Source organism: Rhizobium sp. Leaf341, from assembly GCF_001424325.1.
In the GTDB taxonomy this organism is placed as follows: Bacteria; Pseudomonadota; Alphaproteobacteria; order Rhizobiales; family Rhizobiaceae; genus Ferranicluibacter.
The window spans coordinates 1,015,504-1,073,174 of sequence record NZ_LMPE01000003.1 but is presented as its reverse complement, the minus strand read 5'-3'; the positions used below and the strand labels follow the sequence as shown (position 1 = coordinate 1,073,174).

The following is a 57,671-nucleotide window of genomic DNA, read 5'->3' as shown; positions in this document are numbered from 1 at the left end:
CTGCCGCCGACGTGCAGCCTTCGACGCTCGTCCGCTTTGCCCAGCATTTCGGCTTTGAAGGGTTTTCGAGCCTGCAGCAGATCTTTCGCGCCCGCCTGCGGGAGCGCAATCCGGGCTACGAGGAGCGCTTGCGGGCGCTTGGCGACAACGGCCACAGCCGGGGCGAAAGCGGCGCGATCTTCAACGGCTTCGTGGCCGCGGCCCACCGGTCGCTCGACAACATCGCCGGCTCCGTCGATCCCGCCGCCTTCGAGCAGGCGGTCGATCTCCTGGCGAAGGCCGACACCATCTTCCTCATCGCCAAGCGGCGGTCCTATCCGATCTCCGGCTATATGGCCTATGCCTTTGGCAAGCTGAAGATCCGCTACCAGATGGTGGGCACGGCCGCCGGTGTCGATGACGACATCCTCGCCTTGGCCGGACGCCGCGACGCCGCCTTCGCGGTCAGTTTTTCGCCCTATACGTCCGAAAGCATTCACCAGGCCCGGCTTTTGGCAGGCCGCAAGGTTCCGGTCGTCTCTCTCACCGACAGCGCCTTTTCGCCCCTCGTCGAATCCTCGAAGATCTGGTTCGAGATCGTGGAGGCCGACCACGCCGGATTTCGGTCGCTCTCGGCCAGTATGGCTTTCGCCATGGCGCTGACCGTTGCGGTGGCGGAGAAGCGCCAGCGCGGATGGCCTGTTCCAGATATGGAATGAAAATTCCATATTGACGGATAGACGGAACCTATGTTTCATGTGCGGCTATTCGGACAGGAAGAGACGACAAGCCGCACGTCGGGAGGACAGCAACGTTGACCGGGATCAGCCAGAGGGATGCGGCGCGGCCGCTCGATATCATCACCATTGGTCGCGCCTCGGTCGATCTTTACGGTCAGCAGATCGGAACGCGGCTGGAAGACGTCGCAAGCTTCGCCAAGTCGGTCGGTGGTTGCCCGACCAACATTGCGGTCGGCACTGCGCGACTCGGCCTGAAATCGGCGCTTCTGACCCGCGTCGGTCGCGAGCAGATGGGCCGCTTCATCGTGGAGCAACTGACCCGCGAGGGTGTGGAAACCAAGGGTATCGTCACCGACCCCGAGCGTCTGACCGCGCTCGCCATTCTCGCCGTCGAGAACGACCACTCCTTTCCGCTGCTCTTTTATCGCGACAACTGCGCCGACAACGCGCTCTGCGAGGACGATGTCGACGAGGCTTTCATCCGCTCGTCCCGCGCAATCCTCGTGTCCGGCACGCATTTCTCGCGTGAAAACACCGATGCCGCGCAACGCAAGGCGATCCGCATCGCCAAGGCGAACGGCGTCAAGATCGCTTTCGACATCGACTACCGTCCGAACCTCTGGGGCTTGGCCGGGCACGACGCGGGCGACAACCGCTATATCGCGTCCGCCCATGTTTCCGCGCATCTGAAGACGGTTCTGGCCGATTGCGACCTGATTGTCGGCACGGAGGAAGAGGTGCTGATCGCCTCCGGCGAAAGCGACCTTCTCGCTGCCCTGAAGACCATTCGCGCGCAGTCCGCAGCGACCATCGTCCTCAAGCGCGGCCCCATGGGCTGCATCGTCTATGACGGCGCGATTTCGGACGATCTGGAAGACGGCATCATCGGCCGGGGTTTTCCGATCGAGGTCTACAATGTGCTCGGCGCAGGCGATGCCTTCATGTCCGGCTTCCTGCGTGGCTGGCTTGCCGGAGAACCCCACGCGACATCGGCCACCTGGGCCAATGCCTGCGGCGCCTTTGCCGTCTCGCGCCTCCTTTGTGCGCCCGAAATTCCCACCTGGACCGAACTGCAGTTCTTCCTCGAGAACGGAAGCCCGGAGCGTGCGCTGCGCAAGGATGCGGCGATCAACCACGTGCACTGGGCAACCACCCGCCGCCGGGAGATCCCGAGCCTCATGGCGCTGGCCATCGATCACCGCAGCCAGCTCGAAGACATGGCCGCCGGCGACGCCGCCAAGCTCGCCCGTATTCCCGCCTTCAAGGTTCTCGCGGTCAAGGCAGCGGCGAAAATCGCCGACGGGCGGCCGGGTTTCGGCATGCTGATCGACGACAAATACGGCCGGGATGCGCTCTATGCCGCCGGTGCATTGAAAGATTTCTGGGTGGCAAAGCCGATCGAGCTGCCGGGCTCGCGTCCGCTGCAGTTCGAGTTCAGCCAGGATCTCGGCAGCCGCCTCATCGACTGGCCGGTCGATCACTGCATCAAGGTTCTGAGCTTCTACCATCCGGACGACCCGGCCGATCTCAAGGCGACGCAGATCGCCAAGCTGCGCAGCGCCTTCGAAGCAGCGCGCAAGGTCGGCCGCGACATCCTGATCGAGATCATCGCCGGCAAGCACGGTCCGCTGGATGACACGACCATCCCGCGGGCGCTCAATGAGCTCTACGATGCCGGACTGAAACCCGACTGGTGGAAGCTGGAGCCGCAGGCAAGCCGCAGCGCCTGGAGCGCCATCGACGATGTCATCGAGACGCGCGATCCGCTCTGCCGTGGCGTGGTTCTGCTCGGTCTCGAAGCGTCTTACGATGCACTGAAAGAGGGCTTTGCCGCCGCCCGCACCGCGCGGCAGGTTCGCGGCTTTGCCGTAGGGCGGACGATCTTCGTGGAGGCGGCGCGCCGGTGGCTCGCCGGCGAGATCGACGATGCCGCGGCGATCGACGACATGGCGCACCGGTTCCGCCAGCTGGTCGACCTGTGGGTCGGCCTCGCCGACGAGAAAGCGGCCTGAACAGGCCACGATGCTGACGACAACGACCGCCGGAACGGGCGGCAGGGACAGGCGGGCAGACAGCCTGCGGCGTGAGGAGACCTTGAGATCATGAACCAGCAAGCCCCCATCGCATCGGACGACGGCGCTCACAAGGCGACGAGATCGCCGGGCACCGTGCGGCTGACCATGGCGCAGGCGCTCGCGCGCTTCCTGACGCGGCAGATGACGGTGATCGACGGCGAGACCGTGCCGATTTTCGGCGGCGTCTTCGCGATCTTCGGTCATGGCAACGTGGCCGGCATGGGCGAAGCGCTGCACGGCATCAAGGACGTGCTGCCGACCTACCGCGCGCAGAACGAGCAGGGCATGGCCAATGCCGCCGTTGCCTTTGCCAAGGCGAGCTTCCGCCGCCGCTTCATGGCTTGCACCACCTCGATCGGCCCTGGCGCGCTCAACATGGTGACGTCGGCAGCCCTTGCCCATGTCAACCGGTTGCCCGTTTTGCTTCTGCCCGGCGACGTTTTTGCCAATCGCCGGCCCGACCCGGTGCTCCAGCAGATCGAGGATTTCGGCGACGGCAGCATGACCGTCAATGACTGTTTCCGCCCGGTCTCGCGCTATTTCGACCGTATCACCCGTCCCGAACAGATCATTCCGGCGCTGCGCCGCGCCATGCAGGTGCTGACCGACCCCTCCGAGTGCGGCCCGGTAACGCTGGCGCTCTGCCAGGACGTTCAGGCCGAGGCCTATGATTATCCCGAGAGCTTCTTTGCCGAGAAGGTCTGGCTGCCGCGCCGGCTCCGGCCCGACACGCAGGAACGCCTGGCCGCCTCCACGGCGATCGCGGCGGCGAAGAAGCCGATCATCATTGCCGGTGGTGGCGTGCTCTACAGCGAGGCGAGCGCGGCGCTCGCGACCTTTGCCGAAAAGCACGGTATTCCGGTGATGGAGACACAGGCCGGCAAGTCGTCGCTGCCGGACAGCCATCCGATGAACATGGGTTCCGTCGGCGTGACCGGCACCTCGGCGGCCAATGTGCTGGCCGAAGAAGCCGACCTCGTGCTGGCGGTCGGCACCCGCCTGCAGGATTTCACCACCGGCTCCTGGGCGCTGTTCAAAAATGACGGGCTGAGGATCGTCGGTCTCAACGTGCAGTCCTTCGATGCTGCCAAGCATGAATCCCTGCCGCTCGTCTGCGACGCTGCGATCGGCCTTTCCGAACTGTCGGCAGAGCTGGGGGCCTACCATGCCGGCAGCGGCTGGGGAGACAAGGCCGGCAGCCTGAAGACCGAATGGCAGGCAGCGGCCGACACGTCGCTCGCCGCCACCAATGCGACGCTTCCATCCGACGCCCAGGTGATCGGCGCAGTGATGCGGGCCCGAAAGGGCGACACGACGCTGGTCTGCGCCGCGGGTGGCCTTCCGGGCGAACTGCACAAGCTGTGGCGCGCCGAAAAGCCCGGCAGCTATCACATGGAATACGGCTTCTCGACCATGGGCTATGAGATAGCGGGCGGTCTGGGCGTCAAGCTTGCCAAGCCCGAAAGCGACGTCATCGTGATGGTCGGCGACGGCAGCTACATGATGCTGAATGCCGAGATCGCCTCGTCCATCATGCTCGGCGCGAAGCTCACGGTCGTGCTTCTCGACAATGCCGGCTATGGCTGCATCAACCGGCTGCAGATGGCGACCGGCGGTGCGAACTTCAACAATCTCCTGCAGGACACGCATCATGTCGCGCTGCCGGCGATCGATTTCGCCGGCCATGCCGCCGCCATGGGGGCGGTGACGCGCAAGGCCGCCTCGCTCGCCGAACTGGAAGCAGCGCTGGCCGAAACCGCGGGCGAAACCCGGACAACCGTCATCGTCATCGACACAGACCCGCTGATCACCACCGACGCCGGTGGCCACTGGTGGGATGTGGCCGTGCCCGAGGTTTCGGAGCGCGATGCCGTCGGGCAGGCACGCCGGGCCTATGAGCGGGCACTCGCCGCCCAGCGCGTCGGCTGATCTCCTTAACTCCCGTCATCACGAAGAAGCACCACAGAGACACATCATGATCCGCTACGGAACCAACCCGATCGCCTGGAGCAACGACGACGATCAGACGATCGGCGCCCATCTCTCGCTCGAAGACTGCCTGTCCGATTGCCAGAAGATCGGCTTCGACGGTATCGAGAAGGGTCACAAGATGCCGACCGAGCCGCAGGCGCTGAAGGCGAAACTGGCCGAATACGGCCTCGTCTTCGTTTCCGGCTGGCACTCGACCAACCTTCTGACCCATGATGTGGAGGCCGAGAAGCGGGCGATCCAGCCGCATCTTGATCTTCTCAAGGCAAATGGCTGCAAGGTCTGCATCGTCTGCGAGACGTCCAATGCCATTCACGGCGATGACGCGACCTCGCTTGTGGCCGACAAGCCGGTGCTGCCCGACGACCAGTGGAAAACCTTCGGCGCCGATCTCGAGGCGATTGCCCAGTATTGCGCCGATCAGGGCATCGATCTGGTTTATCACCATCACATGGGCACGATCGTCCAGACCGGGCCCGAGATCGACCGGCTGATGGAGACGACCGGACCGGCAACCAAGCTGCTGCTCGACACCGGCCATGCCTGGTTCGGCGGCTCGGACCCAGCCGAGCTTGCCCGGAAATACATGCACCGCGTCCGCCACATCCACGCGAAGAACGTGCGTCGTGCGGTGCGCAAGGAGGTCGAGGACAACGGGCTCTCCTTCCTCGAAGGCGTGCGCCGCGGCGTTTTCACCGTGCCGGGCGATGATGAGGGCGGCGTCGATTTCCTGCCCGTTCTCAAGATTGCTGCCGAACATGGCTATGACGGTTGGCTGGTCATCGAGGCGGAACAGGACAGCGCCATCCGCATTCCGTTCGAATACCAGTCGCTGGGCTTCCGATCCCTCAAGGCCTACGCACGGGAGGCCGGTCTCGACCGGTCCTGAACCTCTCTCCGAAAGGAAGCCGACATGCCGAACCTTCTCGTCAAGCCGAGGGCCGAAACCGGCCTCGTCCACGACGTCACGCCGGAAAGCGCCGGCTGGACCTATGTCGGTTTCCAACTGCACAAGCTCGCGGCCGGGGAGGCCGTCTCGGGCCGGACGGGCGAGCGCGAGGTCTGCCTCGTCCTCGTCGCCGGCAAGGCACGCGTGACGGTGGACGATGAGGATTTTGGCGAACTCGGCGAACGGATGACGCCGTTCGAGGGTGCACCCTTTTCGGTGTATGCGCCGAAGGGCGCCGCCTATACGGTGACGGCAACGACAGATCTCGAGCTCGGCGTCTGTTCGGCACCGGGCGGCGAAGGCTTCAAGGCACAGGTCATCCGGCCCGACCGGCACCCGCAGATGACGCGCGGCAAGGGCACAAACACCCGCTACGTCACCAACATCATGCCGGAAAACGACGAGGCAGCGCAGTCACTGCTGGTGGTCGAAGTCATCACGCCCGGCGGCCACACCTCGTCCTATCCGCCGCACAAGCACGACGAGGACAACCTGCCGGCCGAAAGCTTCCTGGAAGAAACCTATTACCACCGCCTCAATCCGGCGCAGGGCTTTGCCATGCAGCGCGTCTATACGGACGACCGGTCGCTAGACGAGACCATGGCAGTCGAGAACGGCGATGTCGTGCTGGTGCCGAAAGGCTATCACCCTGTCGCGGCGATCCATGGATACGACCTCTATTATCTCAACGTCATGGCAGGGCCGGCGCGGGCGTGGAAGTTCAACAACGCCAAGGAGCACGAATGGCTTTTCACCGGCGTGTGACAGAGGCTCCGCGCGTAAAACGCCGGAGGTTGACGGATCGGTTATCGGACGGGGTACGGAAAGCTGCCGCCAAGGATCGATTTTGATATGACACCTTCCGGTGCGCCTTCCAGCCGTTTCAGCGAGGGACTGCAGGCTCTCGGAGGGAGGCCGTTTCTGCAGACCCGAAGCGGTTGGGCTTGCCTCCATTCCGCGCCTCAAGGAGCGGATCCCGCCTTGCGGAAACGCCTTGTCATCGATCCGAGACGGAGCGGAGCGATGATGGCATAGCCGGTTCGGGGCGCGGATATAGGCCCTGACATTGCAAGAGGGAGAACGGCAATTATCTCCCGGCTTGAAAAGGCATATGAGGCGGCGTCCTCGCTGGAGCGGATCATTTTGCGCCGGAACAGGTTCAGTTCCAAGCAACGACGTTTCGCGCAAGCAAAAGGAGGATCGATATGAAGATCGATGGTGCGTGCCACTGCGGACAGATCAGCTTTGAAGCGGAGGTCGATCCCGATGCCGTTTCGGTCTGCCACTGCACCGACTGCCAGCAATTGACGGGCACGGCCTATCGGGTCAGCGTCTCGCTCCCCAGCGACCATTTCCGGCTGACGAAAGGGTCACCGAAAACCTATGTGAAGACAGCGGACAACGGGAACCGCAGACTGCAGATGTTCTGTTCCGACTGCGGCTCCCCGATCTTCACGACCGGCGAAGGCGAGGCGGCGCAGGAGATCGCCATCCGCTGGGGCACCATCCGCCAGCGGCGCGATCTCGCTCCGACCCGCCAGATCTGGTGCGCCTCCGCAGCGCCTTGGCTGGACGCCGTCTCGGCCTTGCCCGGAACGGCCGGCGATTGAAGCCCTGACGTCGGCCGCCGGAAATCGATTTCGAAAGCAGGGATTATGGAGTAAGTCCGGGAGACTTTCCCAAGCGGCCCGCCCTGCCGGGTATGATCCACCGCGTTACCGCTACCGAACGGCCCCTGCGCCGAAGTCCCTACGCCGAAAGGCGCGAAAACTTAAAGGAATGCTCCTCTTGTCTTCTCCCGTTTCCGCTTCTCCCGTGTCCTCGTCCGCCGCGTCTTCCCCTTTCTCGTCGCATCCGACCCTCGGCAAGCCCTTTTCCGCTTTCCTCTTCGACATGGACGGCACGCTTCTCAATTCGATTGCAGCGGCGGAGCGCGTCTGGGGGAAATGGGCCGTGGCGCACGGGTTGGATCTCAAGACCTTCCTGCCTTTCATGCATGGCAAGCGTGGCATCGACACGATCACGCAGCTGAACTTGCCCGGCGTCGATCCGGCCAAGGAAGCCGCCTATATCACGCAGGCGGAGATCGACGACGTCGAGGGCGTGAAGCCGATCCCCGGCGCGCTCGAATTCCTGAAGTTGCTGCCCGCGGATCGCTGGGCGATCGTCACCTCCTCGCCACTGCCGCTTGCCAGAGCGCGTCTCGCCAAGGCCGGAATCACGGCGCCGAAGTTTCTTGTGACTGCGGAAGACGTGACGCAGGGAAAGCCGGCACCGGATTGCTACCGACTGGGCGCCGAGCGCGTCGGGTTCGACCCTACCGATTGCCTCGTGTTCGAAGATGTCCCGGCCGGTGTGACGGCCGGCGAAGCCGCCGGCTCGGATGTTGCGGTGATCACCACGACGCATGAGCATCCCATGGAGACCACGCATCTCAAACTTCCCGGATATGAGGGACTTTCGGTTGAAATCGCCGCGGATGGACGCCTCATGCTGGTCGAAAAGACGGCGGCCTGATCAGAAGCGCGAGTTGCCGCACGGTGTCAAAGGGTTGTCACCGCGCGGTGGCGACCTAACTAGACCCTCATGCCAAACGACAGCCACCCTCTTTTCCGACAGGATCCGGGCGCCTCGACCCTGCAGCAGGCGCTGCTGTCTCCTGCGGTCGCCGACGCCTTCGGGCGCCTTGCGGCAGAGCCTGACGACTGGGCCCTTTTCCTCGATATCGACGGGACGCTTGTCGATCTGGCGGAAACGCCGGACGCGATCCGCGTTCCCCCGGACCTGCCCTCCACGCTGATGGCCGTTTCCAACCGGCTGGGCGGCGCGCTTGCGCTCGTGACGGGGCGGGCGCTGCATTATGCCGACGTCCTGTTCGATCCAGCGACGTTTCCCATTGCCGGTCTGCATGGCGCCGAGCTGCGCGACCAGACGGGCGCGATTACCCGGCCGGAGATCACGCCGGCCTTCGTTACCCTGAAGAACGAGCTTGCCCGCACCGTCAAGGACTGGGAGGGCGTGCTGTTCGAGGACAAGGGTGCCGCCGTTGCCCTGCATTACCGGCTGGCGCCGGAACGCTGCGCCGATGTCGAACACGTCATGCGACGCGCTTCGCTCGCCATTGGCGGAGACTGGGGCCTCCAGTTCGGCAAGATGGTGGTGGAGCTTCGCCCCGCGACGGCCAGCAAGGGCGCGGCCGTCATGACGTTCCTGTCGCAATCGCCCTTTTCAGGCCGTAAGCCGTTGGCGATCGGCGATGACGTTACCGACGAGGCCATGTTCAAGGTGGCCAACGCCGCCGGCGGCATGTCGCTGCGCGTCGGCGAGCCGGGTTTCGAAACGCAGGCCCAAGCGACCATCGGCTCGGCGCAGGCGGTTCGGGACGCCCTGACGATGCTTGCCCACGGCAGCAAACCGTGAGCGACGCCATCTGCGCGACAGGCTTCGGCTTGGGGCGGACGTTGCCCTGCCCTGTGCTCGCCTGTGCGTCCCTGGCGGAGCAGAATTCTGAAAGGAAGACATCTTGAGCCGTCTCATCGTCGTGTCCAACCGCGTGCCGGTACCGGAAAAATCGGGAGATGCGCCTGCCGGCGGTCTTGCCGTCGCGCTGCAGGCCGCACTCGAAGAGCATGGCGGCATCTGGATGGGCTGGTCGGGCAAATCCAGCGGCACGAAGGAGCCGGCTCCCCTCGACCTCAAGGATCGCGGCAAGATCACCTATGCGCTTACCGATCTCACCGACAAGGACGTCGACGAATATTATTTCGGATTCGCCAACCGCGTGCTCTGGCCGATCTGCCACTATCGGCTGGATCTCGCTGAATACGGCCGCAAGGAGATGGCCGGATACTTTCGCGTCAACCGCTTCTTCGCCCATCGGCTGGCGCCGCTGCTGGAGCCGGATGATGTCATCTGGATTCACGACTATCACCTGATCCCGCTGGCGGCCGAACTGCGCCAGATGGGCATTCAGAACCGCATCGGCTTCTTCCTCCATATCCCGTGGCCGCCAGCCGACGTGCTCTTCGCCATGCCGGTGCATGAGGAGATCATGCGTGGCCTCTCGCATTACGACCTGATCGGCTTTCAGACCGACCACGATCTCGAGAACTTCGCCGGCGGCCTGCGCCGCGAGGGCATCGGCAACGAGATCAGCCCCGGCCGCTACAGTGCGCATGGCCGGATCTTCAAGGGCGGCACCTATGGCATCGGCATCGAGACGAAGGCTTTCGCAACCTTCGCCCGCAAGAGTGCGTCTCATGTCATGGTGAAGAAGGCGGCCGCCAGCATCGAAGGGCGCGACCTGATCATCGGCGTCGACCGGCTCGATTATTCCAAGGGCATCACCCAGCGCATCGATGCCTTCGAGCGCTTCATCGAGGCGAGCCCGGGGCAGCAGGGCAAGGTAACCTATCTGCAGGTCACACCGAAATCCCGTTCCGAAGTGCCGGAATATGAGGCCATGCAGCGCACGGTGGCCGAACAGGCCGGACGCGTCAACGGCGCGCTCGGAACGGTCGACTGGGTGCCGATCCGCTACATCAACCGCTCGATTTCACGGCCGATTCTCGCCGGGCTCTACCGAATGGCGAAGGTTGGTCTGGTCACGCCGCTGCGCGACGGCATGAACCTCGTTGCCAAGGAATATGTGGCGGCGCAGGATCCCGAAAACCCCGGCGTGCTTGTGCTCTCGCGTTTCGCCGGTGCGGCCCGCGAGCTGGACGGGGCGCTGCTCGTCAATCCCTATGACATCGAGGGCACAGCCAATGCCATCGCGCGGGGGCTGTCCATGCCGCTTCCCGAGCGGCAGGAGCGGTGGGGCCGGATGATGGATTATCTGAACGAGCACGACGTGGTGCGCTGGTGCGACGATTTCCTCAAGGATCTCGTCGCCTGATCAGCGTCCAAGAACACATCCGACCGAGATATCACGCCGCCTTGGCGACGTGATATTCCTTGATCGCAACCATCTTGATCGCCTTCCAGCGCTCCGCTTCGTAATTCAGCGAAAAACCGTCCTGAGCGAGGAAGACCGGGTCTCCATCGAGGTCGCGGGCGATATCGCCGCGCCGTGCGGTGATGAAGCGGTCGAGTTCGCCAGGGACATCGGAGGACACCCACCGGCAGATCGAGAAGCGGGCCATGTCGAACGAGACGGGCAGGCCGTACTCGCCCTGGAGACGCTCCTTCAACACATCGAGCTGCAGCGCGCCGACGACACCGACGATGGCCGGGGAGCCATCTTCGGGAGAAAACAGTTGCACGACACCTTCTTCAGCCATCTGCTGTAGCGCTTCCTTGAGCTTCTTGGCCTTCATGGCATCCTCCAGCCGCACGCGGCGCAGGATTTCCGGCGAGAAGTTCGGAACGCCCTGGAACACCAGCGGTTCGCCTTCCGTCAGCGTATCGCCGATGCGCAGCGTCCCGTGGTTGGGAATGCCGACCACGTCGCCGGCATAGGCCGTATCGGCCAGCTGGCGCTGCGAAGCGAAAAAGAACTGCGGTGCGGTGAGGCCGAGCTGCTTACCGGTGCGGGCAAGCCGCGCCTTCATGCCGCGTTCCAGCTTGCCGGAACAGATGCGCGCAAAGGCGATGCGGTCGCGATGGTTCGGGTCCATGTTGGCCTGGATCTTGAAGACAAAGGCCGTCATCTTGTCCTCGTTGGCATGCACCGTGCGGATATCCGCCACCTGATCGCGCGGCGGCGGCGCCATGGCGCCCAGCGCATTGATAAGGTCGCGCACGCCGTAATTGCGCAACGCGGAGCCGAAGAAGACCGGTGTCATGTGGCCTTCGAGGAAGGCCTGCCGGTCGAACGGACGACAGGCCTCGATGGCAAGCTCCGTTTCCTCGATGAAGGCGGCGCGTTCGTTTTCAGGCAACCGGTCGGCCACCGCCTGCGGACCGTTGACCTTCAGCGCCTCGACCTGCGTGTCTGCGCCGCGCACCGTGTTTTCCGCCAGATAATAGGAGCCGCAGAAGGTCTTCGACCGGCCGATCGGCCACGTGATCGGCGCCGTATCAAGCGCGAGCTTTTCTTCGACCTCGTCGAGGATCTCGAAGGGATCCCGGCTTTCCCGGTCCATCTTGTTGATGAAGGTGATGATCGGGATGTCGCGCATGCGGCAGACCTCGAACAGCTTCAGCGTCCGCGGCTCGATGCCCTTGGCGGCATCGATCACCATCACGGCGGCATCCACCGCCGTCAGGGTGCGATAGGTGTCGTCGGCAAAATCCTCGTGGCCGGGCGTGTCGAGGATATTGAAGACGTTACCGTCATATTCGAACGTCATTACCGAGGTCACGACCGAGATGCCGCGCTCGCGCTCGATCTTCATCCAGTCGGACCGGGTCTGGATCCGGTCCTTCTTGGCCTTGACCTCGCCGGCCAGCTGAATCGCGCCGCCGAACAGCAGGAGCTTTTCGGTCAGCGTCGTCTTGCCCGCGTCGGGGTGCGCGATGATCGCAAAGGTTCGGCGGCGGGAGACCGCATCGGCGAGCGTTTCAGCCATGGGAAGTGTCCTGTTTTGGAAGGCTTATCTAGCGATATGGCGGCCGATATGCAATTGACGCCGTCGATCCCTTGCTCTGCTCCCGTATCAGGCTTCGTAAAGGAGTTGCCCATGCCCGACCTCTCGACGCCCGTTCTTGCCCTGATCCGTCTTCCCCATGGCGCGGGACTGGCGCTGCCGGCCTATGAGAGCCCGGGGGCGGCCGGCATGGACCTGCGCGCTGCCGTGAGCGTGGACAAAGCGCTGGTGATCGGTCCGGGGGAGCGCGCGCTGGTGCCGACCGGCTTCGTCTTCGAGATCCCGGATGGGTTTGAGGGGCAGGTTCGGCCGCGCTCGGGCCTCGCCTTCAAGAATGGTGTTACCTGCCTGAACACGCCGGGAACGATCGACAGCGACTATCGCGGGGAGGTGAAGGTGCTGCTGATCAATCACGGGAGCGAGCCCTTCACCGTGGTGCGCGACATGCGCATCGCGCAGATGGTGGTCGCGCCGGTGACGCAGGCCCGCGTCCGGGAGGCGACTGCGCTTTCGCTGACGGCGCGCAGGGATGGCGGTTTCGGGTCGACCGGTCTTTAGCGAGGTGTCCCCCCGCGCTTTCCTCAGGTGGGTGGGGAAAGCCCGCGCTCTGCAAGGTTTCACGGAATTGTGCGCCGCATCATCTTGACGCTCTCGGTACGCATACATACAGTCGTGTTTGTATAACGCGTGACCCGCCGTGAACCTGGTCAGGGTTGCCGTCCGACTTCATGTCTTCCGGCCGACGCTACGATCTCTTTTGAAGACATCGTCCGCGCGCCGGCTCTTTTCGTGGGACCTTCCTATGCGGACCAATCGCCTGACGCTCGCCGCCCTTCTCATCGGCGCGGCTTTCCTGAGTGCCTGCCAGCAGGAGGAGACCAAAGCGGAAGGACAGCCGCAGCGGCCGCCCTCCGAAGTCGCGGTCATCACCACCAAGACGGAGGAGCTGCCGATCACCAACGAGCTGCCCGGCCGGATCGCCGCTACCCGCACGGCGGAAGTCCGTCCGCGGGTCTCCGGCATCGTGGTCGAGCGTGTGTTCGAGCAAGGCACCACGGTCCAGCAGGGCGACGTGCTCTACCGCATCGACCCGAAGCCCTTCCAGGTGCAGGTGGACAGCGCCGAGGCGACGCTTGCCCGCGCACGCGCCGCCCAGACGCAGGCGCGCAACACCGCCGGACGCCAGGAGCAGTTGCGCAAGTCGAACGTCGCGACGCAGCAGAACTTCGATGACGCGGTCGCTTTGCTCGCGCAGGCCGATGCCGATGTGGCGATCGCCGAGGCTGGCGTTGCATCGGCCCGCCTCAACCTGCAATACACCAATGTGACCGCCCCGATCACCGGCCGCATCGGTCGCGCGTTGATCACCGAGGGTGCGCTCGTCACGCAGAACGGCACGGAGAATCTGGCGACGATCCAACAGCTCGACCCTGTCTATGCGGACTTTACCCAGACCGCGACCGACGTCATCCGTCTGCGCAAGGCGCTGCAGGACGGCCAGCTGATGACCAATGCCAACGAGGCGGCCGCTCAGCTGGTGCTGGACGACGGAACGCCCTATCCGGAAAAGGGCCGACTGCTGTTTTCGGAAGCGGCCGTCGACGAAACCACCGGCCAGATCACCCTTCGCGGCGAGTTAGCCAACCCGAACGGCGATCTCCTGCCGGGCATGTATGTGCGCGGGCTCATCCAGCAGGGCATCGAGCGCCATGCGATCGCCGTGCCGCAGCAGGCCATCCAGCGCGACACTGCCGGCAAGGCGCTCGTCTACGTCGTCAATCCCGAGAGCAAGGTCGAGATCCGTCCCGTCACGACGAGCCGGGTCGTCGGCGACCGCTGGGTCATTTCCAACGGCCTGAAGGCCGACGAGAAGATCATCGTCGAGGGCTTCCAGAAGGTTGGCCCAGGCGCACCCGTCAAGGTCGTCGACTGGAACCCGGCACCACCGAAGCCCGATGCTGGCGCCGCGGCTGCTCCCACCGCGCCGGAAGGCGCGCCGGCCGGCACCAACCAATCCGGCACCAACCCGGCCGGCGGAGAACAGTCGGGCACCCCGGCGGCCTCCGCTGACAAGCCCGCAGTTCCCGAAGGTGGTGCCGCACCGGCTGCGGCGCAGACCGGCGACGATGCAGGCGCAGACGCTGGCAAAAACACCGGCAAAGACACTGGCAAGGGTGCTGACAACGGTGCCGGCAACGGCGGCGCACAGCCCGCACAAGCGAATTAAGGACGGTCCATGCCCAGTTTCTTCATCGACCGGCCCATCTTCGCCTGGGTCGTCGCCCTCTTCATCATGATTGCAGGGATCATCGCGATCCCCTTTCTGCCCATCGCGCAGTATCCGAGCGTGGCGCCGCCGCAGATCAGCATCTCCGCCACCTATCCCGGCGCCTCTTCCACCGAGACGTATCAGGGCGTGACGCAGCTGATCGAAAACGAGCTGAACGGCATCGAAGGGCTCCAGTATTTCGAGTCTACGTCGAACGCCGCCGGCGCTGTATCCATCAACGTCACCTTCGCGCCCGGAACCGATCCGGGCGACGCGGCCGTGGACGTGCAGAACCGTGTCCGTCGCGTCGAGCCGCGGCTGCCGGATGCCGTGACGCAGCAAGGCATTCAGGTCGATGAAGCCGGCTCGGGCTTCCTCCTCATCATCTCGCTCACCTCCACCGACGGGTCGATGGACGCGATCGGCCTCGGGGACTATCTCAGCCGCAACGTCCTGAACGAAATCCAGCGTATCGAGGGCGTCGGCCAGGCCCAGCTGTTCTCCTCCGAGCGCTCCATGCGCGTCTGGATCGACCCGGACAAGATGGTCGGCCTCAACCTCACGGCCGGCGACGTGACAAGCGCCATCCAGGCGCAGAACGCCCAAATCGCAGCCGGCTCCATCGGCGCCCAGCCCAACCCGATCACCCAGCAGGTCTCCGCCCCGGTTCTCGTCAAGGGCCAGCTGTCCACGCCGGAAGAGTTCGGCGCGATCGTGCTGCGTGCCAATCCCGACGGGTCCGCCGTACGCCTACGCGACGTTGCGCGTATCGAGGTTGGTGGCCAGAGCTATGACACCTCGACCCGCCTCAACGGCAAGCCATCGGCCGCCATTGCGGTGCAGCTGACCCCGACCGGCAACGCGCTCAACACCGCGACGCTGATCGAAGAGCGGATGGAGGAGCTGAAAGGCTATTTCCCGACGGGCGTCGAATATTCCATTCCCTACAACACCGCGCCCTTCGTCGAGGTCTCGATCGAGAAGGTGATCCATACGCTGCTGGAGGCGATGGCGCTCGTCTTCCTCGTGATGTTCCTGTTCCTGCAGAACTTCCGCTACACGCTCATCCCCACGATCGTCGTGCCGGTCGCCCTGCTCGGCACCTGCGCCGTCATGTATGTCGCGGGCTTCTCCATCAACGTGCTCACCATGTTCGCCATGGTGCTGGCGATCGGCATTCTCGTCGACGACGCCATTATCGTCGTGGAAAACGTCGAGCGCATTATGACGGAGGAGGGGCTGACGCCCAAGGAGGCCACCCGCAAGGCGATGGGCCAGATCACCGGTGCCGTCATCGGCATCACGCTCGTTCTGTCCGCCGTGTTCATTCCCATGGCCTTCTTCCCGGGCTCGGTCGGCGTCATCTACCAGCAGTTCTCGCTGACCATGGTGACCTCGATCCTGTTCTCCGCGTTCCTGGCGCTCTCGCTGACCCCGGCTCTGGCCGGCAGCTTCCTGAAGCAGATCCCGAAGGGCCAGCACCAGAAGAAGCGCGGCTTTTTCGGCCTGTTCAACCGGGGTTTCGATCGTACCTCGCACCGTTACAGCACCTGGGTCGGCTGGCTGATCCAGCGCACGGGCCGCTTCATCCTCGTCTATCTCGTGATCGTCGCCGCCATGGGCTACCTGTTCATGCGGCTTCCCTCGGCCTTCCTGCCGAACGAAGACCAGGGCTACATTATCGTCTCCATGCAGCTGCCATCGGAAGCCACGGCCAATCGGACGACCGAGGTCATCCAGCAGGTCGAAAGCTTCTTCGGGAAGGAAGGCGCCGTCGATCGCATCATCGCCGTCAACGGTTTCTCCTTCTCGGGCTCCGGCCAGAATGCCGCTCTCGCCTTCATCACCCTGAAGGACTGGGCGGAGCGTGGACCGGACGATGCCGCGGCATCGATCGCCATGCGCGCCTCGATCGCTTTCAGCCAGATCCGCGACGCGATCGCCTTTGCGCTGTCACCGCCGCCGATCCAGGGGCTCGGCACCAGCAACGGCTTCGAATTCCGGCTTCAGGACCGTGCAGGCCAGGGCGACACGGCCCTCGCCGCCGCCCGCGACCAGCTGCTCGGTCTTGCCGCGCAGAGCCCGATCCTGGCCGGCGTCCGCGTCGATGGCCTGCCGGACGTCGCCCAGCTGAACCTGATCGTGGACCGCGAGAAGGCCAACACGTTCGGTGTCGCCTTTGCCGACATCAACGCGACGATCTCGACCAATCTCGGCTCTACCTATGTCAACGACTTCCCGAATTCGGGCCGTCTGCAGCGTGTAACGGTGCAGGCCGACGTGGCCAAGCGCACCAAGCCGTCCGACCTGCTGACGCTCAACGTCCGCAACACCAATGGCGGTATGGTGCCTTTGTCGGCCTTCTCCTCGATCGAATGGCAGATGGGGCCGGCGCAGACCGTTGGTTACAACGGCTATCCGTCCATCCGGATCTCGGGCCAGGCGACGCCCGGCCATTCCTCCGGCGAGGCGATCACGGAGATGGAGCGGTTGATGGGCGAATTGCCGTCCGGCTTTGCCTATGAGTGGTCCGGCCAGTCGCGTGAGGAAATCCAGTCGGGATCGCAGGCTCCGCTTCTGATCGGCCTGTCCTGCCTCCTGATCTTCCTCTGCCTCGCCGCGCTCTACGAAAGCTGGTCGATTCCGATCTCGGTCATGCTCGTGGTGCCGCTCGGGATTATCGGCGCCGTCATCGCCATCGCGCTGCGCGACATGTCCAACGACGTCTATTTCAAGGTGGGCCTGATCACGATCATGGGCCTCTCGGCCAAGAACGCGATCCTGATCATCGAGTTCGCCAAGGAGCAGATGGAGGCGGGCAAGTCGCTGATGGACGCGACGATCGAGGCGGCGCATCTGCGCTTCCGGCCGATCCTCATGACCTCGCTCGCCTTCACCCTCGGCGTCGTGCCTCTCGCGATCGCCAGTGGTGCATCGGCGGCGAGCCAGAATGCGATCGGCACCGGTGTTCTCGGCGGCATGATCTCGGCGACCATCCTCGCGATCTTCTTCGTGCCGGTGTTCTTCGTCTTCGTGATGAAGATCTTCCAGCGCGGCAAGAGAAAGACCGATCGCACCACGCCGGCGGCGGCTCCCGGCCACACCCCGGCCGAGTGATCGCGGTGTCCGCCCGTCGTCAGCCGGGCGGAGCCAGCGTCGAAGCCCTGCGGGAGGCGTGAGACAGACCATGCGACGGACGAAGGCGAAGGCGGAGGAAACGCGCAACCGAATCCTGACGGCGGCGGAGTACGTGTTCTATGAGAAGGGCGTTTCCAACGCGACGCTCGAGCATGTCGCCTCGGCCGCCGGGGTTACCCGCGGCGCGATCTACTGGCATTTCCAGAACAAGGCCGATATTTTTCTCGAACTCTACAAGGCCGTGCCCTTGCCCGACGAGGAACTGCTCCGGGGGGAGATCGAGAATGCCGGCATCGACATTCTTGCCCATATCGAGGCGGTCGCCGGCGACTGGCTGGATGTGATGGCTGAGGACGAGCAGCGCCAGCGCATCCTCACCATTCTCCTGCGCTGCGACTATACGAGCGATCTTGCCCCCGTCCTCGGCCGCCAGCAGGAGATCGACGACGAACACACGCGGTTTCTGGAGGATGCCTTTTCCCGGGCCGCAGCCCGCGGCACGCTCAGCAGCGCCTGGACGCCATCGAGCGCTGCACGGGCGCTCCGCTGGATGATCAAGGGCCTCTGCAGCGAATGGCTCCTGTTCGGCCGTCGCTTCGACCTCGCCGAAGACGGCCGCCAGGGCCTGTCCCGGCTCTTCGGCTGTTTTCGACGCGGGGACGCACCGGTGACGTAACCAGGGGTGTCGCCAGCTTCCGCCGACGACAGATGCCCCGCGATCGCTAGAAGGCGGGGCGATCGAAACGCACGACCGACCGTCAGGATTTTCCTGCGCCGTCCCGCATAGCCGTCACGCGAGATCTGTCGTCCTCAGTGTGCTTCGTCCCAGTTGTGCGCGGCGCGGGCGTCCACTTTCAGCGGCACGCGCATGTCGAGCGCCGGCATGGCGGCATTTTCCATGGTCGACACGATCAGCGGGATGGCCTTGTCGATCTCGGCCTCCTCCACCTCGAAGATCAGTTCGTCATGGACCTGCAGCAGCATGCGGCAGCGGTCGGCGAGTTTTGCGGCCTCCAGCGCCGGCTCCATCTGCACCATCGCCCGGCGGATAACGTCGGCGGCCGAGCCCTGGATCGGAGCGTTGATGGCCGCGCGTTCGTTGAAGGCGCGCACCGACGGGTTGGACGAGCGGATGTCAGGATAGTGCGCTCGGCGGCCGAAAATGGTCTCGACATAGCCATTCTCGCGCGCGAACGCTTTGGTCGCATCCATATAGTCGCGGATGCCGGGGAAGCGCTCGAAATAGCGCTTGATGTAGTCGCCGGCCTCGGAGCGCTCGATGGAGAGCTGATTGGCGAGGCCGAAGGCGGAAATGCCGTAGATGATACCGAAATTGATGGCTTTCGCCCGCCGACGGATCTCGCTCGGCATGCCCTCGACCGGCACGCCGAACATTTCGGACGCCGTCATAGCATGGATGTCGATCCCCTCGGCAAAAGCCTGTCGGAGCTGCGGGATATCCGCCACATGGGCAAGCACCCTGAGCTCGATCTGGCTGTAGTCGGCCGAAATCAGCTTGTGGCCCGGCGTCGAGATGAAAGCCGTGCGGATCTTTCGACCTTCGGCTGTGCGGATCGGGATGTTCTGGAGGTTGGGTTCCGACGAGGACAGCCGGCCTGTGGTGGTGGCGGCCAGCGCGTAGGAGGTATGGACGCGCTTCGTGTCCGGATGCACGAAGCCGGGCAGGGCGTCCGTATAGGTGGATTTGAGCTTGGTCAGCTGCCGCCAATCGACGATGCGCCGTGGTAGGTCATGGCCTGAAAGGGCAAGATCTTCCAGCACCTGTGCCGACGTCGACCACTGTCCCGTCTTCGTTTTCGATGCGCCGGGCAGGCCCATCTTGCCAAAGAGAATGTCGCCGAGCTGCTTGGGCGAGCCGATATTGAAGCTTTCTCCGGCCAGCTCGTGGATTTCGGCCTCCAGCCGCGCCGCGCCCTGGGCAAGTTCGCCAGACAGCCGCGACAGGATCTGCCGGTCGATGGAGATCCCGCGCTCCTCCATGCGCGCGAGCACCGGCACCAGCGGCCGCTCCAGCCTTTCATAGACGCGCATGAGCTTCTTGGCCGCAAGCCGGGGCTTGAGAACGTGCCAGAGGCGCAGCGTCACGTCCGCGTCCTCGGCGGCATAGGCGGTCGCTCGGTCGATGTCGACATAGTCGAACGTCACCATCGACTTGCCGCTGCCGGCCACGTCCTTGAAGGGGATCGGCTGGTGTCCGAGCCAGCGTTCCGACAGGGCATCCATGCCGTGGGCGTTCGCACCGGCATCCGAGATGTAGGACATCAGCATGGTATCGTCGAAGCGGGCGATTTCGACGCCGTGCCGCTTCATGACGAGATAGTCGTATTTCAGGTTCTGCGCGACCACGAGAACGGCGGGATCCTCGAGCAGCGATTTCAGGAGATCGATCGCCTGTCCGCTCGGGATCTGGTTTTCCACCAGCCCACCGCCGAGGAGATCGCCGACGCCGCTCTTGTGGAGGAGCGGCACATAGGCTGCGCGGATGGCGGTGCCCGAGGGGTCGCGGCTGTTGTCGGCGATGGCAAGCGAGAAGCCGACGAGATCGGCGCGCATGGCATCGAGCGAATTCGTTTCCGTGTCGAAGCCGACGAGTCCTGCCTCGCGGGCGGCCGCGATCCAGCTTTCGAGCGTTGCGGCATCGCGGATCGTCACATAGGTCGACCGATCGATGGGGGCGGTGGCAAAGGCGTCGGCGCGGGCCTGCGCCAGCCCCTGTGGCGTTGTGCCGCTCTCAACGGGAAGGATGGGCGCCTGGCTGAGGATTTTCGCGGCGTCTTCCGCGGTCTCGTGGGCGTTCTGGGCGCCCTGGGCGGAAGGTGGGACCGCGGCCTCGCCCGGATCGAGATCCGGGCCGTGCGCCTTCGCACCGCCTTCGACGGGAACCTGCGCAGCCGTCACCGCTTCTGCATCGGTGTTGGTTGCCGCTGCCACGCGGCGGGTGAGTGAGGTGAACTCCATGGCCTTGAGGAAGGCGACCAGCTTTGGCCCATCCTGCGGATGCAGGTCGAGCGCGTCGAGCGGCATGTCGACGGGGACATCGGTCTTGAGGGTCACGAGTTCGCGCGACAGGCGGGCGAGATCGGCATTGGCGATGATGGTTTCACGGCGCTTGACCTGCTTGATCTCGCCGGCGCGGGCAAGCAGCGTATCGAGATCGCCAAAGGCTTCCAGCAATTGCGCCGCCGTCTTTGGCCCAATGCCCGGAATGCCCGGTACATTGTCGGTCGAATCGCCCGTCAGCGCCTGCAGGTCGATCATCTTCTCGGGAGGCACCCCCCATTTCTCGATGACCTCGGGAATGCCGATCTGCTTGTCCTTCATGCTGTCATACATGGATACGCAGGGCGTCAGCAGCTGCATCAGATCCTTGTCGGAGGACACGATGGTCACGTCGCCGCCGGCCTCTTCCGCCATGCGGGCATAGGTGGCGATCAGATCGTCGGCCTCGTAGCCTTCCATCTCGATGCAGGGCAGGTTGAAAGCCCGCGTCGCGTGGCGGATCAGTCCGAATTGCGGGATCAGGTCTTCCGGCGGCGCCGTGCGGTTGGCCTTGTACTTGTCATAGAGATCGTTGCGGAACGTCTTGGAAGAATAGTCGAAAATGACGGCGAAATGCGTCGGCGTGACGCCGACCGAGGTGTCGCGGGCATCGGTCAGAAGCTTCCACAGCATGTTGCAGAAGCCCGACACCGCATTGACCGGCAGGCCGTCCGATTTGCGGTTGAGCGGGGGAATGGCGTGGAAGGCCCGGAAGATGAAGCCGGAGCCGTCCACGAGGAAGAGATGATCGCCTTTTTTCATGGAGAGAAGGGATAGCGCGGCGGGCGCGAAAGGTCCATTCTACGCGGGCAAGGTCGACAATCTTTCCAGGGTGCTTGATGATGGTGCCGGACGAAATGGAAACGAGGGACGGATGAGCAAGACAGCGATCGCTCGAGCCTATGCGGTTCCTTTCCTGCTGATGAGTCTTGTCGGACTCCTGGCCATCTCGATGAACGACGGACCTGTCGATATCGCCCGGAAGATGGTTCTGGTACCGATGTTTCTGCTGGCCATGCGGGGGGTGAGAACATTTTTTCCGGAGGCGAAGGACGAAAGCCGGAGCCTGCTGACGCATCTCGAGTTCCAGCTTCTGGCCTCGGGTCTCCAGGCCGTCTTCGTCGTCTTGATCGCAACGCCGGGGAACGACGAAGCGTTGTCGCAGATGGCAAGGTTCGTGGTGTTGATGACGCTCGGAATGGCGGCCGTCAACATGGTCCTGTTCTGGCAGAGCCGTCGCTCGCATCCCAAACGCAATGACGCAGGTTCAAACCTTACCAATTTGTAATCAGGCTTCGCCCGGGGCTTCCCTTGAAAAGCCACATTCGGACCCACAAATCCAGGTCAACGGCAGCGTCAAGCGCCGTCATCTGGTCAAGGCCTGTCCCCCGCCGAACCCAGATGCAAGGACAAAGGCCTAACCCCCCTCTCCGGGCCTTTGTCCATCATCAAAAACCGTCATGGCCCGCCTCCGCCATGGCGGTTTTTCTATTTTAGCCCGTGATGGTATCTTCAGTTTGACCTCGGCGGGCCACTGCCGCCCGTCGCTGCGATCTTGTCACCGTCCCTTTGCAGGCGTACCGATGATCATGGCCTACGACCGCATGGAGTCCGCCACCTATCTCGCTGGCCTGCTGGCCAGACGCTTCTCCCGCCAGCTGCAGGAGAGGGGCCGAACGCTCGGCTTTGCGCCGGGGCAGTTTCCGGTTCTTGCAGAATTGTGGACCGCGGATGGTCTGACCCAGCTCCAGCTGCTCGACCGGCTGGATGCCGAGCAGGCGACGCTTGCCAACACGCTCGCGCGCATGGAGCGCGATGGGCTGATCGTGCGGCGTCCGCATCCGGGCGACCGGCGGGCGCAGCAGATCTTTCTGACCGACCGGGGGCGGGCGCTCGAAGGCGACGCGATGGCAGCTGCAAAGGCGGCGGACGATGCACTCTTCGTCGGCTTCCGACGCTTCGAGCGCGCCCTGATGCTCGAATACATGCGCATGGCCATCGCCAATGCCCCCCAACCTCAGCGGGATGCCCACGAGGCATGCGCGCGCGCGCCGGAGACGGAGGACGGCCGGGACACGCCTGGCAAAAGCTCGAAATGAGGCGCGGGTCTTCCCATTCGGGAATTTTTGAGTAGGGTCGCGCCGACATCAAGGAGCAGTGCCAATGACCGATATCACCGGCGTTCTTGCCAAGGCGGACACCAATCTCGACGCCAGCCTGGAGCGGCTCTTCGACCTCGTGCGCATCCCCTCCATTTCCACCGATCCAGCCTACAAGGACGCTTGCCGCAAGGCGGCGGAATGGCTGGTCGCCGACCTTCAGAGCCTTGGTTTCACAGCCTCCGTGCGCGATACGCCCGGCCATCCCATGGTCGTTGCGCACCAGGACGGCGCCGCCGCCGACGCGCCGCATGTTCTGTTCTACGGCCATTACGACGTGCAGCCGGTCGATCCGCTGTCGCTCTGGGACACCGATCCGTTCACGCCCGCCGTGCGCGAGCTGTCGCCCGGCCGCAAGGTCATCACCGGTCGCGGCACCTCCGACGACAAGGGCCAGCTGATGACCTTCGTCGAGGCCTGCCGGGCCTACAAGGAAACGCAGGGCAGCCTGCCGTGCCGGATCACGATCCTGTTCGAAGGCGAGGAGGAATCCGGCTCGCCGTCCTTGAAGCCGTTCCTCACTGCCCATGCCGAGGAGTTGACGGCCGACTATGCGCTGGTCTGCGATACCGGCATGTGGGATCGTGAGACACCAGCGATTTCGGCCGGCCTGCGTGGGCTCGTCGGCGAGGAAGTCGTGGTAACGGCGGCCGATCGCGACCTGCATTCCGGCCAGTTCGGCGGAGCGGCTGCCAACCCGATCCACATCCTGTCGCGTATCCTTGCCGGGCTGCACGACGAAACCGGCCGCGTGACGCTTGACGGCTTCTATGACGGTGTCGAGGAAACCCCGACGCAGATCAAGGCCGCATGGGAAACGCTCGGCCAGACGGCGGAGAAGATGCTGGGCGAAATCGGTCTCGCCATTCCCGCCGGCGAACAGGGCCGCTCGGTCCTCGAACTCACCTGGGCGCGTCCGACGGCCGAGGTCAACGGCATCACCGGCGGCTATACCGGCGAAGGCTTCAAGACCGTGATCGCCTCCAAGGCATCGGCCAAGATTTCCTTCCGCCTCGTCGGCCAGCAGGATCCGGCCGCCATTCGCACGGCGTTCCGCGATTTTGTCCGGGCTCGCATCCCGGCGGACTGCTCGGTCGAATTTCACGAACACGGCGGCTCGCCCGCTATCCAGCTGCCCTATGATTCGCCCCTTCTCAACACGGCGAAAGCAGCCCTGTCGGAAGAGTGGCCGAAGGCGGCCGTGATTATCGGCATGGGTGGCTCCATTCCGATCGTCGGCGATTTCCAGAAGATGCTGGGCATGGAATCGCTCCTGGTCGGTTTTGGCCTGTCGGACGACCGCATCCATTCGCCCAACGAGAAATACGACCTGCAGTCCTTCCACAAGGGCATTCGCTCCTGGGTCCGCATTCTCGACGCGCTGGCCGCAGCACGCTGAACACGCATGCTGAGACATTGAAATCTCTCAAGATTGTGAGGAGCTGCCGGCCGGGACGCCCTTGACCCGGCCGGGTGGCGATGGTCTCATGACCCATATGACATCGAGACTGCTTCCGCCGGACCGAAAAAGACCTGCATGAAGACGATCCGTGCTTTGATCTGGCCGGCTGTCGGGCTCGCAGCGATCCTGTTCTCGCTTTACGGCCTCTATCACGAGCTGCGGGGGCTTTCGCTTGCGGACGTGCTGACCCGCTTCGAGGCGGTGCCGCTGCGCAGCTGGCTTCTGTCGGCGGGCGCCACGCTGGTCGCCTACGCGGCGCTCGCCGCCTACGACCATCTGGCGCTCGAGCATCTCGGGCGGCGCCTGTCGCTGATCTTCATCACCATCTGCTCGTTTACCGCCTATGCCCTGTCGCACACCATCGGTGCATCGGTGTTCTCGGGCGCCGTCGTGCGATACCGGGCCTACGGATCCAAGGGGCTGAGCGTCAGCGAAACCGGCATTCTCGTCGCCTTCTGTTCGCTGACCTTCGTGCTGGGCACGCTGACCCTGTCGGCCATCGTGCTGCTGATCGAGCCGGAGATCGTCGATCGCTTTTCCGACGTCATCCCGATCGAAGCTTCGATTTCGACGGCGTTGTTCATTCTTGCGCTGATCTCGCTCTATATCCTGGGGAGTCTGATCGGCTTCCGTCCCATCAACACAAAATGGTTCCGGCTGGAATATCCGCGGCCGACGCTCGCTGTTCGCCAGCTGCTGATCGCCCCGGTCGAGCTGATCGGCGCGGCGGCGATCATCTATTTCGCCCTGCCGGCGATGGGCAATCCCGGCTATATGGTGGTTCTCGGCGTCTTTCTCGCATCGTTCTCTGCAGCGCTGCTCAGCCATGCACCCGGCGGCATCGGCGTGTTCGAGCTGATCTTCATCGCGGCGCTGCCGGAGGTCGATCCGGCATCGGTTCTGGCCGCCCTCGTCATCTTCCGGCTGTTCTACCTGGTCATTCCGTTTGTGATGGCACTCGTGGTGGTCGTCCTGTTCGAGCGCCGCCAGTTTCTGGAGCGGCGCCGCGTAGAGCCCTGATCGGAGGGGATTCGGTCTGTCACGACGGTGCGTGGCAGACCTTCGGCACGGCCTCGGCAAACGGTGTTTTCACCTCTTCGAGTTCCGCGCTCTCGATGTGCAAGGGCGTGAAAGGCGGCTCCTGGATGGCGGCATTGACGATGCGCGTCACATAGCATCCGGCAAAGATGCGCTCCCTGCCGTCCTTGTCGACGGAGCGCACGGCGACGGGCACCGGCGCATACAGGCTGCCCGCAGCCCCTTCCTGCGTGACTACGCCGGTCTTCACCTCGACATCGACCGTCTTTTTATAGCCCTCAACGAAGCTCGCATAATCTCCCGCCGGCGGCTTGTCGCCGAAATAGGCATAGGCGCGCGCATATTCTTTCCGTTCGATCGCATTGTAGAGCGACTGGACAAGCTTGGCGCCATCCGAGCGGTCGTCGACATAGGGCGCATCCTGCGCGAGAGCGACAGCCGGCGCGGCAACGGCGCCGGCGAGGAGGCTCCCTGCGACGAGGAAAATAGCGCAAGAGCGGGTCTGATGAAGCATGGTCGGTCCTCGTAATGGGGTGGCGTGGTGATGGCAGTGCGCGCAGGTGCCGGATGTGGGTGCCTGTAACGGGTCGAATGCCAGCGCTGCCCTCTACATGATGCACACACGTTTGCTGTAAAGCGCAAGGCGGCGGATTGTTTGCAGGGAACGACCATCCGCCTTCCGGAAAGCGAAGAGACCTGCGACATGCGGCGAATCTGCGACCGCTCGGTGAGCCGGATGCAAATGCGGCAATCGCTTAAATGCAAGCAATCTCTGCAACGCTGTTTTTGCGCCTTCTCGCTAGTCTCGGCCCATCACGGTTTGCCAGGGGGGCGATATGGCGCTGAAAATGCTTTTTGCAGAGTTCATGACGGTTGCGATGCGAGCGACGCCGCTCTTTCCGAAGTCTGGCGCCGTGCGCCCGGTCGCCCGTGGCAGGCGGCCCATGATCGCCTCCCCGGCCATCGACCTGCCGATGCTGCCCGCCCCCATCGATCCGGCCTGGATTGTTTCCGGTACACCCGTCGCACGGCTTGCCGAGCACTCCCGCAGCCATGACGACGCTGCCGTCACCGCCATGTGGGACTGCACGGCCGGCGAGTTCAATTGGTATTTCGGCTGGGACGAGACGGTCGTCATTCTCGAAGGCGAGGTGCATGTGACGGCCGAGGACGGCACCGAACAGACCCTGCGCGCAGGCGATATCGGATTCTTCAACGGCGGCACCTGGGCAAACTGGCGCATCGACACCTATGTGCGCAAGATCGCTTTCTGCCGCAAGCCGTTCCCCGAGCCTGTGGTGCTGGCCTATCGCCTGCGCGACCTGCTGCGCGGGGAGGCGCCGAAGCCTGCGCTCGCGGCCTGATCGGAGCGGCCGGAAAGCCGAGCGCATTCTGCCGGCGCGCCTGGTCGCACGGAGAAGACCGCGACTTTCGGGGGCTCCTGCCGGTTGCCTTTGGCCCGCCGGCATCCTACGTCATGAGGCCCGCCGGACATGCGGCGGATCGGTGACAGGGGAAGACTATGGCATTCACCAGGACGGCACTCCGAAACGTCGCGGTTCAGATGGACCACGTCTCCACCATCAATATCGCGGGCGACTCGACCTTTGCGATGAGCCTGGAGGCCCAGAACCGCGGCTACCGGCTGTTTCACTATACGCCGGATCGGCTGTCCTTGCGTGATGGGCAGGTCTACGCCACGGCGCAACCGATGATCCTGCGTGACGTGAAGGGCGACCACTTCACGCTCGGCGAACCGGAACGGCTGGATCTGTCCACCATGGACGTGGTGCTGCTGCGCCAGGATCCGCCGTTCGATATGGCCTACATCACCTCGACGCATCTCCTCGAGCGCATCCATCCGAAGACATTGGTGGTGAACGATCCCGCCTGGGTGCGAAACTCGCCGGAAAAGATCTTCGTCACCGAATTCCCGGACCTGATGCCGAAGACACTGATAACCCGCGATCCGGCCGAGATCGCCAAGTTCCGCGAGGAAATGGGCGATATCATCCTGAAGCCGCTTTACGGCAATGGCGGCGCCGGCGTCTTCCACGCCACCCGCGACGACCGCAACATGTCGTCGCTGCTCGAAATGTTCGGGCAGATGTTCCGCGAACCCTTCATTGCCCAGGAATATCTCCCGGCTGTGCGCAAGGGCGACAAGCGCATTCTTCTCGTCGATGGCGAGCCCGTCGGCGCCATCAACCGTGTCCCGGCAGAGCACGATGCGCGCTCCAACATGCATGCTGGGGGTAAGCCCGAGCCGACCGAGCTGACGGCACGCGAGAAGGAAATCTGCGCCCGCATCGGCCCGGCATTGCGCGACCGCGGCTTCCTGCTCGTCGGCATCGACGTCATCGGCGGTGTCATGACGGAGATCAACGTCACGTCGCCGACCGGCATCCGCGAGGTCAGCACGTTCGGCGGTGCCGACATTGCAGGCCTTTTGTGGGATGCGATCGAACGCAAACGCGCCTGAGCCGCGCCGTTCCGGGCGTCATGCTGGGTGGTCCGTGAACGGGCGAACCTGTGTTTTGTGACCCGGGTTGTAAGGGTTTCAACCTCCTATACGTGTCGAGTTGCGGCTGTTCGGCAGATGTTCTTGTTTTATTCCAATCGACGTGTAATGTGAGACATATCTCATAAACATATCGATTGGAGGAACGAGGCATGGTGGCACGGGTCAGCACGGTAGCGTTCCAAGGGATTGAGGGCGTTCCCGTCGACGTGCAGGTGATGGTCGCGCCCGGCAAGGTCGGCGTGCAGATCGTCGGACTGCCGGACAAGGCCGTGGCCGAAAGCCGGGAACGCGTGCACGCCGCCCTGCATGCCTCGGGCCTTTCCCTGCCGCCGAAACGCGTGACCATCAATCTGGCGCCGGCCGACCTGCCGAAGGAAGGCAGCCATTTCGACCTGCCGATCGCGCTCGGGCTCATGGCGGCATTGGGCGCAATCCCGCCGGACGCGTTGACGGACTACGTCGTCATCGGCGAGCTCAACCTTGACGGCACGATCGCGGCGGTCGCCGGCGCGCTGCCCGCAGCGATCGGGGCGAATGCGATCGGCAAGGGGCTGATCTGCCCGGCCGACAGCGGCGCGGAGGCGGCCTGGGCCGGGGCTGAGATCGACATTCTCGCGCCCCGCAGCCTCATCGCGCTTGCCAATCACTTCCGTGGCACGCAGGTGCTGACCCGCCCGGAGCCCGCTATCCGCGCGATACCCGCGAACATGCCGGATCTCGCCGATATCAAGGGTCAGGAAAGCGCCAAGCGCGCCCTCGAAGTGGCTGCGGCCGGCAACCACAATCTGCTGATGGTCGGCCCACCCGGTTCGGGCAAGTCGATGCTGGCGGCGCGTCTTCCATCGATCCTGCCGCCGCTGTCACCCGGGGAGCTCCTGGAAGTCTCGATGATCCATTCGATCGCCGGACAACTGCCGGGCGGCAAGCTTTCGGATCGTCGTCCCTTCCGCACGCCGCACCATTCCGCCACCATGGCAGCGCTCGTCGGCGGCGGCCTGCGCGCACGGCCGGGCGAGGCCTCGCTTGCCCATCACGGCGTGCTGTTTCTGGACGAATTTCCGGAGTTTACGCCGCAGGCGCTGGATGCCCTGCGCCAGCCGCTCGAAACGGCCGAATGCATCATCGCCCGGGCCAATCATCGGATCAGCTATCCCGCCGCCATCCAGCTGGTGGCGGCGATGAATCCGTGCCGCTGCGGCATGGCCGGCGAGCCGGGGCACAGCTGCGCCCGCGGTCCGCGCTGCGCCAGCGACTACCAGGCGCGCATTTCCGGTCCGCTGATGGACAGGATCGACATTCGCATTTCCGTGCCGGCCGTGTCGGCGGCCGACCTGCTCCGTCCGGCACCGGCCGAAACCAGTGCCGTGGTTGCGGCGCGCGTCGCCCGTGCCAGAGCGATCCAGATCGAGCGTTTTATCGATTACGGCATGCCCCGTATCACATCCAATGCGCGCTGCACGACGGCGATGATCGAGCGGATGGCCGAACCCGACGCGGCCGGGCTGCAGCTTCTGCGGGATGCGGCCGAACGAATGGCCTTTTCCGCTCGTGCCTATCATCGCGTCTTGAAAGTGGCCCGTACGCTTGCCGATCTCGACGGCGCTGCGAGGGTCGGGCGCATCCATCTTGCGGAGGCCATTTCGTATCGCGTGACGGGAGACCGCATGACCAGTGCGGCGTGAGACACGTGCATCGTTGTGCCTTGGTGTTGGCGCTTAACGCCGAGAGGAACAGCGGGCCTTGGTCTATTGAAGGGTCGGCGGTTCTTCGTCCCCGAAGAACGAGCGGATACCTTCCCGCGCCACGGTTGCCAGGAACTCGTCAAAGGCTTCGCGATCGGTCGGGAATGGGTCTTCCCACTCCGTCACGTCCTCCTCCTGCGTGAGCACCAGCATCCGCCAGTCGAGATTCGTGCCGGCCGGACGCGAAATGTCGACCAGGACAGTCACGCCGTCTTCGGTAAATTCGCCGGAAAGCTCCGAATATTCCATTTCCGGCTCATTGTCGTTCGACATGGGTTCTTGCTCCTCTTCATCGTGTGGTCATCCGGACGTCCTATTGCGAGCTACCCGTCTGCGTCTGCCGGTGCTGTCGGTGGTGCGTTCGGTGATGTCGCTCGGACTCGGTGCTCTACATCTGCCACGCGAAAATCTCACCGTCATGGGCCGCTGCGGCGTGTGGCGACCGGCAGATCCGCGACGGCCGCAAGCAATGTGATATCGCGTTCCCGAACATCCGGCGTGATCTCGACGGTCCGCAGCCCGAACCAGGCCTTCAACGCATCGACGGCTGCGCCATGCGGTGGCGGGTAGGAGGATAGCCCCAGCACCCAGCCGCGCAGGATATCGCGGTCAATGCGGCCTTTTTCATATTGCTGTTGCATGCGGCGAACGGCGATCGCGAGATCTTCCTGCGTTTTCACGGGTGCAGGCCGGGCGAGATGCTGACGGGAAGGATCGTTGATGTCACGCGTGTCTACCATGGTCGGTGCCGCGTCCGGCGGCTCTCTGGCAAAACCCTATGGCAAAAGCCCGAAGACCGAAACCGGTTCGACGAAAAATCCTTGTGCTCAGGCGGCACGTCGGAAGGAGGAGAGGGCGGGACGCGGATGCCGCGAGCATGCGACTCGCGAGCTTCGACGCAGCCGCCAAACGTCATAAAGCCCCGACGGGCGGGGCTTTATGGCTAGGCGATCGGTCGAATCGGCTCAACGCAGCCCGAAAAATGACAGGACGGCGAGAACGACGACGACCAGTCCGACGATGTAGATGATATTGTTCATGACGGGTTCCTTTGTTTGACATGTAACAAACGCGTGATTCCGCGTTTCGTTCCAATTTGCACGCAGCAGGAGCAGCCCGTTCCCGGCCATATCGCGCGTTGCCGCAAATATTCGTTACGCTGCATATGCACTTCAATTTTTCGAAGCGCAGGTTGTAAGCGCCGCATCGCCGGAGGCGTCTCGGACACCCGTTGTGCTCGTTGAGAGGCGGCGCGACGCCTGCAACGGTCTGCCTGCGCCTTGAGAGGCGATGCTCTCGCGATACGCCACGCCCGGCGTTCCCCGTCGCTTCTGTTTAAAAGAGTTGTATTTCGATATTCAGATATGTCTTTTTTTCATATGAAAATATTCTCGTCGACGGACATAAATATTTCTTGGCACTGGCAATGAACGCGATCTTGGATTACATGAATATCTAAGAATATACTTTCTGATGTATTTTGTGGTGTTATGTAACGTGGCGATGCCTGCGGCTTCGGCGTAATGTCAGAAGCGTACAGATGTCCGTGACGTGGTGGCGAAGTCGTTCAGTCTGCCGCATAAGCTTCAAAATACCAGCGTGTGGAGCAATGGTATGAGTCCGGGCTCTTCCCCGGCGAGGAATGACCATGGCGCCACTGGAACGAGAAAGCGTCCGCAACAATCTGCTTCGAACGATGGCGCCGGACATTTTTTCAAGGCTTCAGCCGCTGATGGAGCGCGTGGATCTTCCCGCGCGGCACCTTCTCGTGGAGCCTCATGTTCCCACAGCTTATGTGACCTTCCTCGAGAGTGGCCTTTGCTCGCTGGTGGCCACAAGCACGGACGCCGAGGATATCGAGGTCGGTCATGTCGGGTCCGAGGGCCTCGCCGGCGCTCATATCCTGCTCAAGGTGAAAAGCACGCCGAATCGGGCTTTCATGCAGGCGCCCGGTTCCGGGATCCGCGTTCCCTCGGAAGCCATGCTCGACATCCTTCAGGACAGCGACACCAACACGCTGCTGATGAACTACATTCACTGCTGCGAGATCCAGGTCGCCCATTCCGCGCTCGCCAATGCGCGCTACAACATGCATGAGCGACTCGCGCGCTGGCTGTTGATGTGCCACGACCGTATTCATGGCGACGATCTTCCGCTGACCCATGAATTCCTGTCGATCATGCTGGGCGTGCGGCGTTCCGGCGTGACCAATGAGCTGCATGTCATCGAAGGCATGAAAGCCATCAAGGCGACCCGCGGCAATATCCGGATCCTCGATCGCAAACGTCTCGAGGATATCGCCGGCGCCTCGTATGGCGAGCCGGAGAAGGAATATGACCGTCTGATCGGCCGCACCGTCTCGTCACGGCGCTAGGGTACGGTCGCTTTCCGCGAAAGCCGGCGTCTTGTCCGTCTCGGCACGCACCAGACATCGGCGTTTCCGACAGTTCGAGCCTGCCTGTGCGCTTTCGTACGCTCCGCACGGACGGGGAACTTCCCTCCGCAGGTGTAATTCCTGAGACAACGTTCTCGGAAGGCACCTGATATGACGAGCACACGCCTGGAAACGCAGGCCGCAGACGCCTTCGTTCCCGAACCGGACACCGCGACCCTTTGGGTCGAGCGGATGGCGCGACGATTCTACCGCTCTCCGGACGACGTCCGAGACCTCGTCTCGAAGACAGTAGGGTTGATGGATCCTGGATCGGATGCGCAGACCGATGCCGACTATCGTCTTCGGGCCTTGCACATCATGCGCGGCCTCGTGCTCGATCGCTGCGCCTTCGATCGCGAGCTCGGATAAGAGGAAAGGGTCGTGACGCCGAGCGAATCGTCATGCCTTTCAGTGACGCGCCATGCCGTCATTCTGGCGGGAAAGCCGGTCGATGATCTCCAGGATTTCGTCCTGATCGGCCGACAGGCAGAAGCCTGGCGTTGCAGGATCGCGAAGTCCATCCGGCAGGAGGAACAGGAACGGTACGTGGGCGTCGTCCAGCCTGTCGGCAAGGCGTTGCGTCGGGCCGGCCTCCGCATCGAGAACGATGAGCACGCCGTCCAACCGAAGACAATCGTCCATACGGGCTCCGCCGACATCGACAGGGCCGAGAAGATCGGCTCCGGCGAGGTGCCAGGCGATCCGGACGGGCAGGATGTCGGCTGCTTGCGGCGCGCCGACCACAAGGATCTGGAAACGTCTGGCCGACCGTATCGTCACGGAACGTTCAGTCCGACACGGACTGCCCTCTGTTGGATCTGACAGGCCCAACCCGCCTCGGCCGCTTTAGTTCGCAGTCCGTGTGCGGGACGCGCCGTTTCGCGCATGGTATCGTGGACAGCGCGTCTTGAGAGTGATGACCGTCTGTTTCGGCCTATCCGACAACCCCGGGCGGGCACCTGTCTGCCCATCGAACACTCGTGGCCGGACGGCTTTCCTCAAGGGGGCAAGGTCGTTAACGCCCCCTTAAATCGCCGCATTTACAGTTCACCGCACCCTGCGACGGCTCGGGCGGCTCGCCGGTCGTTCTTTCCTCGGCGCACACACGGAGCGGTCACATCCCGGTATGGCAGGCAAATCTCGTTCACGTCCCCGCATCGACCCGTCCTTTTCGAGCGGAGACGACGACGGTCTTCGCGTCGATGCGAGCGACCGCGTGAGCGGACGGCCTTCCACCAAGACGTCGGCGTCGACACGTTCCAAGGCGAAGAGCGGCAAGGCGCCGCGCCGATCGCTCAAGGGGCGTGGCGGGCGCCGAAACAGCGGGGGTGGTTTCTTTGGCGTCGTCCGGTCGCTCGTCTACTGGTGCATCGTCGCCGGCATCTGGGGCGCCATGGGCATTGGCGGTCTCGTGCTTTATTACGGCTCGCGCATGCCGAACGCGACGAGCTGGAGCATCCCGGAACGGCCGCCGAATGTGAAGATCCTTGCGGTCGACGGCGACACGCTTGCCAATCGCGGCGCGACCGGAGGCGAGGCCATCGCGCTCGAAGACATGTCGCCTTTCATTCCCCAGGCTGTCATGGCCATCGAGGACCGGCGGTTCTATTCGCATTTTGGCGTCGATCCCCTGGGTCTCGCCCGCGCCGTCTTCACCAATGTCACCACCGGGCGCATGGTGCAGGGCGGCTCGACGCTGACGCAGCAGCTGGCCAAGAACCTGTTTCTCTCGCCGGAGCGCACGCTGGAGCGCAAGGTGCAGGAAGTGCTGCTCGCCTTGTGGCTGGAACAGAAATACTCCAAGGACCAGATCCTTGCGATGTATCTGAACCGCGTCTTCTTCGGTTCTAATGCCTATGGTGTTGAGGCCGCGTCGCAGCGCTACTTCAACAAGTCCGCCCGCGACGTCAATCTTGGCGAAGCTGCCTTGCTTGCGGGCCTCCTGAAGGCGCCCTCGCGCCTGTCGCCGGCGCGTGATCCGAAGGCTGCCGAACAGCGTGCCCAGGTGGTGCTGGGCGCCATGCGGGAAGAGGGGCTGATCACCGACGACGAGGTAAAGACCGCGATGTCGCAGCCGCCGACCAAGGCGAAGAGCTTTTGGTCCGGTGCACAATATTATGCCGCCGATCTCGTCATGGACCAGCTTCCGGGCCTTGTCGGCACGGTCAAGCAGGATCTGGTCGTGGAAACTACGCTCGATCTCGATCTTGAAAAGAAAGCCGAGAAGACGCTGTCGGCGATCCTCAAGGAAAGCGGAACGAAGTCGCGTGCCTCGCAGGCGGCGCTCGTTTCGGTGGATGCGACCGGCGCCATCCGCGCTCTGGTCGGCGGGCGCGACTATGCCGACAGCCAGTTCGACCGAGCGGTCAAGGCCAAGCGCCAGCCCGGTTCGGCTTTCAAGCCCTTCGTCTATGCCGCGGCCATGGAGATCGGCCGCACACCCATGTCCATCCGCAACGATGCGCCCGTGCGGATCGGCAAGTGGACGCCGGAGAATTACGACCAGAAGTATCGCGGGGAGGTGTCGCTGGCCGATGCCCTCGCCAACTCGCTGAACACCATCGCAGCGCAGCTGGTCATGGAAGTGGGACCGCCCCAGGTGGCAAAGCTCGCTCATCGGCTGGGTATCGAATCGGAATTGCAGGCCAACGCCTCGATCGCGCTCGGCACGTCCGAGGTCAGTCTGCTCGAGCTTACCTCCGCCTATGCGCCTTTCATGAACGGCGGCTTCAAGGCGACGCCGCATATCGTCAAGCGGGTTCTGACGACGGATGGCAAGGTTCTCTACCAGAATACCTATGACAATCCGCCACGTGTGCTCGACCCCGAGATCGTTTCGGAAATGAACCAGATGATGGTGGGCGTGGTGGAGCACGGCACGGGCAAGAACGCCAGGCTCAAGGGCTGGCAGGTCGCCGGCAAGTCCGGCACCACGCAGTCCTTCCGCGATGCCCTGTTCGTGGGCTTCACCAACAATCTGACGACGGGCGTCTGGTTCGGCAACGATGACGGCACCTCCATGAAAAAGGTGACGGGCGGTGGCCTGCCGGCCAAGGCCTGGGCAACCTATATGGCGGAAGCGCATGCAGGGCTGACGCCTTCGCCCATCTTCGGAACGAAAGGCATCCAGCCGTCCTTCGACGATCCCGGGATCCAGCGCACCATCGGCGACGTCATTTCCGGTGCCTTCGGACACAAGCCGGTGGACGTCTATCCGGATGCTCCCGTGGCGGATGCCGAAATGCCGCCATCGCCGGGCGGATCCCAGAATGCCGCGGCGGATGCCGCTGAGGGGGGATTGGTGCCGCCGGCCGATGTCGGCCAGACCACGGGCGCCACGCCACCGACGCGCCGCACCACCCTGTTCGACATCCTGACCGGGGGTTGACGGCGCGGGCGGGACGTGCGGGTCGAAATCCGGCCTAAACTCTTTCGGCTCCGCATTTCTTTTCACCGCCTTCAGGGCTCGCAACGCCTTGCACAGCAAAAAACCCGTCCTTATATACGCCGCACGTCCAAGGCTTTCGGGCCGCGGCTCACCACGACAAGAGCATCCCTAGGGACTGTCGCACGAATGCCTGACCGGGTTCCGACAGTCCGCTGCAAGGAGAGAACGACATGGCAAAAGTAATCGGTATCGATCTGGGAACGACCAACTCCTGCGTCGCCGTCATGGACGGCAAGGACGCGAAGGTCATCGAAAACGCGGAAGGCGCGCGCACGACGCCGTCCATGGTCGCCTTCTCGGATGATGGCGAGCGCCTCGTTGGCCAGCCGGCCAAGCGCCAGGCCGTGACCAACCCGGAAAACACCCTCTTCGCCGTGAAGCGCCTGATCGGCCGCCGCTATGAAGATCCGACCGTGACGAAGGACAAGGCTCTCGTGCCGTTCAAGATCGTCAAGGGCGACAATGGCGACGCATGGGTGGAAGCCGGCGGCAAGAACCAGTCTCCGTCGCAGGTCTCGGCCATGATCCTTCAGAAGATGAAGGAAACCGCCGAATCCTACCTCGGCGAAAAGGTCACGCAGGCTGTCATCACCGTTCCCGCCTACTTCAACGACGCTCAGCGCCAGGCCACCAAGGATGCCGGCCGCATCGCCGGTCTCGACGTGCTGCGCATCATCAACGAGCCGACGGCTGCTGCGCTCGCCTATGGCCTCGACAAGACCGAGGGCAAGACGATCGCTGTCTACGATCTCGGCGGCGGCACCTTCGACGTCTCGGTCCTGGAAATCGGCGACGGCGTCTTCGAAGTGAAGTCGACCAACGGCGACACCTTCCTCGGCGGTGAAGACTTCGACATGCGTCTCGTCGAATATCTCGCTGGCGAATTCAAGAAGGACCAGGGCATCGACCTGAAGAACGACAAGCTGGCTCTGCAGCGCCTCAAGGAAGCTGCCGAAAAGGCCAAGATCGAACTGTCCTCGTCGCAGCAGACGGAAATCAACCTGCCCTTCATCACGGCGGACGCATCCGGCCCGAAGCACCTGACGCTGAAGCTGACGCGCGCAAAGTTCGAAGCGCTCGTCGACGATCTCGTCCAGCGTACGATCGCGCCCTGCAAGGCAGCGCTGAAAGATGCCGGCGTTTCGGCCTCCGAAATCGACGAAGTCGTGCTTGTCGGCGGCATGAGCCGCATGCCGAAGGTGCAGGAAGTCGTGAAGCAGCTGTTCGGCAAGGAGCCGCACAAGGGTGTCAACCCGGATGAAGTCGTCGCGCTTGGCGCGGCCATCCAGGCCGGCGTTCTCCAGGGCGACGTCAAGGACGTGTTGCTGCTTGACGTGACCCCGCTTTCGCTTGGCATCGAAACGCTCGGTGGTGTTTTCACCCGTCTGATCGAACGCAATACGACGATCCCGACGAAGAAGAGCCAGACCTTCTCGACCGCCGAAGACAGCCAGTCGGCCGTGACCATCCGCGTCAGCCAGGGCGAGCGCGAAATGGCAGCCGACAACAAGCTGCTCGGCCAGTTCGACCTCGTCGGCATTCCGCCGGCACCGCGTGGTGTTCCGCAGATCGAAGTCACCTTCGATATCGACGCCAACGGCATCGTCAACGTTTCGGCGAAGGACAAGGGCACCGGCAAGGAGCACCAGATCCGCATCCAGGCATCGGGTGGTCTGTCCGATGCCGACATCGAGAAGATGGTCAAGGATGCCGAGGCCAATGCCGAGAACGACCGGAAGCGCCGTGATGGCGTCGAGGCGAAGAACCAGGCCGAAAGCCTGATCCATTCGTCCGAAAAGTCGCTGAAGGAATATGGCGACAAGGTCACCGAAGCCGACCGTGCCGCCATCTCCGACGCGATTGCCGCGCTGAAGACGTCGGTCGAAGCTTCTGAGCCGGACGCCGAGGATATCAAGGCGAAGACCCAGACGCTGCTGGAAGCATCCATGAAGTTGGGCCAAGCCATGTACGAGTCGCAGCAGACCGAAGCGGCCAATGCCGATGCCGCAGCGGATGCCGCTCGCGACAACATCGTCGATGCCGACTACGAAGACGTCAGCGACGAAGACGGTCGCAAGAAGTCGGCCTAAGACATCAGGGCCTCGCGCTATGCGATGACGCACGAAACAGGGCCCGGAGCACATGTTCCGGGCCTTTTTCATAAGTGTCGAAAGAATACGCAGGCGCTGATTCTGCCTTCATTTCGTCGAAAAAGCCGGCGTTGGCATAGATTCGCTATGGTATCGGCCGCCGGGATTTCCTAAATCCTTATCAACGGCATTCGGCGATACGGCACCTGGCCGAACGACCTCTGGCTGATCAAACTTGGCTGACCGAACTTTGGCTCAATGAAATCTGGCGACGACCGACGTCCGGTCCTGTCGCCGCGGTTCAACGGGATACGCGCGACCACATGAAACGTGATCTTTACGAAACACTCGGTGTTGCAAAGACAGCCGACGAGAAGGAGCTGAAAAGCGCCTTCCGCAAGCTGGCGATGAAATACCACCCGGACAAGAATCCGGGCGATGCGGAAGCGGAAAAGACCTTCAAGGACATCAATCAGGCCTATGAGACGCTGAAGGATCCCCAGAAGCGCGCGGCCTATGACCGCTACGGCCACGCTGCGTTCGAGCAGGGCGGAATGGGCGGCGGCGGAGGCATGGGCGGCGGTGCGGCCGGCTTCTCCGATATCTTCGAGGACATCTTCGGGGAGATGATGGGCGGCGGACGCCAGCGCCAACGCTCGTCGGGTGGCCGCGAGCGCGGCGCCGATCTCCGCTACAACATGGAGATCACGCTCGAGGAAGCCTATGCCGGAAAGACCGCGCAGATCCGGGTTCCCACCTCCATCACCTGCGACGTCTGTTCCGGCTCGGGTGCGAAGCCCGGCACGAAACCGACGACCTGCGGCACCTGCCAGGGCTCCGGCCGTGTGCGTGCCGCCCAGGGTTTCTTTTCCATCGAGCGGACCTGCCCGACCTGCCAGGGCCGTGGTACCATCATTCCGGACCCCTGCACCAAGTGTCATGGCCAGGGTCGCGTGACGGAAGAGCGCTCGCTGTCGGTCAACATCCCTGCCGGGATCGAGGACGGCACTCGTATCCGCCTGTCGGGCGAGGGCGAGGCTGGCCTTCGCGGCGGCCCTTCGGGCGACCTCTACATCTTCCTGTCGGTCAAACCGCACGAGTTCTACCAGCGTGACGGCGCAGACCTTTACTGCAGCGTGCCGATATCGATGACGACGGCGGCGCTTGGCGGCAAGTTCGACGTGCAGACGCTCGACGGCACCAAGTCGCGCGTCACTGTTCCCGAGGGCACGCAGGCGGGCAAGCAGTTCCGTCTCAAGGGGAAGGGCATGCCGGTGCTGCGCTCGACGCAGGTCGGCGACCTCTACATCCAGATCGGCATCGAGACGCCGCAGAAGCTGACCAAGCGCCAGCGCGAACTGCTTGAGGAGTTCGCAGAGATCTCGTCGAAGGACAACAATCCCGAATCTGCCGGTTTCTTTGCCCGGATGAAGGAGTTCTTCGAGGGCTGACCGCGCGCCGTCGGCATGCTCGATCCTGACCGATGAGGCCGGATGCCATGGGCTCCGGCCTTTTCGTTTCCGCGACGCTCATTGCTCTCAACACCCTTATTGCCCTTGCCACCCGCTGCCCCATCTTCTCGGTCTGAACGGGATAAGACAGGACGAGAGGATGCCGCCGTGACCTATGCGCTTTACTACTGGGAGGGCCTTCCTGGCCGCGGGGAGTTCGTGCGACTGGCGCTGGAACAAGCAGGCGCAGACTATGTGGACATTGCCCGGAGCCGAGACGGGACGGACACGATGCTGGACATCATGGAAGCCGACAGCGCGGCCGCGCCGTTCGCGCCGCCTTTCCTGAAGGACGGCAACCTGATCGTCTCCCAGACGGCGAATATCCTCTTCTATCTCGGCCGTCGCCTCGGCCTGGCTCCGGAAGCCGAAGGCGATCGGCATCGCCTCAACGGCCTGCAGATGACGATCGCCGATATGGTCGCCGAGGCGCACGACACCCATCACCCCGTGGCGACCAGTCTCTACTACGAGGACCAGAAGCCGGAGGCCGCGCGCCGCGCCGCCGATTTCCGCAAGGCGCGCATCCCCAAGTATCTCGACTATTTCGAACGTGTTCTCACGGCCAACCCGGACGGGCCGAAGCACATCGTCGGACCGGCGCTGACCTATGGCGATCTGTCGCTCCATCATCTGCTCGAAGGTCTGCATTACGCCTTTCCGCAAGCCATGACGGCCTATGGCGACCGGTGGCCGCATCTCGATGCTCTTCGCCACGAAATTGCGCGCCTGCCGCGCATCACCGCCTACCTCGCCTCGGATCGTCGCATTCCCTTCAATGAGAACGGCGTCTTCCGGCATTATCCCGAGCTCGATGGCGTCGGGGCGGGCGGCGAGGATTGAAAGCGCCCCGCCTGCGGTTCAGGATACTTGTCAGGCATCCCCGGAAAGCCTAGAGCCGGACGACATGCCGCAAAAAGTCTCCCTGTCCCGTCTGAAGCTCGGCGATTTCCGCAATTATGCGGCCTTATCGCTGGATCTCGACGCGCGCCATGTCGTGCTCACCGGCGAGAACGGCGCGGGCAAGACCAATCTGATGGAAGCCGTGTCGTTCCTGTCGCCGGGGCGGGGACTACGGCGTGCCGCCTATGCCGATGTCCCGCGCGTGGGCGCCGGCGCCGGCTTCTCGATCTTCGCCGAAGTCGAGGGCATGCAGGGCGATGTCGAGATCGGTACCGGAACCTTCGGAACGGAGGACGGCCAAGCGCGCCGTCTGCGCCTCAACGGCACCAACGCCAAGGCGATCGACGAACTTCTCGATCATCTGCGTGTCCTCTGGCTGACCCCCGCCATGGATGGGCTTTTCACCGGACCCTCCGGCGACCGCCGTCGCTTCCTTGATCGGCTGGTCCTGTCGCTTGACCCGGATCATGGCCGACGGGCAGCCGACTTCGAGCGGGCGATGCGCAGCCGCAACAAGCTGTTGTCGGAACCCGGCGCCGACCCCGTCTGGCTGACCGGGCTGGAGCGCCAGCTGGCCGAGCTCGGTATCGCCATGGCGCTTGCGCGCAACGAGATGCTCGGCCTTCTCGCCGCCCTCATCGATCGCAGTCCGGACGACGGCTCCTTTCCGAAGGCGGATCTCGCCCTCTCCGGCTTTCTCGACGGCGCATGGGACCGCCCGGCCTTCGATCTGGAAGAAGACTATCTGGAGCGATTGCGCACCGGCCGCTGGCGTGACGGGGCCGCGGGCCGTACGCTGGAAGGCCCGCACCGCAGCGACCTTCTCATCCGCCATCGGGCCAAGAACATCGAAGCCGAGCGCTGCTCGACGGGCGAGCAGAAGGCTCTGCTCGTCGGTCTGGTTCTGGCCCATGCCCGTCTCGTGGCGGACCTTACCGGGCATGCCCCGGTGCTGCTGCTCGACGAAATCGCAGCCCATCTGGATGCCGGCCGCCGGGCGGCCCTGTTCGACATCGTCGATGATCTCGGGGGGCAGGCTTTCATGACCGGCACCGACCGCACCATGTTTTCGGCACTCGGCGATCGCGCCCAGTTCCTGACGGTTGCCAACAGCCAGGTTTTCGAGTGAGGGTCGCTGCATGAGCGATGAACCGACATCATCCACGGCGCCAAGCCTGTCATCTCAGGAGATCGAACGCTATTCGCGTCACATCCTCCTGCCGGAAATCGGCGGACAGGGCCAGCAGGCGCTGAAGGCGGCCCGCGTGCTGGTGGTCGGCGCCGGCGGTCTCGGGGCACCGGTCATCCTCTATCTTGCGGCGGCCGGCGTCGGTACGCTCGGCATCGTCGATGACGACCGGGTGTCGCTCTCCAATCTCCAGCGTCAGGTCATTCACCAGACGTCGACGGTCGGCATGAGCAAAACGGACAGCGCCCGCGATACGGTCGCGCGGCTGAACCCGCATGTGACCGTTCGTCCGCTGCCGTTCCGGCTGACCCCGGACACGGCGTCCGAGACCCTTGTCGGCTATGACGTCGTGGTTGATGGCTCCGACAATTTCGACACCCGTTACCTCGTGGCAGAGGCGGCAGAAACGCTAAAGGTCCCGCTCGTGACCGGCGCCGTCGGCCGGTTCGACGGGTCTCTGACCGTTCTCATGCCCTGGACCCTCGACGCGACCGGCCGCGAGGCGCCGCGCTATCGCGATCTCTTTCCCGAACCGCCGCCGCCGGGCACCGTGCCGTCCTGTGCCGAAGCCGGCATTGTCGGCGCTCTGACCGGCGTCATCGGCACGCTGCAGGCCATGGAGGTGGTGAAGCTCCTCACGGGTGCCGGAGACCCTCTTGTCGGCCGCCTGCTGCTCTATGACGCGCTGGCCGCCCGTTTCGACACGATCCGCTACCGGCGCCGGCATGCGGATCGTTGAGTGTGCCCCGGACTTCAAGGATTGGGCTGACCTGCACGATCTGATCCTCACGGCATTTGCCGGCATGGCCTCGCGCATCGATCCGCCATCCTCCGCGCTCGATCTGACGCCGGAGACACTGCGCGAGAAAGCCAGGCGGGAAATCGTCCACCTTGCCTATGCCGATGACGGCAGCTTGGTCGGCTGCGTCTTCTGTCGACCGGAACCGCCGGAAACGCTCTATATCGGCAAGCTGGCTGTGCGTCCCGACCTGCAAGGAAATGGGCTCGGGCGATCCCTGGTAGAAACCGCGGCCGCGATCGCGACCCATCGAGGATTTTCCCGTCTGCGCCTGGAAACCCGCATCGAACTCACGGGCAATCATTGCGCCTTCTCGGCCATGGGATTTGTGGTGACACGGGAAGGCCGCCATCCGGGATTCGATTGCACGACCTTCATCGAGATGCAGAAACGCGTCTGATTGTCGCTCTCAGTTGCGGCCGGGCAGAACGCGGTCGGGCGGACGGTGTCCATCGAAGAAGGCGCGGATGTTGATGATGACCTTCTCGCCCATGTCGACCCGACTTTCGATGGTTGCCGATCCCATATGCGGCAGAAGAACCACCTTGCCTTCGGAAGCCAGCTTGACGAGCTTCGGATTGACGGCCGGTTCGTTCTCGTAGACGTCGAGACCGGCGCCAGCGATGCGGCCCTCCCGCAGGCATTTGATGAGCGCGGTCTCGTCCACGATGCCGCCACGTGCCGTGTTGACGAGATAGCTCGTCGGCTGCATCAGCTGTAGCCGCCGTGCGGAAAGAAGGTGATAGGTCGCCGGCGTCGAGGGGCAATTGACCGACACGAAGTCGACACGGGCCAGCATCTGGTCGAGGCTGTCCCAATATGTCGCTTCCAGCGACGCCTCGGTCTCCGCGCTGACGCGATGCCGGTTGTGGTAGTGGATCGAGAGGCCGAAGGCTTTGGCCCGGCGGGCGACGGCGGTGCCGATCCGGCCCATGCCGACGATACCGATCCGCTTGCCGGAAATCCGCCGTCCGAGCATCCAGTTGGGCGACCAGCCGGCCCAGTCGTGGCGCCGGTCGGCAAGGATGGCGGCGCCCTCCGTCAGCCGCCGCGGAACAGCCAGAATGAGGGCAAGCGTCATGTCCGCCGTGTCTTCCGTCAGAACCGCCGGCGTGTTCGTCACCGTGATGCCGCGGCGCGCAGCGGCATCGACGTCGATGTTGTCGACGCCGTTGGAAAAGCTCGCAATCAGCTTGAGCTTCGGTCCGGCCTTTTCGATCAGGGCTGCGTCGATCCGGTCTGTGACGGTGGGCACCAGCACGTCGGCCTGTGCGACGGCCAAGGCGAGCTCGTCGTGGCTGCGCGGGGTGTCGTCGATGTTGAGGGTTGCATCGAAAAGTTCGCGCATGCGGGTCTCGACGATGTCCGGCAGCTTGCGGGTGATAAAGACCTTCGGCTTCTGTCTCTGCGTCATCGTCAAATCTCTCCCCGGACCCATGTCAGACGGTGCGCCGCGTTGACGGCTTCTTAACCAAGATGATGGATCGTATCGTCAGAGCGTTATCTAGCAGAGACGCACCGGAAGACCAACACAGCCAGCCTCTCGATGCCGCCGGGACGACCGGAGACATCGAAGCCCGTGAAGGCCGGATGCTGTTCATGTTCGACCCGGTTTCACAAAACGGATATTGCCATGCGCCAGTTCCATCTCGGCTTGATCGGGCAGCGGGTCGCCAGGCGCGGCCTGATGGCTGCCGTTCTTGCAGCCTCCACCCTCCTACCCCTCGCCATCTCCGGCGTTGCCGCGCCCGCATGGGCGCAGGCGGCCAAGGGTGCAAGCGGCCTGCCGCTGCCACGTTTCGTCAGCCTGAAGTCGAAGAGCGTCAACCTGCGCGTCGGCCCCAGTGTCGACTACGCGGTTTCCTGGCGCTACCTCAAACCTGGCGTGCCGGTCGAAATCATCCAGGAGTACGACAACTGGCGCCGCGTGCGCGATGCGGACGGAACGGAAGGCTGGGTCAACCAGGCACTCCTTTCGGGTGCCCGGACCGCCCTGGCAGCCCCGTGGATGCGCGGCAAGGGTCAGGGCGTGCTCGTCAACATGCGCCGCGAGCCGCAATCGGGCGCGACCGTCGTCGCCCGTGTCGAGCCGGGCGTGATGCTGCACATCGGCGAATGCACCGGCGAGTGGTGCAAGGCCGAAGCGCAAGGGGCGGAGGGCTGGATCGTCCAGACCGAAATCTGGGGCGCCTATCCCGGTGAAGCCTTCAAATAATCGAGATCAGAGAAGGCCCGCTTTGATCGCAGCGTCCTTCAGCGAGACCATCGGGCGGGGACCGACCTGCTCGATCACGATGCCGGCGGCAAGGCTCCCGAGCTTCCCGCAGATGTCGAGCGGCTTGCCGGCGGTGTAACCGAAAAGGAAGCCCGCCGCGTAGAGATCGCCCGCCCCCGTCGTATCGACGACCCGCGCGACCTTGGTCGCTTCGACCTTGATGCGCTCGTCACCCCGTACGATGATGGAGCCTTCCTCGCTCATCGTGACGGCCGCAAGCCGGCAATCGCGCGAGAGCCGGGTCAGAGCTTCGGAGAAATCCTCCGTTTCGTACAGCGCCAGCGCTTCGGCCCGATTGGCGAACACGATATCCACCGTGCCGCTCGTCATCAACTCCAGGAATTCAGCGCGGTAACGGTTGACGCAGAAGCTGTCGGACAGGGTCATGGAGACCTCGCGTCCATTGGCATGCGCGATGCGCGCCGCGTCGCGGATGGCCTCCTTGGCGCGGGGGGGATCCCAGAGATAGCCCTCGAAATAGGTGACGGCAGCGTTGGCCACGACATCGGGTTCCACGTCCTCCGGGCCGAGCTCCACGCAGGCCCCGAGATAGGTGTTCATCGAGCGCTCGCCGTCCTCGGTAACGAAGATCATCGACCGCGCCGTCGGCGGAAAGCTGTCGAGCGGCCGGGTAAGGAAATGAACGCCCTGCGCCTGAATGTCGTGGGTAAAGATGTCGCCCAGCTGATCGTTGGCGATCTTGCCGAAATAGGCGGCCTTGCCACCGAGGCTCGCAATGCCGGCCGCCGTGTTGCCGGCACTGCCACCCGAGGCTTCGAGCGCGGGCCCCATGCGCGCGTAAAGCAACTCGGCGCGCTCGGCGTCGATCAGGTTCATCGCACTCTTGATGATGCCGTTGTCGGTGAGAAACCGCTCCTCGCAGCGTGCGATAATGTCAACGATGGCATTGCCGATCGTCAGGACGTCGAAAGTGGTCATGAACCCCGCCTGGAAAAATCTGTGTCCGGCGTTTGGTCTTAATCGAATTCTCGCGCTTTGGAAGGTCTTTCGGCCGAAGGCGTCGCAAGGTCGGGAAAGACCGCTCTCTTCCGCGTGCAATTGCCGCGTTGCGATCGGCAGGACAGCATGGCATATCGGCGGCGTATCGCCCGGGGAGGGTGTTCGATCCGCCGGGGGAGAGGGCGCTTGGGGGGACGAACCTCTGCAAGACGTCTCCATGCCTTTGCGACGGAGCATATGGATGGGGAAGGGAGTGGGTTGATGTCGGCCACCACGTCGAAGCCGGCCGGGATGGAAGATCCCGGTACGAGCGGACTTTCGAGGCGGCTGAGCCTTGTTCTGGCCGCAGCGTGCGGCCTCATCGTCGCAAACCTCTACTTTGCTCAGCCGCTCATCGGTCCCATCGGCGCCTCACTCGGGCTCTCGCCGGACGCGGCCGGATTGATCGTCACGCTGACGCAGCTCGGCTATGGCCTCGGTCTTCTGCTGATCGTGCCTCTCGGGGATCTCTTCGAGAACCGGAAGCTCATTCTCGTCATGCTGGGCCTTTCCATTCTCGCGGTCCTGTCGGCCGGCCTGGCGACGCAGGCTGCGGCGTTCCTGGCGACGGCCTTCGCCATCGGGCTCTGCTGTGTGGCGGTCCAGATTATCGTTCCCTATGCGGCGCAGATGGTGTCTCCGGCCGAACGGGGGCGCGCGGTCGGAAATGTCATGAGCGGACTGATGGTCGGGATCATGCTGGCCCGTCCGGCCTCGAGCTTCATCGCTGCCTTCCTGCCCTGGCATATGGTTTTCGTTCTCTCCGCCCTCTGCATGACCGGTCTTGCGCTGTTTCTGGCGCGCGTGCTCCCGCGCCGCATGCCGACCTCCCGCCTTGCCTATACGGCATTGATCGGCTCGCTGCCCCGGCTCGTTGCCACGCAGCCGGTGCTGCGGCGTCGCGCGGCCTATCAGGGGTGCATGTTCGCGGCTTTCAGCGTTTTCTGGACCGTGACGCCGCTCCTGCTCGCAAGCCCGACCTTTGGTCTGTCTCAGGCGGGTATCGCCCTGTTCGCGCTCGCGGGAGCATCCGGCGCGCTGGCCGCCCCCATTGCCGGGCGCCTGGCGGACAGGAACCTCAGCTTTGCCGCCACCCGCATCGCGCTGATCGGCGGCGCCTGCGCCTTTCTCGTCACCCATCTCGCGCAGGAAAGCTCGACGGTCTCGCTTGCCGTCCTGACGCTTGCCGCCATTGGTCTCGACTTTGCGGTGTCGACGACGTTGGTGCTTGGGCAGCGGGCGATCTACGTGCTCGGCGACGAGCATCGCAGCCGTCTGAATGGCCTCTATATGGCGACGTTCTTTCTATGCGGCGCAATGGGTTCGGCGGCCGGAGCCTGGCTCTACGCCCATTGGGGCTGGTGGGGCGCCTCGCTTCTCGGCTTCTCCCTCCCGGCTGCGGCTCTTCTCTACAGCCTGACCGAACGCCGCTGATGCGGCGCCTTGCGCGCCTGCGGTCGCGTTCAGAACACCTGTGGCGGAAGGGGAACCAGCGGCGCGGGGATGGTGTTGGACTTTTCCGCTGCCTTGCACAGGTCGGCGATCACGCAGTGCTCGCATTCGGGACGGCGCGCCTTGCAGGTGTAGCGTCCGTGCAGGATCAGCCAGTGATGGGCGTGGAAGAGATAATGATCGGGGATGACCCGCACGAGATGGTCTTCCACCTGATCCGGCGTCTTGCCCGGAGCAAGCCCGATCCGGTTGGCAATGCGGAAGATATGCGTGTCCACAGCGATCGTCGCTTGGCCGAAGGCCATCGACAGGACCACATTGGCGGTCTTGCGTCCGACGCCGGGCAAGGTCACCAGGGCGTCCCGGTCACGCGGCACCTCGCCGCCGAAATCCTCGACCAGCTTGCGGCTGAGCGCGATGACGTTTTTGGCCTTGTTGCGGTAGAGGCCGATCGAGCGGACATGTTCGCGCACCGCATCCTCGCCGAGCGCCAGCATCTTTTCCGGCGTATCGGCGACGGCAAACAGGCCCTTCGTCGCCCTGTTCACCCCAACATCGGTTGCCTGGGCCGACAGCGCCACGGCGACGACCAGCGTGAAGGGGTTGAGGTAGGTCAGCTCGCCCTTCGGCTCGGGCCGCTGCACGGAAAAACGGCGGAAGATCTCCTCGACTTCCTCGCGCGTGTAGGCGCTTTTCGGCGTGCGCACGCGCGCCTTCGAGGCCTTCGCCGGCGCCTTGAGAGGGCGCGGGGTCGCCGCAGCCTTGGGGTTGCGCGGCTTTGCCGCGGGCTCGAGCGCTGCAGGGTCCACGGATTTCGGTTTCGGGTCTTTCATGTCTCCTCTATAATGGTGGGCCATGAACGATGGCAACGCCGACATACGCTCTGCCGAAACGCCTGTTTTCGCCGCGGAGCTGACGCCGCATCGCTCGCTCGGCCGGAAAGGTCTGCGCGTGGTCTTCCTGTTGGCCGCGCTGATGAGCCTCGTTCATGTCTTCGTGTTCCTCGTCATCGGCGCCTGGCCGGTCGTTCTGTTCTTCGGGCTCGACTTCGTGCTTCTGTTCGGCGCCTTCTGGCTAAACAATCGTTCGGCGCGCATGCGTGAGGAGGTCAGCGTTTCGCGCACCGATGTCGCCGTGCGCAAGTTTACGGCTGCCGGCCGCATGACGGAGCACCGGTTCAATCCGTTCTGGACGCGCTTCGATGTCGCCCGCCACGACGAGATCGGCATCGTTTCCATGCATGTCCACGATCGCCGGCGCGGCACCGACATCGGCTCCTTCCTCAATCGCGACGACCGCGAGACCTTTGCGACCGCCTTTTCCGGCGCGCTGGCCACGGTGAAGCGGCGGGGCTGATCGTCGTAAATCGGGTGGCGGCCGGCGAGCGCGCATGCTGTTCTACGGCCGGCGGCATCGCATATGTGCCGACCGCGAGGACGAGGAGAAGACGACGATGACGATCATGCCGCGGTTGACAAGCGAGATCACCCCCGAAGGGAGCGATTACGATACGGTCTGCCGCGTGGTGGAACTGCTGACGGGCGATTATCGGGAGCAGCCGGGCCTTGAGGAGCTCGCCGCGCGGCTCGGGCAGTCGCCAGCGCATCTCCAGCGCATATTCACGCGCTGGGCGGGCTTGTCGCCCAAGGCATTTCTCCAGGCGGTCACGCTCGACCACGCCAAGCGTCTGCTCGGAACCGAGGGCCTGCCTCTCCTCGAGGCAAGCCTTGAACTCGGCCTGTCCGGTCCGGGACGGCTGCACGACCTGTTCGTCACCCACGAGGCCATGTCGCCCGGTGAATGGAAGCTCAGGGGTGGGGGCCTGACGATCCGGTACGGCTTCCACCCATCACCGTTCGGCACGGCGCTCATCATGGTCACGGATCGCGGTCTTGCCGGTCTTGCCTTCAATGACACGGGTAGCGAACGGGAAAGTTTTCAGGATATGGCCGGCCGCTGGCCGAACGCCACCTATGTGGAGGACGTTGCCGCCACCACACCCTACGCCGCGCGAATCTTCGAGCCTGGGCACTGGGATGCCGAGCAGCCGCTTCGGATCGTGCTGATCGGTTCGGATTTCCAGGTCCGGGTGTGGCAGGCCCTCCTCGACATTCCCATGGGACGCGCGGAAACCTATTCGGCGATCGCCGGCCGGATCGGCCAACCCAGGGCGTCCCGCGCCGTGGGTGCCGCCATTGGCCGCAACCCCATCTCGTTCGTCGTTCCCTGCCACCGTGCGGTCGGCAAGAGTGGCGCGCTGACCGGATATCACTGGGGCCTGACACGCAAGCGCGCCATGCTCGGCTGGGAAGCGGGGAAGGTCTGATCCATCCCCGCCCGTTATGCGTGCGTGCAGGTCAGTGTGCGCCGGACATGTCGCCGAGAACCTCTTTCGAGGCGACGGTCGAATCCGGATTGAGCGTGTAGACCATCGGCACGCCGGTCGCCAGGTTGAGCTTGAGGATCTCCTCCTTGGTCAGCCGATCGAGCACCATGACCAGCGCGCGCAGCGAATTGCCATGCGCGGCGACCAGCACCGTCTGGCCCTTCAGCACGCGCGGCAGGATCTCGGTGAGGTAATACGGCCAGACACGGGCACCGGTGTCACGCAGGCTCTCGCCACCCGGAGGAGGGACGTCGTAGGACCGGCGCCAGATATGCACCTGCTCCTCGCCCCACTTGGCGCGCGCATCGTCCTTGTTGAGACCCGACAGGTCGCCATAGTCGCGCTCGTTGAGCGCCTGGTTGCGGATCGTCTCGAGCTCGGGCTGGCCGACGGCATCGAGAATGATCTTCAGGGTCTTCTGCGCCCGGGTCAGGTCGGAGGTGAAGGCGATGTCGTATTTCAGCCCGGTTGCGGCAAGCGCCTTGCCGCCGGTCTCGGCTTCCTCGATCCCAAGCGGGGTCAGGTCGGGGTCCTTCCAGCCGGTGAAGAGGTTCTTCAGGTTCCATTCGCTCTGGCCATGACGCACCAGGACAAGCGTTCCGCTCATGATCGTTCATTCCTCGTTTCGGTGTTGACGTCGGGGACGTGCTGGAAATGCCTCAGCCGGCGAGCCCCAGCACGTCCAGCATGGTGTAGTAGCCGGGCTTGCGCGTCCGCGCCCAGAGCGCTGCGGTAACGGCCCCGCGCGCAAAGATCGAACGGTCGGTGGCCGAATGCGACAGCGTCACGGTCTCGCCTTCGCCGGCGAGAATGACGGAATGTTCGCCGATGACGGACCCGCCGCGCAGCGTTGCAAAGCCGATCGTGCCCTCGGGCCGTGGCCCCGTGTGGCCGTCGCGCACGCGCACGGATTGGTCTTCGAGGTCGATCTCCCGGCCGCGGGCCGCAGCCTCCCCGAGCAGCAGCGCTGTGCCCGAGGGGGCGTCGACCTTGTGTTTGTGGTGCATTTCCAGGATTTCCAGGTCCCATCCGGAAGCAGGAAGGGCACGGGCTGCCTGTTGCACGAGAACCCCGAGGAGATTGAGGCCGAGGCTCATATTGCCCGACTTGACCACCCGTGCATGCCGCGCCGCCGCTTCGAACCGCGCCTCGTCGTCGGCCGAGCATCCGGTGGTGCCGATCACATGGACGATGCGCGCTTGCGCGGCAAGGCCAGAAAACGCGACGCTGGTGGCCGGCGTCGTGAAATCGAGAACGCCGTCGGCCTCGACGAAGGCCTGGAGCGGATCGTCCGTCACGGGAATGCCGATGGGGCCGAGCCCTGCGATCTCGCCGGCGTCGCGTCCGACGAACGGCGAGCCGGAGCGTGCAACGGCGGCCGACAGGGTGACGCCCGGCATGGCCTGGATCGTCCGGATCAGCGTCTGGCCCATGCGGCCCGCCGCGCCCACGACGACGAGGTTCATATCCGACGTGCTCATGCTACAAGGCTCATGCAATGGGGCTCATCTGGTCCGGTCCGTGCTGTCGACGAGGTCATCGAGAATCTCGGTCGTCTGGCTGCCCTGGAGGTTGTGGAGGCGAGCGTAAAGCCCGTCCTTACGATCCGCAAGCTCCGTATGCGTGCCTTCCTCGACCACCCGCCCGTCGCGCATGACGATGATCTTGTCGGCATTGACGATCGTGGAGAGGCGGTGCGCGATCACGACGACGGTTCGCCCGTTCATGGCATGGTCGAGCGCCTTCTGCACCGCGGATTCAGATTCGGTATCGAGCGAGGAGGTGGCTTCGTCGAGAAGCAGGATCGGCGCGCGCCGGACCAGCGCGCGGGCGATCGAAAGCCGCTGACGCTGTCCGCCGGATAGCGTCACGCCGTTTTCGCCGACAGGCGTGTCATAGCCTTGCGGCTGGGCAAGAATGAAATCATGCGCATAGGCGAGACGGGCAGCCTCGAACACCTCTTCGTCTGTCGCCTCGGGTCGGCCATAGCGGATATTGTCGCCGATCGAGCCTTCAAAGAGGTATGGCTGCTGCGAGACATAGGCGAGCCCGTTCCGCAGCGACAGCTTGGTGATATGGGCGATGTCCTGACCGTCGATCAGGATTTCGCCTTCCGACGGATCGTAGAAGCGCGGAATGAGGCTGATCACAGTGGATTTGCCAGCGCCGGACGGGCCGACCAGAGCCGTCGTCTTGCCGCCTTCGGCCACGAAGCTGACGCCCCGCAGGATCTCGTCGCCGGTGCCGTAGGAAAAATGGACATTGTTGAAGGTGATCGTCGCGGAGGAGACCTCCAAGGCCCGGGCGTCGGCCTTGTCGCGCTGGTGCGGCACGGTGTCGAGCACCTCGTAGATCATCCGTGCGTTGACGGCGGCGCGCTCCATCGACACCTGCAGGCGCGCGAGGCGCCGTGCCGGATCGTAGGCCATGAGAAGCGCGGTGACGAAGGAGAAGAAGGCGCCAGGCGGGACGTTGTCGTAGATCGAGCGGAAGGCGGCGTAGCCGAGGACGCTGGCAATGGCAAAGCCCGCAAAAGTCTCCGTCATCGGGGCAGTGCGCTCGGACAGGCGAGCGATCCGGTTGGCGCGGTTCTCCGCGCGCGCGATGATCGCCTCGACTTTGCTTTTCAACTGCTCCTCCATGGTGAAGGCCTTGACGATCGTGATCCCCTGGATCGTCTCCTGCATGGCACCCAGCACATGGCTGTTGATCTCGACCGATTCGCGCGTCGCGTTGCGCAGCCGCCGCGACACGTAGCGAAGGCCGATCAGCAACGGCGGAGCGATCAGGAAGACAATGATCGTCAGCACCCAGTCCTTGCCGATCATCACGCCGATCAGCGCGATCAGCGTCAGCAGGTCGCGTGCGATCGAGGTGACCGTCATGTTGAGGACGTCGCGGATGCCCGATACGTTCTGGCTGATCTTGGCGGATATCCGGGCGGAGCGGGAATCGGTGAAGTAACCGACGCTCAGAGCCATCAAATGGGCGTAGAGCCGGCGCTGGTAGCTCGCCACGATGTTGTTGCCGATCTTCGACAAGGCGACCGCCTGGCCATAGGTGGCAAAGCCGCGCACGACGAAAGCAACGAAGATGGCGGCGCAGATGATGAGGACCATGTCGGCCCGCTTGTTGGCAAACGCCTCGTTGACGACGGCTTCCATGATCCAGGCCGTGAACGCCGTCGACCCCGCTACGAGCGCAAGGCAGGCGATCGCAAACAGATAGCCTTTGAGATGTGCCCGCCCGTTCTCCCGCGCGACCCGCTTGAGCACGCTGGTGATCGTGTCGGCGTCCACTGGCGTGTGCTTCTTCTTCTGATCTTTCAAAAGCTCTTTCCCTGACCGAGCGGTCCTTCGATCGGATGCTTGGCCGCGCTCTATAGTGCCTTGAGAGCCATTTGGCGAGTCTCCCCCCGTTTCGAGGGTATGGCCCCGGGCCAGCCGGTCCGGTTCAGGCCTTCCAGTGACGCCCTGTGGTTGCCACGCCGAACCGGGCCGGAGTCTGCGCGAAGGCCGCAAGGCCTGCCAGTGCGGCAAAGGGATGGGTAACGACATAGGTGGGGATCGAGCGCATCAGGGCCGAATGCGGCGCCTTGTCCTCGAAGGCCGCCCGGAATTCGGGCTGCTGCAGCGCAGGCAGGATCTTCTGCGAAATGCCGCCAGCCAGATAGACGCCGCCGCGCGCCATGAAGATCAGCGCCATGTCGCCTGCCACCCGACCGAGATATCCGGCAAAGAGCGACAGCGTTTCGACACAGGCCGGTTCGGTGCCGGCGAGCCCCGCCGCCGTGATGTCGGCCGGATCGGTGTGCTCCGGCGTCAACCCGTCCGTGTGGCAGATGGCCTGATAGATATTGACGATGCCGCGGCCGCAGAGAAGTTGTTCGGCAGAGATGCGGCCCTCGATGGTTTCGAGATACGGCCAGAGCGCGGTATCGCGGCGCGTGCGCGGGCCGATGTCCACGTGGCCGCCCTCGCCGGGAACGGGGAAATAGGTGCCGTGCGTATGCAGGAGGCCGGCAACGCCGAGGCCTGTGCCCGGACCAAGGACGGCGCAGGAGGCGCTCTCCATCGCCACGCCCGTGCCGATCTGCGCGCAATCGGTCTTTGCGATCGCCGCAACGGCGAGAGCCTGCGCCTCGAAATCGTTGATGACGATGACGTCGGAAAGGCCGAGCGTGGCGATCATGTCCGCCGGCGTGATGACCCAGCCGGCATTGGTCAGCGGGATCTGGTCGCCTTTGACGGGCGCGGCCACCGCGATGATGGCCGAGCGCGGGCGAAGCGGAGCGTGGGGCAGCACGCCGACCTCCAGCGCTGCCTGGATGCTTGGATAGCCGCCTGTCGGCACCACGGGAAAGACGACCGGGGCAGCCGTCGCGTCCGTCAGGAGCGCGAAACGGGCATTCGTTCCGCCGATGTCCCCGACCAGGATGGGAAAGGCGAGGCCGGGAACCGTTTCTGCAGACGCGGGCATGAAACCTCCTAAGGAAAACGATGGGGCTGAGGGTCGACAGGCACCAGCCTGCCGGACTGGCGGGGCAGGGGCGGAAGCGCTTCGCATGTTTTGCAGGACCGCTCCAGTCCAAAAGTCGAAACGTCAGACTGAGCCGGACGCGACGGCCTCTCAGAGCGGCCGGAAATCCACCAGGCGCTCGGCCGTCGCACGGTTCAGCGCCATGGGAATGTCGTAGACGGTCGCAAGCCGCGTCAGGGCCTTCACGTCGACATCGTGCGGCAGAGCCGTCAGCGGATCGATGAAGAAGATCAGCAGATCGACATCACCCGTGGCGATCAGCGCGCCGATCTGCTGGTCACCACCAAGAGGTCCGCTTTTCAGGCGCGTCACGTCGAGGCCGGGGCATGCGTCCTGCACGCGGCCACCCGTGGTGCCGGTTGCGACGATCCGCCATTCCGACAGCACATTCTCGTGGGCTTTGGCGAACTCCGCCATGTCCTGCTTCTTCAGGTCATGCGCGATCAGCGCCATGCATTTGCGACCGGTCATTCCGTCCTCCGCCTCATCCTCGTCGCCCATATTTCCCGGAACCCGAACCGGTTCAAGGGGAAAGTGCGACGCCGGCACGCTACTGTGTTGCGCCCGGTCGGCGGGTGGGAAGAGGAACAGCGGGGTCGCCGACGGAGGCCGGCGGAACATCGGCTGACGACGGCAGGGTACTCGACGACGGGTCGGCCATGGACCGCGTGATCGGCGCTGAGACCGGAACCTTGCCGCCGAAGGTCGATGCGGCTTCCGACGAAGCGGGTGCGGCAAGCACGCCCGTGCAGGCCTGCGGCAGGTCGGACAGCATCACGAAGCGCGGTTTGACAGGCTTGGCATTCGGGTTCGGCTTCGGCTTTGCCCAAGGTTCCTTCGTGAACCACCAGGCAAGCGACTTGTCGCAGCCATCGCCGGGCGCAACGGCAGCCTGTGGCTTGCAGCCGGGCGAGTCGGCCGGGCATTTGATGCGGATGTGGAAATGCTCGTCATGGCCGTAGATCGGCCGGATCTTGCCCATCGACGTCCGGTCGCCGGTCCAGGTGTCGCACAGCTTCTTCTTGATCGCCGGGTTGACGAACACCCGGTCGACCTCCGGCTCGCTTGCGGCCCGCATGATCAGCCGGGCATGCGTCGGCGTCCAGCGGTCCGGATTGACGGTGAGAAACTTGGTTTTGTCCAGCATGGACACGAAAGGCCTGCTTTCGCGTTCCGCCACGCTCATCGGCCGTGCGGGCTTTGGCTGGAACCAGATGTCGGCATCGAGTCCGATCTGGTGGGAGGCATGGCCCGTCAGCATCGGCCCGCCACGCGGCTGGGAGATATCGCCGAGCAGGATGCCCGAGCCCCAACCGATCTCTGCCGCATCGCGCGAAAAACGCTCCAGGAAGGCGATCATGTGCGGATTGCCCCAACGCCGGTTGCGCGACAGGCGCATGGCCTGCCAGGTGGGTCCGTCGGCCGGCAGCGCGACGGCACCCGACAGGCATCCCTTGGCATAGGAGCCGAAGGACACCGGCGCCGTCCTGCTGGGGAGCGTCATGGCGCCGAAGAGCTGCTTGGCCGTCTGCGGCTCGGCTGAAAGCGCCGGCTCGAGTCCGAGCGGCAGGATGAGCGCCGCTGCGACGAGGGCCCGTGTCGCCCATTGGCCAGAGAATTGCGCGCCATTGAAAAATCTTGCGCCGGCTGAAAATCTTGAGAGAGGCGATATCATGCGGGTCTGTCCGGTGCTGTCGGGATCGGGCGGGTCGTCGAGAGCCATCTCTCTCACACGGTCTTTGTGTCAGACTTGCGGTCAAGCCGATGTGAAGACGGATTTCCGGTGCTCCCGGGGGATTGCCTGTCAATCGGCCGCAATTTGCCTATTGTGTGCGAACACCGTGATCATGGAGACCAATTGCATGCGGCAGACGACGAGCAGGACGACCCCGGCACAGCGTTTTGGAACACGCGCCCTCATCGCCGCCGCCATCCTTGTCACAGCCGTCGCCGCACGCCCCGCGCAGGCCGAGAATGTGCAGTGGCGCCATGGCATGTCGACCGTGGGTGAACTGAAGTATCCGCAGGGATTCACGAAATTCGACTATGTCAATGCGGATGCGCCGAAGGGAGGGAATGTCAGGCTGGCCACGATGGGCACGTTCGACACCTTCAACCCGATCCTCGCCAAAGGCGAGCTGGCAGCCGGCGTGATGGGACCGGTTTCCAGCGCCTCCGGCATGTCTGTCGGACTGGTGTTCGAAACGCTCATGAAGCCCTCCATGGACGAGATCCTGACGGATTACGGCCTTCTGGCCGAGGCTGTCGCCTATCCCGACGATTTTGCCTGGGCCAAGTTCCGTCTTCGACCGGAAGCAAAATGGGCCGATGGCGCGCCGGTAACGCCGGACGACGTGATTTTCAGTTTCGATAAGGCGAAAGAGCTCGATCCCAAAGCCGCATCCTATTACGGCCATATCACCAAGGCGGAAAAAACAGGCGAGCGCGAGGTGACGTTCTCGTTCGACGAGACCGGCAACCGCGAATTGCCGAAGGTGGCGGGCAGCCTTGCCGTCGTGCCCAAGCATTGGTGGGAGGGAAAGGATGCTGCCGGGAAGCCGCGGGACATCTCCCGCACGACCCTTGAGATACCCATGGGTTCCGGCCCCTACAAGATGACCTCCATGAAAGCCGGATCGACCGTCTCGTACGAGCTTCGCGACGACTATTGGGGGAAGAACCTGAACGTCAATGTCGGGCAGAACAACTTTGCAGGCATCCGTTTCACCTATTTCGCGGACCTTGACGTCGCGTTCGAAGCGTTCCGGTCGGGCAACGCAGACTACAGGTGGGAGAACTCTGCGCGGCGCTGGGCAACCTCCTACGACTTTCCCGCCATCAAGGACGGCAGAATCAAGCTTGAGCGGCTGGAGAACGACAGTCGCGACAGCGGCGTCATGGTCGGCTTCATCCTCAACCTTCGACGCGAACCGTTCCAGGATGTCAGAGTCCGCGAGGCTCTGAACTACGCGTTCGATTTCGAGGAGCTGAAGAGGACGATTTTCTTCAACGAATACGACCGCATCAACAGCTTCTTCTTTCCGACCGAGCTGGCATCCTCGGGGCTTCCCCAAGGGCGTGAGCTGGACATTCTGACGGAGCTCAAGGACAAGGTGCCACCAACCGTGTTCACCAAGCCCTATACCAATCCCGTTGGCGGAGAGCCTGCCAAGCTGCGCGATAACCTGCGCAAGGCGATCGGGCTTCTCAAGGAGGCCGGTTACGAACTCAAGAACAACCAGATGATCGAGACGAAGACAGGCAAGCCGCTGACCTTCGAGATCTTGCTCGACGGCACGACCATCGAGCGCGTCGCTTTGCCTTTCAGCCAGAACCTGCGGAAGATCGGAATCGAAGCACGCGTTCGAACGGTTGATAGTTCTCAGTACACCAATCGCTGGCGGTCGAAGGATTTCGATTCCATCTATCTGGGCTGGGGACAGTCGCTCAACCCGGGAAACGAGCAGACGGAATACTGGGGAACCGCCGCGGCGACGCGCGAAGGGTCGCAGAACTTCTCGGGCCTTGCCGATCCGGGAGTCGATGCGCTCATCCGCAAGGTCATCTTTGCGAAGGATCGCGAGGAACTGGTTGCCGCGACGAAGGCGCTTGATCGGGTTCTCCTGGCCCATCACATCATCGTTCCGACCTATGCGTCGCGCGATATGCGAATCGCCTATTCCAAAGATTTGATGCATCCGCAAAATCTGCCGGAATATTCGGTCGGCTTTCCTGCGATCTGGTGGTCGGCTTCCGCGAAAGCTCCATGAAAGCCTTGCGTGGCAGGCTGGCCTGCTTTTCATAAGGCCAAACCGCGAATCAGGAACGGGAACGTCAGCGCATTGATTGCACATCGGAACATCGGGTCGCACGAAACGAGGCGCCGTAACGGCATTCTTCGCGACCGCGTCGTGTCGATGGCAATAGCAGAGGCGGGAACAAGGCTCGGGACAACGGCAGGGGTACGGGTCTAATGGGCGGCTATATTCTGC

The 57,671-nt window shown here is 63.9% G+C and carries 49 protein-coding genes and 1 pseudogene (2 of these 50 only partly in view); 35 read left to right on the top strand and 15 right to left on the bottom strand.

Going from position 1 to position 57,671, the window contains the following annotated elements:
• The 9 genes from ASG03_RS06640 to otsA all read left to right on the top strand — a co-directional run.
• Nucleotides 1-698, top strand: the 3' portion of a protein-coding gene (locus tag ASG03_RS06640) for a MurR/RpiR family transcriptional regulator (RefSeq protein WP_062693081.1). The gene continues 193 nt to the left of window position 1, outside the view; the window shows 698 of its 891 coding nt (coding positions 194-891); its start codon lies beyond the left edge, outside the window; it ends in the stop codon at nt 696-698.
• Nucleotides 699-802: 104 nt separating this feature from the next.
• Nucleotides 803-2,731: a bifunctional 5-dehydro-2-deoxygluconokinase/5-dehydro-2-deoxyphosphogluconate aldolase gene (locus ASG03_RS06635; RefSeq protein ID WP_062693080.1), complete on the top strand. Its 1,929-nt coding sequence runs from the start codon at nt 803-805 to the stop codon at nt 2,729-2,731.
• A 90-nt stretch (nt 2,732-2,821) separates the two neighbouring features.
• Nucleotides 2,822-4,723, top strand: a complete 1,902-nt coding sequence (gene iolD, locus ASG03_RS06630; RefSeq protein ID WP_082475563.1) for a 3D-(3,5/4)-trihydroxycyclohexane-1,2-dione acylhydrolase (decyclizing) — start codon at nt 2,822-2,824, stop codon at nt 4,721-4,723.
• Between the two features lie 46 nt (nt 4,724-4,769).
• Nucleotides 4,770-5,672 (top strand): myo-inosose-2 dehydratase, encoded by a 903-nt coding sequence (iolE, locus tag ASG03_RS06625; protein ID WP_062692956.1) that lies wholly within the window; start codon nt 4,770-4,772, stop codon nt 5,670-5,672.
• A gap of 24 nt (nt 5,673-5,696) precedes the next feature.
• The gene (gene iolB, locus ASG03_RS06620; protein ID WP_062692955.1) at nt 5,697-6,497 is read left to right on the top strand and encodes a 5-deoxy-glucuronate isomerase; all 801 of its coding nucleotides are present in this window, start codon (nt 5,697-5,699) and stop codon (nt 6,495-6,497) included.
• 440 nt (nt 6,498-6,937) lie between these two features.
• Nucleotides 6,938-7,342 carry a GFA family protein gene (locus ASG03_RS06615; RefSeq protein ID WP_062471512.1) on the top strand — a complete coding sequence of 135 codons (405 nt, stop codon included), beginning with the start codon at nt 6,938-6,940 and terminating at the stop codon, nt 7,340-7,342.
• Between the two features lie 283 nt (nt 7,343-7,625).
• Nucleotides 7,626-8,249 (top strand): HAD-IA family hydrolase, encoded by a 624-nt coding sequence (locus tag ASG03_RS06610; protein WP_244475190.1) that lies wholly within the window; start codon nt 7,626-7,628, stop codon nt 8,247-8,249.
• A 69-nt stretch (nt 8,250-8,318) separates the two neighbouring features.
• Nucleotides 8,319-9,152, top strand: coding sequence for a trehalose-phosphatase (gene otsB / locus ASG03_RS06605; RefSeq protein WP_082475561.1), 834 nt, complete (start codon nt 8,319-8,321; stop codon nt 9,150-9,152).
• 103 nt (nt 9,153-9,255) lie between these two features.
• Nucleotides 9,256-10,629, top strand: a complete 1,374-nt coding sequence (gene otsA, locus ASG03_RS06600) for an alpha,alpha-trehalose-phosphate synthase (UDP-forming) (RefSeq protein ID WP_062471509.1) — start codon at nt 9,256-9,258, stop codon at nt 10,627-10,629.
• A 31-nt stretch (nt 10,630-10,660) separates the two neighbouring features.
• Here the strand turns inward: otsA and ASG03_RS06595 are convergent, their stop codons facing one another.
• A complete protein-coding gene (locus ASG03_RS06595) occupies nt 10,661-12,244 on the bottom strand; it encodes a peptide chain release factor 3 (RefSeq protein WP_062471506.1) in 1,584 nt (527 codons plus the stop codon).
• A 111-nt stretch (nt 12,245-12,355) separates the two neighbouring features.
• On the opposite strand from ASG03_RS06595, the gene dut reads away from it, so the two are divergent.
• The 4 genes and pseudogenes from dut to ASG03_RS06575 all read left to right on the top strand — a co-directional run bounded on the left by dut (nt 12,356) and on the right by ASG03_RS06575 (nt 18,345).
• Complete coding sequence (gene dut / locus ASG03_RS06590) at nt 12,356-12,820, top strand: dUTP diphosphatase (RefSeq protein ID WP_062471503.1); 465 nt, start codon at nt 12,356-12,358, stop codon at nt 12,818-12,820.
• Between the two features lie 244 nt (nt 12,821-13,064).
• Nucleotides 13,065-14,258: pseudogene (locus ASG03_RS06585) on the top strand (efflux RND transporter periplasmic adaptor subunit); the annotation flags it as partial.
• A gap of 240 nt (nt 14,259-14,498) precedes the next feature.
• Nucleotides 14,499-17,648, top strand: coding sequence for an efflux RND transporter permease subunit (locus ASG03_RS06580; protein WP_062692954.1), 3,150 nt, complete (start codon nt 14,499-14,501; stop codon nt 17,646-17,648).
• A gap of 70 nt (nt 17,649-17,718) precedes the next feature.
• The gene (locus ASG03_RS06575; RefSeq protein WP_062692953.1) at nt 17,719-18,345 is read left to right on the top strand and encodes a TetR family transcriptional regulator; all 627 of its coding nucleotides are present in this window, start codon (nt 17,719-17,721) and stop codon (nt 18,343-18,345) included.
• A gap of 134 nt (nt 18,346-18,479) precedes the next feature.
• On the opposite strand, the gene polA is transcribed toward ASG03_RS06575, so the two are convergent.
• Nucleotides 18,480-21,491, bottom strand: a complete 3,012-nt coding sequence (gene polA, locus ASG03_RS06570) for a DNA polymerase I (RefSeq protein ID WP_062692952.1) — start codon at nt 21,489-21,491, stop codon at nt 18,480-18,482.
• 112 nt (nt 21,492-21,603) lie between these two features.
• Here polA and ASG03_RS06565 point away from each other — a divergent pair, with 112 nt between their 5' ends.
• The 4 genes from ASG03_RS06565 to ASG03_RS06550 all read left to right on the top strand — a co-directional run bounded on the left by ASG03_RS06565 (nt 21,604) and on the right by ASG03_RS06550 (nt 25,370).
• Nucleotides 21,604-22,017 carry a hypothetical protein gene (locus ASG03_RS06565; RefSeq protein ID WP_062692951.1) on the top strand — a complete coding sequence of 138 codons (414 nt, stop codon included), beginning with the start codon at nt 21,604-21,606 and terminating at the stop codon, nt 22,015-22,017.
• A 301-nt stretch (nt 22,018-22,318) separates the two neighbouring features.
• Nucleotides 22,319-22,828: a MarR family transcriptional regulator gene (locus ASG03_RS06560; protein ID WP_082475600.1), complete on the top strand. Its 510-nt coding sequence runs from the start codon at nt 22,319-22,321 to the stop codon at nt 22,826-22,828.
• Nucleotides 22,829-22,892: 64 nt separating this feature from the next.
• The gene (locus ASG03_RS06555) at nt 22,893-24,287 is read left to right on the top strand and encodes a dipeptidase (protein WP_062692950.1); all 1,395 of its coding nucleotides are present in this window, start codon (nt 22,893-22,895) and stop codon (nt 24,285-24,287) included.
• Between the two features lie 138 nt (nt 24,288-24,425).
• Nucleotides 24,426-25,370, top strand: a complete 945-nt coding sequence (locus ASG03_RS06550) for a lysylphosphatidylglycerol synthase domain-containing protein (RefSeq protein ID WP_062471482.1) — start codon at nt 24,426-24,428, stop codon at nt 25,368-25,370.
• Nucleotides 25,371-25,389: 19 nt separating this feature from the next.
• On the opposite strand, the gene ASG03_RS06545 is transcribed toward ASG03_RS06550, so the two are convergent.
• Entirely contained in the window at nt 25,390-25,902 is a 513-nt protein-coding gene (locus tag ASG03_RS06545; protein WP_062692949.1) for a hypothetical protein, read from the bottom strand.
• 322 nt (nt 25,903-26,224) lie between these two features.
• Between ASG03_RS06545 and ASG03_RS06540 the strand changes: the two genes are divergently transcribed.
• The 3 genes from ASG03_RS06540 to ASG03_RS06530 all read left to right on the top strand — a co-directional run bounded on the left by ASG03_RS06540 (nt 26,225) and on the right by ASG03_RS06530 (nt 29,594).
• Complete coding sequence (locus tag ASG03_RS06540; RefSeq protein ID WP_062471476.1) at nt 26,225-26,752, top strand: cupin domain-containing protein; 528 nt, start codon at nt 26,225-26,227, stop codon at nt 26,750-26,752.
• Between the two features lie 158 nt (nt 26,753-26,910).
• A complete protein-coding gene (gshB, locus tag ASG03_RS06535; RefSeq protein WP_062692948.1) occupies nt 26,911-27,870 on the top strand; it encodes a glutathione synthase in 960 nt (319 codons plus the stop codon).
• A 191-nt stretch (nt 27,871-28,061) separates the two neighbouring features.
• Nucleotides 28,062-29,594, top strand: coding sequence for a YifB family Mg chelatase-like AAA ATPase (locus ASG03_RS06530; RefSeq protein WP_062471470.1), 1,533 nt, complete (start codon nt 28,062-28,064; stop codon nt 29,592-29,594).
• 63 nt (nt 29,595-29,657) lie between these two features.
• On the opposite strand, the gene ASG03_RS06525 is transcribed toward ASG03_RS06530, so the two are convergent.
• Together ASG03_RS06525 and ASG03_RS06520 are read right to left on the bottom strand one after the other, a co-directional pair.
• Nucleotides 29,658-29,927, bottom strand: a complete 270-nt coding sequence (locus ASG03_RS06525; RefSeq protein WP_062471467.1) for a hypothetical protein — start codon at nt 29,925-29,927, stop codon at nt 29,658-29,660.
• Nucleotides 29,928-30,070: 143 nt separating this feature from the next.
• The gene (locus ASG03_RS06520; protein WP_062471464.1) at nt 30,071-30,394 is read right to left on the bottom strand and encodes a hypothetical protein; all 324 of its coding nucleotides are present in this window, start codon (nt 30,392-30,394) and stop codon (nt 30,071-30,073) included.
• Nucleotides 30,395-31,302: 908 nt separating this feature from the next.
• On the opposite strand from ASG03_RS06520, the gene ASG03_RS06515 reads away from it, so the two are divergent.
• Together ASG03_RS06515 and ASG03_RS06510 are read left to right on the top strand one after the other, a co-directional pair.
• Nucleotides 31,303-32,028, top strand: coding sequence for a Crp/Fnr family transcriptional regulator (locus tag ASG03_RS06515; protein WP_062692947.1), 726 nt, complete (start codon nt 31,303-31,305; stop codon nt 32,026-32,028).
• Nucleotides 32,029-32,199: 171 nt separating this feature from the next.
• On the top strand, nt 32,200-32,457 hold the full coding sequence (locus ASG03_RS06510) for a hypothetical protein (protein WP_062692946.1): 258 nt from the start codon (nt 32,200-32,202) through the stop codon (nt 32,455-32,457).
• Nucleotides 32,458-32,496: 39 nt separating this feature from the next.
• Here ASG03_RS06510 and ASG03_RS06505 read toward each other — a convergent pair whose 3' ends face one another.
• Nucleotides 32,497-32,868 (bottom strand): hypothetical protein, encoded by a 372-nt coding sequence (locus tag ASG03_RS06505; RefSeq protein ID WP_156381740.1) that lies wholly within the window; start codon nt 32,866-32,868, stop codon nt 32,497-32,499.
• 346 nt (nt 32,869-33,214) lie between these two features.
• Here ASG03_RS06505 and ASG03_RS06500 point away from each other — a divergent pair, with 346 nt between their 5' ends.
• From ASG03_RS06500 to ASG03_RS06470, 7 genes are all read left to right on the top strand, one after another.
• Nucleotides 33,215-35,476, top strand: a complete 2,262-nt coding sequence (locus ASG03_RS06500) for a transglycosylase domain-containing protein (protein WP_062692944.1) — start codon at nt 33,215-33,217, stop codon at nt 35,474-35,476.
• Between the two features lie 230 nt (nt 35,477-35,706).
• Nucleotides 35,707-37,626: a molecular chaperone DnaK gene (dnaK, locus tag ASG03_RS06495; protein ID WP_062471444.1), complete on the top strand. Its 1,920-nt coding sequence runs from the start codon at nt 35,707-35,709 to the stop codon at nt 37,624-37,626.
• Nucleotides 37,627-37,949: 323 nt separating this feature from the next.
• Nucleotides 37,950-39,077 carry a molecular chaperone DnaJ gene (dnaJ, locus tag ASG03_RS06490; protein WP_062471441.1) on the top strand — a complete coding sequence of 376 codons (1,128 nt, stop codon included), beginning with the start codon at nt 37,950-37,952 and terminating at the stop codon, nt 39,075-39,077.
• A 168-nt stretch (nt 39,078-39,245) separates the two neighbouring features.
• Entirely contained in the window at nt 39,246-39,980 is a 735-nt protein-coding gene (locus ASG03_RS06485; protein ID WP_062692943.1) for a glutathione S-transferase, read from the top strand.
• 64 nt (nt 39,981-40,044) lie between these two features.
• A complete protein-coding gene (gene recF, locus ASG03_RS06480) occupies nt 40,045-41,169 on the top strand; it encodes a DNA replication/repair protein RecF (protein WP_062692942.1) in 1,125 nt (374 codons plus the stop codon).
• Nucleotides 41,170-41,179: 10 nt separating this feature from the next.
• Nucleotides 41,180-41,968 (top strand): molybdopterin-synthase adenylyltransferase MoeB, encoded by a 789-nt coding sequence (locus ASG03_RS06475; RefSeq protein ID WP_062692941.1) that lies wholly within the window; start codon nt 41,180-41,182, stop codon nt 41,966-41,968.
• Complete coding sequence (locus tag ASG03_RS06470) at nt 41,955-42,428, top strand: GNAT family N-acetyltransferase (protein ID WP_062692940.1); 474 nt, start codon at nt 41,955-41,957, stop codon at nt 42,426-42,428. Before ASG03_RS06475 ends, ASG03_RS06470 begins: the two co-directional genes overlap by 14 nt.
• 9 nt (nt 42,429-42,437) lie before the next feature.
• Here ASG03_RS06470 and ASG03_RS06465 read toward each other — a convergent pair whose 3' ends face one another.
• The gene (locus ASG03_RS06465) at nt 42,438-43,442 is read right to left on the bottom strand and encodes a 2-hydroxyacid dehydrogenase (protein WP_062600811.1); all 1,005 of its coding nucleotides are present in this window, start codon (nt 43,440-43,442) and stop codon (nt 42,438-42,440) included.
• A gap of 273 nt (nt 43,443-43,715) precedes the next feature.
• On the opposite strand from ASG03_RS06465, the gene ASG03_RS06460 reads away from it, so the two are divergent.
• Entirely contained in the window at nt 43,716-44,243 is a 528-nt protein-coding gene (locus ASG03_RS06460) for an SH3 domain-containing protein (RefSeq protein ID WP_062472408.1), read from the top strand.
• A gap of 6 nt (nt 44,244-44,249) precedes the next feature.
• Here ASG03_RS06460 and ASG03_RS06455 read toward each other — a convergent pair whose 3' ends face one another.
• On the bottom strand, nt 44,250-45,242 hold the full coding sequence (locus tag ASG03_RS06455) for an adenosine kinase (RefSeq protein WP_062692939.1): 993 nt from the start codon (nt 45,240-45,242) through the stop codon (nt 44,250-44,252).
• A 282-nt stretch (nt 45,243-45,524) separates the two neighbouring features.
• Here ASG03_RS06455 and ASG03_RS06450 point away from each other — a divergent pair, with 282 nt between their 5' ends.
• Nucleotides 45,525-46,736 (top strand): MFS transporter, encoded by a 1,212-nt coding sequence (locus ASG03_RS06450; RefSeq protein ID WP_082475559.1) that lies wholly within the window; start codon nt 45,525-45,527, stop codon nt 46,734-46,736.
• A 29-nt stretch (nt 46,737-46,765) separates the two neighbouring features.
• Here the strand turns inward: ASG03_RS06450 and nth are convergent, their stop codons facing one another.
• Entirely contained in the window at nt 46,766-47,587 is an 822-nt protein-coding gene (gene nth / locus ASG03_RS06445) for an endonuclease III (protein WP_062692938.1), read from the bottom strand.
• A 22-nt stretch (nt 47,588-47,609) separates the two neighbouring features.
• Between nth and ASG03_RS06440 the strand changes: the two genes are divergently transcribed.
• Nucleotides 47,610-48,110: a DUF2244 domain-containing protein gene (locus ASG03_RS06440; protein ID WP_062692937.1), complete on the top strand. Its 501-nt coding sequence runs from the start codon at nt 47,610-47,612 to the stop codon at nt 48,108-48,110.
• A 97-nt stretch (nt 48,111-48,207) separates the two neighbouring features.
• A complete protein-coding gene (locus tag ASG03_RS06435; RefSeq protein ID WP_062693077.1) occupies nt 48,208-49,080 on the top strand; it encodes a methylated-DNA--[protein]-cysteine S-methyltransferase in 873 nt (290 codons plus the stop codon).
• 31 nt (nt 49,081-49,111) lie between these two features.
• Here the strand turns inward: ASG03_RS06435 and ASG03_RS06430 are convergent, their stop codons facing one another.
• From ASG03_RS06430 to mepA, 6 genes are all read right to left on the bottom strand, one after another.
• Entirely contained in the window at nt 49,112-49,747 is a 636-nt protein-coding gene (locus ASG03_RS06430; RefSeq protein WP_062471409.1) for a 2,3-bisphosphoglycerate-dependent phosphoglycerate mutase, read from the bottom strand.
• Nucleotides 49,748-49,799: 52 nt separating this feature from the next.
• On the bottom strand, nt 49,800-50,621 hold the full coding sequence (gene dapB, locus ASG03_RS06425) for a 4-hydroxy-tetrahydrodipicolinate reductase (protein WP_062692936.1): 822 nt from the start codon (nt 50,619-50,621) through the stop codon (nt 49,800-49,802).
• Nucleotides 50,622-50,645: 24 nt separating this feature from the next.
• A complete protein-coding gene (locus tag ASG03_RS06420; protein WP_062692935.1) occupies nt 50,646-52,469 on the bottom strand; it encodes an ABC transporter ATP-binding protein in 1,824 nt (607 codons plus the stop codon).
• 124 nt (nt 52,470-52,593) lie between these two features.
• Nucleotides 52,594-53,619, bottom strand: a complete 1,026-nt coding sequence (locus ASG03_RS06415) for a glucokinase (protein ID WP_062692934.1) — start codon at nt 53,617-53,619, stop codon at nt 52,594-52,596.
• A 150-nt stretch (nt 53,620-53,769) separates the two neighbouring features.
• A complete protein-coding gene (locus ASG03_RS06410; protein WP_062472400.1) occupies nt 53,770-54,150 on the bottom strand; it encodes a methylglyoxal synthase in 381 nt (126 codons plus the stop codon).
• Between the two features lie 79 nt (nt 54,151-54,229).
• Nucleotides 54,230-55,354, bottom strand: coding sequence for a penicillin-insensitive murein endopeptidase (mepA, locus tag ASG03_RS06405; protein WP_082475599.1), 1,125 nt, complete (start codon nt 55,352-55,354; stop codon nt 54,230-54,232).
• Nucleotides 55,355-55,541: 187 nt separating this feature from the next.
• Here mepA and ASG03_RS06400 point away from each other — a divergent pair, with 187 nt between their 5' ends.
• Both ASG03_RS06400 and ASG03_RS06395 read left to right on the top strand, forming a co-directional pair.
• On the top strand, nt 55,542-57,449 hold the full coding sequence (locus ASG03_RS06400; protein WP_062692932.1) for an extracellular solute-binding protein: 1,908 nt from the start codon (nt 55,542-55,544) through the stop codon (nt 57,447-57,449).
• Between the two features lie 203 nt (nt 57,450-57,652).
• Nucleotides 57,653-57,671, top strand: the beginning of a protein-coding gene (locus tag ASG03_RS06395) for a microcin C ABC transporter permease YejB (protein ID WP_062471394.1). 1,073 nt of this gene lie beyond the right edge of the window; the window shows 19 of its 1,092 coding nt (coding positions 1-19); its start codon is at nt 57,653-57,655; the stop codon falls past the right edge of the window.

Bases quoted from the DNA above. Each gene is read 5' to 3' on its own strand.
- iolD (WP_082475563.1), top strand. From the start codon at position 2,822: ATGAACCAGCAAGCCCCCATCGCATCGGACGACGGCGCTCACAAGGCG.
- iolE (WP_062692956.1), top strand. From the start codon at position 4,770: ATGATCCGCTACGGAACCAACCCGATCGCCTGGAGCAACGACGACGAT.
- iolB (WP_062692955.1), top strand. From the start codon at position 5,697: ATGCCGAACCTTCTCGTCAAGCCGAGGGCCGAAACCGGCCTCGTCCAC.
- ASG03_RS06615 (WP_062471512.1), top strand. From the start codon at position 6,938: ATGAAGATCGATGGTGCGTGCCACTGCGGACAGATCAGCTTTGAAGCG.
- ASG03_RS06610 (WP_244475190.1), top strand. From the start codon at position 7,626: ATGGACGGCACGCTTCTCAATTCGATTGCAGCGGCGGAGCGCGTCTGG.
- otsB (WP_082475561.1), top strand. From the start codon at position 8,319: ATGCCAAACGACAGCCACCCTCTTTTCCGACAGGATCCGGGCGCCTCG.
- ASG03_RS06595 (WP_062471506.1), bottom strand. From the start codon at position 12,244: ATGGCTGAAACGCTCGCCGATGCGGTCTCCCGCCGCCGAACCTTTGCG.
- dut (WP_062471503.1), top strand. From the start codon at position 12,356: ATGCCCGACCTCTCGACGCCCGTTCTTGCCCTGATCCGTCTTCCCCAT.
- ASG03_RS06580 (WP_062692954.1), top strand. From the start codon at position 14,499: ATGCCCAGTTTCTTCATCGACCGGCCCATCTTCGCCTGGGTCGTCGCC.
- ASG03_RS06575 (WP_062692953.1), top strand. From the start codon at position 17,719: ATGCGACGGACGAAGGCGAAGGCGGAGGAAACGCGCAACCGAATCCTG.
- polA (WP_062692952.1), bottom strand. From the start codon at position 21,491: ATGAAAAAAGGCGATCATCTCTTCCTCGTGGACGGCTCCGGCTTCATC.
- ASG03_RS06565 (WP_062692951.1), top strand. From the start codon at position 21,604: ATGAGCAAGACAGCGATCGCTCGAGCCTATGCGGTTCCTTTCCTGCTG.
- ASG03_RS06560 (WP_082475600.1), top strand. From the start codon at position 22,319: ATGGCCTACGACCGCATGGAGTCCGCCACCTATCTCGCTGGCCTGCTG.
- ASG03_RS06555 (WP_062692950.1), top strand. From the start codon at position 22,893: ATGACCGATATCACCGGCGTTCTTGCCAAGGCGGACACCAATCTCGAC.
- ASG03_RS06550 (WP_062471482.1), top strand. From the start codon at position 24,426: ATGAAGACGATCCGTGCTTTGATCTGGCCGGCTGTCGGGCTCGCAGCG.
- ASG03_RS06545 (WP_062692949.1), bottom strand. From the start codon at position 25,902: ATGCTTCATCAGACCCGCTCTTGCGCTATTTTCCTCGTCGCAGGGAGC.
- ASG03_RS06540 (WP_062471476.1), top strand. From the start codon at position 26,225: ATGGCGCTGAAAATGCTTTTTGCAGAGTTCATGACGGTTGCGATGCGA.
- gshB (WP_062692948.1), top strand. From the start codon at position 26,911: ATGGCATTCACCAGGACGGCACTCCGAAACGTCGCGGTTCAGATGGAC.
- ASG03_RS06530 (WP_062471470.1), top strand. From the start codon at position 28,062: ATGGTGGCACGGGTCAGCACGGTAGCGTTCCAAGGGATTGAGGGCGTT.
- ASG03_RS06525 (WP_062471467.1), bottom strand. From the start codon at position 29,927: ATGTCGAACGACAATGAGCCGGAAATGGAATATTCGGAGCTTTCCGGC.
- ASG03_RS06520 (WP_062471464.1), bottom strand. From the start codon at position 30,394: ATGGTAGACACGCGTGACATCAACGATCCTTCCCGTCAGCATCTCGCC.
- ASG03_RS06515 (WP_062692947.1), top strand. From the start codon at position 31,303: ATGGCGCCACTGGAACGAGAAAGCGTCCGCAACAATCTGCTTCGAACG.
- ASG03_RS06510 (WP_062692946.1), top strand. From the start codon at position 32,200: ATGACGAGCACACGCCTGGAAACGCAGGCCGCAGACGCCTTCGTTCCC.
- ASG03_RS06500 (WP_062692944.1), top strand. From the start codon at position 33,215: ATGGCAGGCAAATCTCGTTCACGTCCCCGCATCGACCCGTCCTTTTCG.
- dnaK (WP_062471444.1), top strand. From the start codon at position 35,707: ATGGCAAAAGTAATCGGTATCGATCTGGGAACGACCAACTCCTGCGTC.
- dnaJ (WP_062471441.1), top strand. From the start codon at position 37,950: ATGAAACGTGATCTTTACGAAACACTCGGTGTTGCAAAGACAGCCGAC.
- recF (WP_062692942.1), top strand. From the start codon at position 40,045: ATGCCGCAAAAAGTCTCCCTGTCCCGTCTGAAGCTCGGCGATTTCCGC.
- ASG03_RS06475 (WP_062692941.1), top strand. From the start codon at position 41,180: ATGAGCGATGAACCGACATCATCCACGGCGCCAAGCCTGTCATCTCAG.
- ASG03_RS06470 (WP_062692940.1), top strand. From the start codon at position 41,955: ATGCGGATCGTTGAGTGTGCCCCGGACTTCAAGGATTGGGCTGACCTG.
- ASG03_RS06465 (WP_062600811.1), bottom strand. From the start codon at position 43,442: ATGACGCAGAGACAGAAGCCGAAGGTCTTTATCACCCGCAAGCTGCCG.
- ASG03_RS06460 (WP_062472408.1), top strand. From the start codon at position 43,716: ATGGCTGCCGTTCTTGCAGCCTCCACCCTCCTACCCCTCGCCATCTCC.
- ASG03_RS06455 (WP_062692939.1), bottom strand. From the start codon at position 45,242: ATGACCACTTTCGACGTCCTGACGATCGGCAATGCCATCGTTGACATT.
- ASG03_RS06450 (WP_082475559.1), top strand. From the start codon at position 45,525: ATGTCGGCCACCACGTCGAAGCCGGCCGGGATGGAAGATCCCGGTACG.
- nth (WP_062692938.1), bottom strand. From the start codon at position 47,587: ATGAAAGACCCGAAACCGAAATCCGTGGACCCTGCAGCGCTCGAGCCC.
- ASG03_RS06440 (WP_062692937.1), top strand. From the start codon at position 47,610: ATGAACGATGGCAACGCCGACATACGCTCTGCCGAAACGCCTGTTTTC.
- ASG03_RS06435 (WP_062693077.1), top strand. From the start codon at position 48,208: ATGACGATCATGCCGCGGTTGACAAGCGAGATCACCCCCGAAGGGAGC.
- ASG03_RS06430 (WP_062471409.1), bottom strand. From the start codon at position 49,747: ATGAGCGGAACGCTTGTCCTGGTGCGTCATGGCCAGAGCGAATGGAAC.
- dapB (WP_062692936.1), bottom strand. From the start codon at position 50,621: ATGAGCACGTCGGATATGAACCTCGTCGTCGTGGGCGCGGCGGGCCGC.
- ASG03_RS06415 (WP_062692934.1), bottom strand. From the start codon at position 53,619: ATGCCCGCGTCTGCAGAAACGGTTCCCGGCCTCGCCTTTCCCATCCTG.
- ASG03_RS06410 (WP_062472400.1), bottom strand. From the start codon at position 54,150: ATGACCGGTCGCAAATGCATGGCGCTGATCGCGCATGACCTGAAGAAG.
- mepA (WP_082475599.1), bottom strand. From the start codon at position 55,354: ATGATATCGCCTCTCTCAAGATTTTCAGCCGGCGCAAGATTTTTCAAT.
- ASG03_RS06400 (WP_062692932.1), top strand. From the start codon at position 55,542: ATGCGGCAGACGACGAGCAGGACGACCCCGGCACAGCGTTTTGGAACA.